General features: G+C 64.3%; 59 protein-coding genes (2 of these 59 running past the window's edge). 22 read left to right on the top strand and 37 right to left on the bottom strand.

Annotated features, from left to right (window positions below; translation table 11 throughout):
* From fliF to flgB, 21 genes are all read right to left on the bottom strand, one after another.
* On the bottom strand, positions 1 to 389 hold the 5' end (the start) of the coding sequence (fliF, locus tag ACYVGS_RS13640; protein ID WP_460589212.1) for a flagellar M-ring protein FliF. The gene continues 1,264 nt to the left of window position 1, outside the view; the window shows 389 of its 1,653 coding nt (coding positions 1-389); its start codon is at positions 387 to 389; its stop codon lies beyond the left edge, outside the window.
* 33 nt (positions 390 to 422) lie between these two features.
* Positions 423 to 752, bottom strand: a complete 330-nt coding sequence (gene fliE / locus ACYVGS_RS13635) for a flagellar hook-basal body complex protein FliE (protein WP_460589211.1) — start codon at positions 750 to 752, stop codon at positions 423 to 425.
* 20 nt (positions 753 to 772) lie between these two features.
* Positions 773 to 2,131, bottom strand: coding sequence for a sigma-54-dependent transcriptional regulator (locus ACYVGS_RS13630; protein WP_460589210.1), 1,359 nt, complete (start codon positions 2,129 to 2,131; stop codon positions 773 to 775).
* Complete coding sequence (locus ACYVGS_RS13625) at positions 2,128 to 3,279, bottom strand: sensor histidine kinase (protein WP_460589208.1); 1,152 nt, start codon at positions 3,277 to 3,279, stop codon at positions 2,128 to 2,130. The genes ACYVGS_RS13630 and ACYVGS_RS13625 overlap by 4 nt, the downstream gene beginning before the upstream one ends.
* Before the next feature lie 112 nt (positions 3,280 to 3,391).
* A complete protein-coding gene (locus ACYVGS_RS13620; protein ID WP_460589207.1) occupies positions 3,392 to 4,378 on the bottom strand; it encodes a sigma-54 interaction domain-containing protein in 987 nt (328 codons plus the stop codon).
* Positions 4,379 to 4,576: 198 nt separating this feature from the next.
* Positions 4,577 to 4,948 (bottom strand): flagellar protein FliT, encoded by a 372-nt coding sequence (locus ACYVGS_RS13615; protein ID WP_460589206.1) that lies wholly within the window; start codon positions 4,946 to 4,948, stop codon positions 4,577 to 4,579.
* An 8-nt stretch (positions 4,949 to 4,956) separates the two neighbouring features.
* Complete coding sequence (gene fliS, locus ACYVGS_RS13610) at positions 4,957 to 5,346, bottom strand: flagellar export chaperone FliS (protein ID WP_460589204.1); 390 nt, start codon at positions 5,344 to 5,346, stop codon at positions 4,957 to 4,959.
* A gap of 9 nt (positions 5,347 to 5,355) precedes the next feature.
* Entirely contained in the window at positions 5,356 to 6,813 is a 1,458-nt protein-coding gene (gene fliD, locus ACYVGS_RS13605) for a flagellar filament capping protein FliD (protein WP_460589203.1), read from the bottom strand.
* Between the two features lie 112 nt (positions 6,814 to 6,925).
* Positions 6,926 to 7,333 carry a flagellar protein FlaG gene (locus tag ACYVGS_RS13600; protein WP_460589201.1) on the bottom strand — a complete coding sequence of 136 codons (408 nt, stop codon included), beginning with the start codon at positions 7,331 to 7,333 and terminating at the stop codon, positions 6,926 to 6,928.
* A 69-nt stretch (positions 7,334 to 7,402) separates the two neighbouring features.
* Positions 7,403 to 8,839, bottom strand: a complete 1,437-nt coding sequence (locus ACYVGS_RS13595; protein WP_460589199.1) for a flagellin — start codon at positions 8,837 to 8,839, stop codon at positions 7,403 to 7,405.
* Between the two features lie 215 nt (positions 8,840 to 9,054).
* Positions 9,055 to 10,257: a flagellar hook-associated protein FlgL gene (gene flgL / locus ACYVGS_RS13590; protein WP_460589197.1), complete on the bottom strand. Its 1,203-nt coding sequence runs from the start codon at positions 10,255 to 10,257 to the stop codon at positions 9,055 to 9,057.
* Positions 10,258 to 10,272: 15 nt separating this feature from the next.
* Entirely contained in the window at positions 10,273 to 12,186 is a 1,914-nt protein-coding gene (gene flgK / locus ACYVGS_RS13585; protein WP_460589195.1) for a flagellar hook-associated protein FlgK, read from the bottom strand.
* Between the two features lie 40 nt (positions 12,187 to 12,226).
* The gene (gene flgJ, locus ACYVGS_RS13580; RefSeq protein WP_460589193.1) at positions 12,227 to 13,141 is read right to left on the bottom strand and encodes a flagellar assembly peptidoglycan hydrolase FlgJ; all 915 of its coding nucleotides are present in this window, start codon (positions 13,139 to 13,141) and stop codon (positions 12,227 to 12,229) included.
* Positions 13,142 to 13,143: 2 nt separating this feature from the next.
* On the bottom strand, positions 13,144 to 14,250 hold the full coding sequence (locus ACYVGS_RS13575) for a flagellar basal body P-ring protein FlgI (RefSeq protein WP_460589191.1): 1,107 nt from the start codon (positions 14,248 to 14,250) through the stop codon (positions 13,144 to 13,146).
* 10 nt (positions 14,251 to 14,260) lie between these two features.
* Complete coding sequence (gene flgH, locus ACYVGS_RS13570; RefSeq protein ID WP_460589190.1) at positions 14,261 to 14,938, bottom strand: flagellar basal body L-ring protein FlgH; 678 nt, start codon at positions 14,936 to 14,938, stop codon at positions 14,261 to 14,263.
* 16 nt (positions 14,939 to 14,954) lie between these two features.
* Positions 14,955 to 15,740 (bottom strand): flagellar basal-body rod protein FlgG, encoded by a 786-nt coding sequence (gene flgG / locus ACYVGS_RS13565; protein ID WP_460589188.1) that lies wholly within the window; start codon positions 15,738 to 15,740, stop codon positions 14,955 to 14,957.
* A 19-nt stretch (positions 15,741 to 15,759) separates the two neighbouring features.
* Positions 15,760 to 16,494, bottom strand: a complete 735-nt coding sequence (locus ACYVGS_RS13560; RefSeq protein WP_460589186.1) for a flagellar basal body rod protein FlgF — start codon at positions 16,492 to 16,494, stop codon at positions 15,760 to 15,762.
* Between the two features lie 19 nt (positions 16,495 to 16,513).
* Complete coding sequence (flgE, locus tag ACYVGS_RS13555) at positions 16,514 to 17,779, bottom strand: flagellar hook protein FlgE (protein ID WP_460589184.1); 1,266 nt, start codon at positions 17,777 to 17,779, stop codon at positions 16,514 to 16,516.
* Between the two features lie 62 nt (positions 17,780 to 17,841).
* Complete coding sequence (locus tag ACYVGS_RS13550) at positions 17,842 to 18,534, bottom strand: flagellar hook assembly protein FlgD (RefSeq protein WP_460589182.1); 693 nt, start codon at positions 18,532 to 18,534, stop codon at positions 17,842 to 17,844.
* A gap of 14 nt (positions 18,535 to 18,548) precedes the next feature.
* A complete protein-coding gene (flgC, locus tag ACYVGS_RS13545; protein ID WP_460589180.1) occupies positions 18,549 to 18,956 on the bottom strand; it encodes a flagellar basal body rod protein FlgC in 408 nt (135 codons plus the stop codon).
* A gap of 3 nt (positions 18,957 to 18,959) precedes the next feature.
* Positions 18,960 to 19,349 (bottom strand): flagellar basal body rod protein FlgB, encoded by a 390-nt coding sequence (gene flgB, locus ACYVGS_RS13540; RefSeq protein ID WP_460589179.1) that lies wholly within the window; start codon positions 19,347 to 19,349, stop codon positions 18,960 to 18,962.
* A gap of 283 nt (positions 19,350 to 19,632) precedes the next feature.
* On the opposite strand from flgB, the gene flgA reads away from it, so the two are divergent.
* The 3 genes from flgA (at position 19,633) to ACYVGS_RS13525 (ending at position 21,214) form a co-directional block, all read left to right on the top strand.
* Positions 19,633 to 20,355, top strand: a complete 723-nt coding sequence (gene flgA / locus ACYVGS_RS13535) for a flagellar basal body P-ring formation chaperone FlgA (RefSeq protein ID WP_460589178.1) — start codon at positions 19,633 to 19,635, stop codon at positions 20,353 to 20,355.
* 93 nt (positions 20,356 to 20,448) lie between these two features.
* On the top strand, positions 20,449 to 20,763 hold the full coding sequence (gene flgM, locus ACYVGS_RS13530) for a flagellar biosynthesis anti-sigma factor FlgM (RefSeq protein WP_460589177.1): 315 nt from the start codon (positions 20,449 to 20,451) through the stop codon (positions 20,761 to 20,763).
* 1 nt (position 20,764) lies between these two features.
* A complete protein-coding gene (locus ACYVGS_RS13525) occupies positions 20,765 to 21,214 on the top strand; it encodes a flagella synthesis protein FlgN (RefSeq protein ID WP_460589176.1) in 450 nt (149 codons plus the stop codon).
* Here the strand turns inward: ACYVGS_RS13525 and ACYVGS_RS13520 are convergent.
* Entirely contained in the window at positions 21,178 to 21,837 is a 660-nt protein-coding gene (locus tag ACYVGS_RS13520) for an NUDIX hydrolase (protein ID WP_460589175.1), read from the bottom strand. The two genes, ACYVGS_RS13525 and ACYVGS_RS13520, sit on opposite strands and share 37 nt — an antisense overlap.
* Positions 21,838 to 21,913: 76 nt before the next feature.
* On the opposite strand from ACYVGS_RS13520, the gene ACYVGS_RS13515 reads away from it, so the two are divergent.
* Positions 21,914 to 23,392 carry an ATP-binding cassette domain-containing protein gene (locus ACYVGS_RS13515; protein WP_460589174.1) on the top strand — a complete coding sequence of 493 codons (1,479 nt, stop codon included), beginning with the start codon at positions 21,914 to 21,916 and terminating at the stop codon, positions 23,390 to 23,392.
* A gap of 25 nt (positions 23,393 to 23,417) precedes the next feature.
* Here the strand turns inward: ACYVGS_RS13515 and ACYVGS_RS13510 are convergent, their stop codons facing one another.
* A complete protein-coding gene (locus tag ACYVGS_RS13510) occupies positions 23,418 to 23,864 on the bottom strand; it encodes a tetratricopeptide repeat protein (RefSeq protein ID WP_460589172.1) in 447 nt (148 codons plus the stop codon).
* A gap of 3 nt (positions 23,865 to 23,867) precedes the next feature.
* Entirely contained in the window at positions 23,868 to 26,126 is a 2,259-nt protein-coding gene (gene mrcB / locus ACYVGS_RS13505; protein ID WP_460589171.1) for a penicillin-binding protein 1B, read from the bottom strand.
* Positions 26,127 to 26,211: 85 nt separating this feature from the next.
* On the opposite strand from mrcB, the gene ACYVGS_RS13500 reads away from it, so the two are divergent.
* The gene (locus tag ACYVGS_RS13500; RefSeq protein WP_460589170.1) at positions 26,212 to 27,213 is read left to right on the top strand and encodes an adenosine kinase; all 1,002 of its coding nucleotides are present in this window, start codon (positions 26,212 to 26,214) and stop codon (positions 27,211 to 27,213) included.
* A 557-nt stretch (positions 27,214 to 27,770) separates the two neighbouring features.
* Here the strand turns inward: ACYVGS_RS13500 and ACYVGS_RS13495 are convergent.
* Positions 27,771 to 30,140, bottom strand: coding sequence for a DNA polymerase II (locus ACYVGS_RS13495; RefSeq protein ID WP_460589169.1), 2,370 nt, complete (start codon positions 30,138 to 30,140; stop codon positions 27,771 to 27,773).
* A gap of 56 nt (positions 30,141 to 30,196) precedes the next feature.
* On the opposite strand from ACYVGS_RS13495, the gene ACYVGS_RS13490 reads away from it, so the two are divergent.
* Complete coding sequence (locus ACYVGS_RS13490) at positions 30,197 to 30,541, top strand: pentapeptide repeat-containing protein (RefSeq protein ID WP_460589168.1); 345 nt, start codon at positions 30,197 to 30,199, stop codon at positions 30,539 to 30,541.
* A 30-nt stretch (positions 30,542 to 30,571) separates the two neighbouring features.
* Here the strand turns inward: ACYVGS_RS13490 and ACYVGS_RS13485 are convergent, their stop codons facing one another.
* Together ACYVGS_RS13485 and ACYVGS_RS13480 are read right to left on the bottom strand one after the other, a co-directional pair.
* The gene (locus ACYVGS_RS13485; RefSeq protein WP_460589166.1) at positions 30,572 to 31,609 is read right to left on the bottom strand and encodes a DUF2333 family protein; all 1,038 of its coding nucleotides are present in this window, start codon (positions 31,607 to 31,609) and stop codon (positions 30,572 to 30,574) included.
* A gap of 31 nt (positions 31,610 to 31,640) precedes the next feature.
* Complete coding sequence (locus ACYVGS_RS13480; protein ID WP_460589165.1) at positions 31,641 to 32,102, bottom strand: copper chaperone PCu(A)C; 462 nt, start codon at positions 32,100 to 32,102, stop codon at positions 31,641 to 31,643.
* Positions 32,103 to 32,245: 143 nt separating this feature from the next.
* Between ACYVGS_RS13480 and ACYVGS_RS13475 the strand changes: the two genes are divergently transcribed.
* The 5 genes from ACYVGS_RS13475 to prmA all read left to right on the top strand — a co-directional run bounded on the left by ACYVGS_RS13475 (position 32,246) and on the right by prmA (position 37,462).
* The gene (locus tag ACYVGS_RS13475; RefSeq protein ID WP_460589164.1) at positions 32,246 to 34,051 is read left to right on the top strand and encodes a protein-disulfide reductase DsbD family protein; all 1,806 of its coding nucleotides are present in this window, start codon (positions 32,246 to 32,248) and stop codon (positions 34,049 to 34,051) included.
* 202 nt (positions 34,052 to 34,253) lie between these two features.
* Positions 34,254 to 34,697 (top strand): type II 3-dehydroquinate dehydratase, encoded by a 444-nt coding sequence (gene aroQ / locus ACYVGS_RS13470; protein ID WP_460589163.1) that lies wholly within the window; start codon positions 34,254 to 34,256, stop codon positions 34,695 to 34,697.
* Positions 34,698 to 34,720: 23 nt separating this feature from the next.
* Positions 34,721 to 35,191: an acetyl-CoA carboxylase biotin carboxyl carrier protein gene (gene accB / locus ACYVGS_RS13465; RefSeq protein ID WP_460589162.1), complete on the top strand. Its 471-nt coding sequence runs from the start codon at positions 34,721 to 34,723 to the stop codon at positions 35,189 to 35,191.
* A gap of 34 nt (positions 35,192 to 35,225) precedes the next feature.
* Positions 35,226 to 36,578, top strand: coding sequence for an acetyl-CoA carboxylase biotin carboxylase subunit (accC, locus tag ACYVGS_RS13460; protein ID WP_460589161.1), 1,353 nt, complete (start codon positions 35,226 to 35,228; stop codon positions 36,576 to 36,578).
* The gene (gene prmA, locus ACYVGS_RS13455; RefSeq protein ID WP_460589160.1) at positions 36,575 to 37,462 is read left to right on the top strand and encodes a 50S ribosomal protein L11 methyltransferase; all 888 of its coding nucleotides are present in this window, start codon (positions 36,575 to 36,577) and stop codon (positions 37,460 to 37,462) included. Before accC ends, prmA begins: the two co-directional genes overlap by 4 nt.
* Here the strand turns inward: prmA and coq7 are convergent.
* The 6 genes from coq7 to ACYVGS_RS13425 all read right to left on the bottom strand — a co-directional run bounded on the left by coq7 (position 37,459) and on the right by ACYVGS_RS13425 (position 42,887).
* Complete coding sequence (coq7, locus tag ACYVGS_RS13450; RefSeq protein ID WP_460589159.1) at positions 37,459 to 38,106, bottom strand: 3-demethoxyubiquinol 3-hydroxylase; 648 nt, start codon at positions 38,104 to 38,106, stop codon at positions 37,459 to 37,461. The two genes, prmA and coq7, sit on opposite strands and share 4 nt — an antisense overlap.
* 54 nt (positions 38,107 to 38,160) lie before the next feature.
* Positions 38,161 to 39,444 (bottom strand): phosphoribosylamine--glycine ligase, encoded by a 1,284-nt coding sequence (gene purD / locus ACYVGS_RS13445; protein WP_460589158.1) that lies wholly within the window; start codon positions 39,442 to 39,444, stop codon positions 38,161 to 38,163.
* 17 nt (positions 39,445 to 39,461) lie between these two features.
* A complete protein-coding gene (gene purH / locus ACYVGS_RS13440; RefSeq protein WP_460589157.1) occupies positions 39,462 to 41,036 on the bottom strand; it encodes a bifunctional phosphoribosylaminoimidazolecarboxamide formyltransferase/inosine monophosphate cyclohydrolase in 1,575 nt (524 codons plus the stop codon).
* 16 nt (positions 41,037 to 41,052) lie between these two features.
* A complete protein-coding gene (gene fis / locus ACYVGS_RS13435) occupies positions 41,053 to 41,358 on the bottom strand; it encodes a DNA-binding transcriptional regulator Fis (RefSeq protein ID WP_460589156.1) in 306 nt (101 codons plus the stop codon).
* Positions 41,355 to 42,344, bottom strand: coding sequence for a tRNA dihydrouridine synthase (dusB, locus tag ACYVGS_RS13430; protein WP_460589155.1), 990 nt, complete (start codon positions 42,342 to 42,344; stop codon positions 41,355 to 41,357). The genes fis and dusB overlap by 4 nt, the downstream gene beginning before the upstream one ends.
* Positions 42,345 to 42,464: 120 nt before the next feature.
* Positions 42,465 to 42,887, bottom strand: a complete 423-nt coding sequence (locus tag ACYVGS_RS13425) for an OsmC family protein (RefSeq protein ID WP_460589154.1) — start codon at positions 42,885 to 42,887, stop codon at positions 42,465 to 42,467.
* 123 nt (positions 42,888 to 43,010) lie between these two features.
* Between ACYVGS_RS13425 and crp the strand changes: the two genes are divergently transcribed.
* The gene (gene crp, locus ACYVGS_RS13420; RefSeq protein WP_460589153.1) at positions 43,011 to 43,655 is read left to right on the top strand and encodes a Crp/Fnr family transcriptional regulator; all 645 of its coding nucleotides are present in this window, start codon (positions 43,011 to 43,013) and stop codon (positions 43,653 to 43,655) included.
* On the opposite strand, the gene trpC is transcribed toward crp, so the two are convergent.
* The 4 genes from trpC to ACYVGS_RS13400 all read right to left on the bottom strand — a co-directional run bounded on the left by trpC (position 43,652) and on the right by ACYVGS_RS13400 (position 46,984).
* A complete protein-coding gene (gene trpC / locus ACYVGS_RS13415; RefSeq protein WP_460589152.1) occupies positions 43,652 to 44,443 on the bottom strand; it encodes an indole-3-glycerol phosphate synthase TrpC in 792 nt (263 codons plus the stop codon). The genes crp and trpC overlap by 4 nt on opposite strands.
* Positions 44,440 to 45,489 carry an anthranilate phosphoribosyltransferase gene (gene trpD / locus ACYVGS_RS13410; protein ID WP_460589150.1) on the bottom strand — a complete coding sequence of 350 codons (1,050 nt, stop codon included), beginning with the start codon at positions 45,487 to 45,489 and terminating at the stop codon, positions 44,440 to 44,442. The genes trpC and trpD overlap by 4 nt, the downstream gene beginning before the upstream one ends.
* An 8-nt stretch (positions 45,490 to 45,497) precedes the next feature.
* Positions 45,498 to 46,067 carry an anthranilate synthase component II gene (locus ACYVGS_RS13405; protein WP_460589263.1) on the bottom strand — a complete coding sequence of 190 codons (570 nt, stop codon included), beginning with the start codon at positions 46,065 to 46,067 and terminating at the stop codon, positions 45,498 to 45,500.
* Positions 46,068 to 46,654: 587 nt separating this feature from the next.
* Positions 46,655 to 46,984 carry an ArsR/SmtB family transcription factor gene (locus ACYVGS_RS13400; protein WP_008930018.1) on the bottom strand — a complete coding sequence of 110 codons (330 nt, stop codon included), beginning with the start codon at positions 46,982 to 46,984 and terminating at the stop codon, positions 46,655 to 46,657.
* Between the two features lie 108 nt (positions 46,985 to 47,092).
* On the opposite strand from ACYVGS_RS13400, the gene ACYVGS_RS13395 reads away from it, so the two are divergent.
* The 10 genes from ACYVGS_RS13395 to ACYVGS_RS13350 all read left to right on the top strand — a co-directional run.
* Positions 47,093 to 47,977, top strand: a complete 885-nt coding sequence (locus ACYVGS_RS13395) for a LysR family transcriptional regulator (protein ID WP_008930017.1) — start codon at positions 47,093 to 47,095, stop codon at positions 47,975 to 47,977.
* Positions 47,978 to 48,465: 488 nt separating this feature from the next.
* Positions 48,466 to 49,212, top strand: a complete 747-nt coding sequence (locus ACYVGS_RS13390) for a hypothetical protein (protein ID WP_008930016.1) — start codon at positions 48,466 to 48,468, stop codon at positions 49,210 to 49,212.
* 109 nt (positions 49,213 to 49,321) lie between these two features.
* A complete protein-coding gene (locus ACYVGS_RS13385; protein WP_008930015.1) occupies positions 49,322 to 49,537 on the top strand; it encodes an AlpA family transcriptional regulator in 216 nt (71 codons plus the stop codon).
* A 34-nt stretch (positions 49,538 to 49,571) separates the two neighbouring features.
* Entirely contained in the window at positions 49,572 to 50,423 is an 852-nt protein-coding gene (locus ACYVGS_RS13380; protein ID WP_008930014.1) for a ParA family protein, read from the top strand.
* 11 nt (positions 50,424 to 50,434) lie between these two features.
* Positions 50,435 to 50,665, top strand: a complete 231-nt coding sequence (locus ACYVGS_RS13375) for a hypothetical protein (RefSeq protein WP_008930013.1) — start codon at positions 50,435 to 50,437, stop codon at positions 50,663 to 50,665.
* A complete protein-coding gene (locus tag ACYVGS_RS13370) occupies positions 50,658 to 52,379 on the top strand; it encodes a ParB family protein (protein WP_063140618.1) in 1,722 nt (573 codons plus the stop codon). The genes ACYVGS_RS13375 and ACYVGS_RS13370 overlap by 8 nt, the downstream gene beginning before the upstream one ends.
* 15 nt (positions 52,380 to 52,394) lie before the next feature.
* On the top strand, positions 52,395 to 52,955 hold the full coding sequence (locus tag ACYVGS_RS13365) for a DUF2857 domain-containing protein (RefSeq protein ID WP_008930011.1): 561 nt from the start codon (positions 52,395 to 52,397) through the stop codon (positions 52,953 to 52,955).
* Positions 52,956 to 52,958: 3 nt separating this feature from the next.
* On the top strand, positions 52,959 to 54,158 hold the full coding sequence (locus ACYVGS_RS13360; protein WP_063140617.1) for an STY4528 family pathogenicity island replication protein: 1,200 nt from the start codon (positions 52,959 to 52,961) through the stop codon (positions 54,156 to 54,158).
* Between the two features lie 159 nt (positions 54,159 to 54,317).
* Positions 54,318 to 55,103 carry a PFL_4669 family integrating conjugative element protein gene (locus tag ACYVGS_RS13355; protein WP_233916895.1) on the top strand — a complete coding sequence of 262 codons (786 nt, stop codon included), beginning with the start codon at positions 54,318 to 54,320 and terminating at the stop codon, positions 55,101 to 55,103.
* A protein-coding gene (locus tag ACYVGS_RS13350; protein ID WP_233916894.1) for a DUF3158 family protein crosses the window boundary here: on the top strand, positions 55,100 to 55,389 show its 5' portion. Its footprint extends 247 nt past the window's final position; 290 of the gene's 537 nt are visible here — the first part of the coding sequence; it begins with the start codon at positions 55,100 to 55,102; its stop codon lies off the right edge, out of view. Before ACYVGS_RS13355 ends, ACYVGS_RS13350 begins: the two co-directional genes overlap by 4 nt.

Raw genomic sequence — 55,389 nt, 5'->3', positions numbered from 1 at the left:
CGGGCCCGCTCCATGAAGCTGCTAACGCCGATTTCCTGCTCCTGATAGAGGCTCTCGAAGCCGCTCGCTGCATTCCCCGGGAGACCTTCGCTGGCCAGCAATATCCGCGCCCGCTGCACCTGATCGGCGGCCACGGCCAGCAGGCCGCTGCGGTTGTCCAGACGGTAGTCGATACCCTGGCTCTCCAGGCTGGCAATCGCGCGGCTGGTATCCTCGCCCGCCAACGCGCCGAACAAGGGCTTGTAGGCCGGGGTACTCGCCCACTGTACGAGACCAAACCCCACCGCAATACTCGCGGCCAGCCCCAGCAGCAACGCCAGCTGCCGGGTACCCGGCTGATTGCTGAAGGCCGCCAGGCGGGTGGACAGTGGACTATCGAGCACGGCCACGGGATTTCCTCATTGATTGCATGTCGCGGCCGGTCAAACTTGCATCCGCATGACTTCCTGATAGGCGTCCAGCAGCTTGTTGCGGACTTGGGTCAGGGCCTGGAACTCAAGGCTGGCGCGCTGGGCGCTAACCATCAGCTCGGTCAGAGAGACCTCGCTGCTTCCCGACTCATAGGCGTCCGCCATGCTGCGGGATTCCTGCATGGCCTGGTTCACTTCGTCGAGGGACTGGCGCATCAGTGAGGAGAAGTCCTCGCCTGTTGCCGAGGGGCCGGCCGCGGCCTCCCCTTCACCAGGTGCGCTAGCGCGGGCAGCCATCGAGCGCATCTGCGCCAGCACCTGATTGATCGCGACATCACTCATCATTTACTCCCACCCTAAGGTTAAACGGCATGCCCCATTTCGCGTAATCGCGCCAGCTTGTAGCGCAACGTCCGCGGGCTGATGCCCAGCTGCTCGGCGGCCTTCTTGCGGCTGCCATTCACGGCTGACAGCACGGATACGATCATCTCCCGCTCGTGCGCCTTGAGACGACCGTCGAGCTGGGGCACCTCGGTGCTCGGCAGATGCTCGGCTTTCGAGTCGGGCGTCGCTGCCTGCACGACCGTATCGAGCCCACCCAGGTCGAGGGCTTGTCGCAACACAGCCTCGCTGACCTGGCCACCCTCTGCCAGCAGGGCTGCACGCTGTATACAGTTCTGCAACTCTCTGACATTTCCCCGCCATGGCTGCGCCTGGAGCCGGGCCAGTGCTTCGGGCGAGAAGCGAAGCGGGCGCCCGGCGGTGAAGCGTGCTAGGAAGGTTCGCGCCAGCGCCGGAATGTCTTCCGCGCGATCGCGCAGGGGGGGCACCTGGACCGGTATCACGTTCAACCGGTAGTAGAGGTCCTCGCGGAACTCGCCGGCCGCCACAGCTGCCCCCAGATCCCGGTTGGTGGTTGCCACCACCCGCACATCCAGCGGAATGGGGGTATTTCCCCCCAGGCGCTCGACTTCGCGCTCCTGCAGCACCCGCAGCAATTTTGCCTGCAGGCCAAGATCCATTTCCGAAATCTCATCCAGCAGCAATGTGCCGCCATCGGCTGTCTCGAACTTGCCGGGGCGGGCCTGGTGGGCCCCGGTGTAGGCACCCTTTTCATAGCCGAACAACATGGCCTCGAGCATGTTCTCGGGAATCGCTGCGCAGTTGATGGCAACGAATGGACCATCAGCGCGATCCGAGCAGCGGTGCAGGTAACGCGCTACCACTTCCTTGCCGACACCGGACTCGCCGCTGAGAAGAACGGTCGCATCGCTGCAGGCGACCCGGGTCAGCAGCTGGCAGATTTTCAGCATCGCCGGTGACTCCGCGACCATTCCCTCGACAGAGGGCGAAGGCAGCCGGAAACGCTCCAGCAGGGACAGCAGCACCTCGGCCTCGAAGGGTTTCAGAAGGTAGTCACTGGCCCCTTCCTGCATCGCCTCGACTGCCTGACGGACGCTGCCGTGGGCAGTAATCATGACCACCGGCAGTTCCGGGCGGTCGCGGCGCAGATGGCGCAGGAGGGCTGCGCCGCCCATGCGGTCCATCTGCACATCGGTAATCACCAGGTCCGGTTCAGCTGTGGCGAGCACGCGCAGGGCCTGCTCCCCGTCGGCAGCCTCCAGCACCTGGTCACCTGCCAGCCTGACCGTGTCACACAGTGCCTCGCGCAGCGTGGCGTCATCCTCCACGATCAGTACGCTCAGACGATGTTGCATCAAGATTCCCCGTCGTAGTTCAGTAGCGGTAGCGTGATCACGAACTCGGCGCCGCGGGTCCGCCCAGGCACTGCGTGTACCTCACCCCCGGTGGCGGTCACCACCCTGTCGACCACCGCCAGACCCAGCCCGACACCACGTGCCCGGGTAGTAAAAAAGGGGTCGAAGAGGCGATCGATAATCGCCGGGTCGATACCCGGGCCATCGTCGCTTACCCGCACTTCCACCCAGTCCGGACTGATCGCAGCTACCCGGACATCCACTACCAGCGGCTGACCCGAGGCGGCATCCAGGGCATTGCCCACCAGGTTACAGAGCACCGCCACCAGGTCGTCGAGCACCCCGCGAACGACCAGACTGCGGTCGAGTGGCGTCATGCTCAGGGTCACCGCGGAGGACGCCAGTCGCGGCTGCATGATCTCCTCAAACTGACGCAGTACATCCTGCAGACACACCGGTACTGCCGGAATGTCGTCTCCACGTACAAAGCCCAGAACACTGTCGATCAGGTTCTCCATCTGGGCCAGCCGTTGAGTCAATTTGTCACAGACCTCCGCCCGGCGTGATGCGGGAGCATCCGGGTGACGGAGTTGTGACAGGTACAGGGTGACGGAGGCCAATGGTGTGCGAATCTCATGGGTCATCCTGGCAGCCATTTCCCCCAGGGCGCGAAGACGCTGTTCGCGCCCCAGCTGGGACTGCAAGGCATGCAGCTCGGTGGTATCGGTGACCAGTACGACCTGCTCCCCGGTACTGTCGAGGTGACGGCTCGCCACCGAGACGCGACGCTCGCGTCTGTCCGGTGCCGGCAGCGGCGTGCGCTCCGCGACCTCATCCCAGAGCTCGCCGACCAGAGGGTCGCCATATATCACCCGGGCCTGGGGGTTGATGTCACGGACGATACCGGCCTCATCCACCAGCAAGACCCCACCGGGCAATACCGCCATCAGGCTGGACAGGCGCTCCAGCAGGCGCTCCTTTTCCGCCAGCTCGCGCATGCGCGCGGAGCGACTGGCCGCGAGCTCCTCGTTGAGGCGGGCCACCCGGGTCTCCAGGCTGCGGTAGGAGGCATCGAGCTCCCGGGATACGCGCTCCAGACTGCGGAAGGCGGCTTCCACATGGTCGCTGGGCTGAGCGCTGGCTCTCTGCATGAAACAATTCCCTGGCAATCAATAACCGGCAAGTGCTTGCTAGCACGCTCTGTGCCAAGGAACGTTTATTCAATAAAAACAGTGATCTGTAGAGACAGGGGGACGACCAGCGTCAGGATTCTGACACCGCCTCGGCGCGACTGATGCCGAGCTTGCGCATCTTCTCCACCATGGTAGTCCGGCGCAGGTTGAGGCGCTTCGCGGCCTGGGCAACCACCCAGTCACTTTCCTGCAGGGCCTGCAGCAACAGACTTTGCTCAACGTCGGCCAGGTAGGCCTTGAGGTCGTCGACCTGGCCCAGCGATGCCTCCGTCACAGTGTCCGTCAGACGCGACCGAACCGGGCCGCCGCTGTCGACACTTGCCACCTCCAGTGCCTCCAGGCTGCCATCGGGCAGCCCCTCCAGCAGCCGGGCAGGCAGCTGTGCCAGCCCGACGCCGCCATCCTCGTGCAGAATCGCCATGCGCTCGACCAGGTTGGCCAGCTCGCGGACATTGCCCGGCCAGTTGTAGGCCTGGAGCGCCCGCCGCGCCGCCTGGTCGAAGTGCACCGGCTGCAGCCCCGACTCGGGCAACTTGTCGCAGAAGTGCTCAATCAGCAATGGAATGTCATCGCGCCGCTCGCGCAGCGGGGGGATATCGATGGGAAATACCGCCAGGCGGTAATACAGGTCCGCCCGAAAGCGACCATCCTCGACCCGGGTCTCGAGGTCCTGGTGGGTGGCCGCAACGATGCGCACGTTACTGTGCCGGGTCACTGCGCTGCCGACGCGCTCGAAACAGCGCTCCTGCAGAACGCGCAGGAGCTTGACCTGCATGGGCAAGGGCATGTCGCCAATTTCGTCGAGAAACAGGGTTCCCCCTTCCGCCAGCTCGAAGCGCCCCTGCCGTGCGCTGAGCGCCCCGGTAAAGGCACCCCTCTCGTGACCAAAGAGCTCGGACTCCAGCAGGTCGGCGGGAATGGCGCCGCAGTTGACCGGAACAAAAGGTCCGTCACAGCGGAGGGACCGCATGTGCAGCTCCCTGGCCACGATCTCCTTGCCGGTCCCCGACTCCCCGAGAATCAGTACCGAGGTCTCGCTCGTCGCGACTTTCTTCACCAGGCGACGCACCGCGGCTGCGCTTGCGCTCTGACCCACAAAGGCAGAGATACGAGACTCGGCTTGCGGAGGCGTTGATCGGGAAAACCTTGAAGAGGGCATAGCGGCAGTGTACCCGTCATCCTTGACAGCCAGTGGAGGCGGACAAGCATGCCCAGTCATCGGCGGGGCGTCAACTCCTTGACGCCCGGAAGCCGGTCAACGCGATGGTGTGGCGTTGGCGGCGTAGGTGTCCACCGCCCGCAGCGAGCGCCGCTGCTGGCTGCCAGCCCGGCTCAGCTGCAAACGGGCCTCGCCCAGCAGGCTGACCAGCTCTTCATTCAACTGCAGAATCGCCGCCAGCGCATCCGCAATCAGCTCACCGTGGCGGGTGTCATGCCCCGCGTCGAGGGCGACCGCGAGGTAACTTCGGCGCTGCGACTCACAGCGGGCCACGGCATCCCAGTCACCCTCGTGCGCCAGGGACAGCATGTGCCGGCTCAACTCCAGCGCCCGGGCCAGGGCATGACAGCCGCCTGCCGCGACATCGCCATCCTGATCCGACGCAGTGCCTGGAAAAGGAATCAGCATGCCCGAAATCAGCGCGCGGCCCCGGGCAGCTGAATCCAACCCTGGTGCAAGGTAGCCAGCAGGTCCCGTACCTCCTCCAGCACTTCGGGATCCGAGGCACTGTTGGCCTCGACCAGACGCTGGGTCATGTAGACATACAGGTTCTCCAGGTTACCTGCCAGCTCGCCCCCCTGACCGTGGTCCAGGCACGCACGCAGGTTGTCGACAATCGATATCGTCTTGCCGATCAACTCGCCCTGGCGCGCGCGCTCGCCGCGACTCATGGCACCCCTGGCACTGGCCAGACGATCCATGGCGCCCTCCATCAACAGTGTGATGAGTTGCGCTGGCGAGGCGTCGACGACGCTGGTCTGGGTGCCCACCGACTGGTATGCGCTGAGAGCCTGTTGTGCATTCATCGGAAAATCCTAGTTGTTGGAAGAGTTGCCGGGCAGCGGGATGCTGGCCAGCTGACGATTCAGAAAATCACCCGTGGACTGCAATTCCGCGAGCAGGGAGTCCAGTGCGTTGAACTGGCGCAAGTAACGCTGCTCCACCGACTCCATGCGCCGGTTGAGGCTTTCGCGACCGGCTTCGATGGACTCGATGCGCTGACTGAGACTGTCGGTGCGGGTCGTCAGCAACCCGGTATCACCGAGAAAGCCGGCCACCAGTTGGTCCAGGGCAGGCGCCAATCCCTGATTACTGTCGGAGAACAAATTTGCCACTCGCGTCGGCTCGGCATCCAGCACACGGTTCAGTTGTTCGCGATCGACCGACAGCGTACCGTCAACCGCGGTCTGAATACCCAGCTCGAGCAGCGAGTTGACCCCCTCCCCGGTGAGCCCCACCTCGCGCTGCAGAGCACTGCGCAACTGGCTGGTGACAGCCCGCGCCGAGAAATCACCCTGCAGGGCACCGGCCCGGCCACTCTCCGGATCGTATCGGGTCAGGTTACCCGCAACGCCGACAAACTGGTTGTAGGCATTGACGAAGCGGTCAATGGCCTGGGTCACGGCGGCGCGATTGCGGCTGACATCCACCGTGACCGGTGTCGCCACCTCGGACTTCAGCTGCAGGCTCAAGCCGTCCACCACGTTGTTCACCTGGTTGCCGGCGCTGCTCAGGGACAGCCCATTGAGCGTAAAACGCGCGTCATCACCGGCTACGGTCTGCTCCAGGTTGCTGGCAGCGGTGTTGAAAGCAAGCCGGGACAGGCCGGACGAATCGCCGTTCTGGCCATCCCCCGAGTCACTGACTTCGACCACGAAGCCGTTGCCGACACCGGTATCATCACTGCTGAAGAGCAGGCGCGCCCCACCGGCATCGTTGACGATCGTCGCCGTGACCCCGGCCTCTAGGGCATTGATGGCATCGCGGATACCGGCGAGGCTGTTGTTGCTGCTATCGATAGTCAGGGTGAGCGGCTCGCGCGCTGCATCCGGTGAAAAACTGTCCACGTTCTGCGCCGCGCCGCTGCCACTGCTCACCAGACTGCCGAAACGAAAGGTCAGTTGCCCCTCGCCGACCGGGGCGTCGCTGTCTGCAAAAGCCTCCGAGGCCAGGGACTGGGCGCTGGCAAGATTCGCCACCGTGACGCGATAACTGCCCGGGGCCGCTTCTGCGCTGACCGTGGCGGCAACTGCTGCCGAGTCACTGGATTTTACGCTGCGACCGACAAATGTCGCTGGCTGGGTCAGGGCTTCCAGTGCACCTTGCACAGAGCCCAGCGCGCCCTTCAGGGCACCAAACGCCGACAGCTCACTGGTCACCGCGGCCTCGCGCCGCAACAGGCGATTCTCCTGCGGCGCCCGCTCCGCCGCCACCAACTGAGACACCAGGCTGTCGATATCCAGCCCTGAGCCAATTCCGGTCACAGATACCATGTCAGATCTTCACCTCGCGCCAGTGGAGCCTATCGAGATGCGAATCAAGCAAATGTGGTGCCAACTAGAAGGAGGCCACGCCGGAGCCAGCGCGATGCAGGCCATGAGCCAGTCAGCCCTGACCGTCGAACAACAGTCCGCGGGTCGGCTCACCCTCGAGCGAGGCCAGCTGCTGTGCCATGAAACGGGCCAGGGCCAGCACTTCCTCGCTGGGTATCTGCCGCACGACTTCATCGGTGGCCTGGTCCACTACGGTAATCACGGTGGTGCCCGCTTCGTCGTCGACGGAGATCCTCAGGGAACGGCTGACACTCTGGAAGTAGGTTTCCAGGGTGACTACCGCCGCCTCCAGCTGTGCGGAGGCTGGGGGCGCGGCGGCCCCGGTTTCCTGCGCGGCAGCCGGCAGCACTTTGCCGCCCGCGGCCTCGGCTTGCCGCGCCGGCGCGGCCTGAGCGGGTTCGCGCCGGGGCAAGGGGGCGACACTCTGGGGACTGTTCGAGTTGTTGACAGGGCTTGCCATCGCTCGTTGTCTCGTCAGCGGGGGCTGGAGTCAGTCACGCGAGCCCTGACTCCAACCGACCGGTTGCGCTTACTGCAGCAGCGCCAGCACACTCTGGGGCTGAGCATTGGCCTGGGCCAGTACCGAGATACCCGCCTGCTGCAGGATCTGGGCACGGGTCAGCGCCGCGGTCTCGGCCGCGAAGTCGGCATCGCGGATCCGCGAGCGCGAGGCGTCCAGGTTTTCCGCCTGGGTCTGCAGGGACGCCACCACCGACTCGAAGCGGTTCTGTACCGCACCCAGGTCGGCGCGCGCGGCGTTGATCGAGGTCAGCGCGGCGTCAATGGTGGTAATGGCGGTATTGGAGTTACCCACGCTCAGCAGGTTGATGTTGCTGGTGGCGAAGAAGCTGCCGGCGGTCAGGCCAGCCGCAGCAACGTTGTTGCCGGCAATGGTCAGGTCCTCAGTCGAAGTGAGTGTCAGCCCACCCTCGACAGAACTACCGCCTTCAAGTGTCGCGGAGCCGTTATCCCCTGAGCCGCCTGCGGACACAGCGAAATTGTTGACTGTTACGCTGGAACCCGTTGCGTCGGTAAGAACAAGGTCGGTACCCGATTCAGAGGCCGTTACGCCGGTGTTGGCAGTGGCCCCGCTGGCATTGATCGCACTTACCAACTCGGTGAGTGTCACTTCGTCATCATCCGCACCTGCGGTGATGGTAATCGTATCGGTTCCTGCTTCGGTCACAATGTCAAAGGTGAGCGTGTCTTCGCTGCCACTGGTTGAGCCATCGGCAAGAACGCGCGTATCAGAGTAATCCACCGTATAGCTGCCACTGGTCGCCGTGGCACTGACACCACTCACGCTGGCGTCGTTGATGGCGGTAGCCAGGGCCGTCACACCAGCGGCGGCAGACCCGACATCGGTGCCGTTCAAGGTCAGGTCACCAGCAGACAGCGCGCTGGTGGCACCCGTGACAGACTGGCTCACGGTATTGGAGCCACCGGTATCCAGCCCCAGCCCCAGCGCCGTGGCATTCACTACGGCGCTCAGGTTGATGGTATCGCCGACATTGGCGCCGACCTGGAACTGCTGGGAAGAGAAGCTGCCGTCCAGCAGCTTGACGCCGTTGAAGTTGGTCTGGGTCGCGACGCGATCGATCTCCGCGATCAGCTGCTGCGCTTCGGCATCCAGGGCCGCGCGGTCGGAGCTGTTGTTGGTGGCGTTGGCCGACTGTACCGCCAGCTCGCGGATGCGCTGCAGGTTGTTGGTTACCTCGGCCAGGGCGCCCTCGCCGGTCTGGGCCAGGGAGATGCCGTCATTGGCATTGCGCACAGCCTGATTCAGGCCGCGAATCTGCGCGGTGAAGCGCTCGGAGATGGCCAGGCCGGCCGCGTCGTCCTTGGCGCTGTTGATACGCAGGCCGGAGGACAGGCGCTGCAGCGCGGTGGCGACATCATTCTGTGTGCTATTCAGATTCCGCTGTGCGGTGAGCGAGAGAATGTTGGTGTTGATGATCTGTGGCATGGTCTCTTCGTCCTTCTGTGTCGCGCCATCAGGCGGGTCGCCCGGGCGGGCTGTTCCCGGCGGGGCCGTGCCCTGCCAACTGTTCCATCAGTGTTAGCGACCAGTGCGAAAAGAACTTTAGAAAAATTTTCAGCCACCAGGGCGCGCGCGGCCGGGGCGCCACGGCGCGGTGGGCACCGCGCAGCAAAAACCCCTGTGCCGAAGGGAGAGGAGTGTCAGAGGTAGTCGAAAAGCGAAAGCCCCTGTAGCGCCACATAGCTGCGCTGGGCTGCCTCAAGGGTCGTCAACTGCTGCTGCAAGCGGCTGATTGCCTCGGCGTAGTCGAGATCGCGCACTTCAGAGAGGGTGGTCTGCAGCCCCAGGGCAAAAGACTCATTACTCGCGGCCACCGACTCCACCTGGGCCATGCGACTGCCCAGGTCGGTCTGCCGCTCCAGGAAGTTGCCTAGCGCCCCGTCCACCGTACCCAGTCCACCGGCCAGCAGAGTATTCAGCGAAGCCCGCGAGGCCGGCGTATCCGCCACCCCTTCGAGACCGGCGATCACCCCGTCCAGGGCGGCGAAAATGCTCTCGCGGGAGGCCCGGCCCACGCTAAAGCTGTCTCCGTCAGCCGGCTGCCCGGTAAAGCTGAGGCGCGCACCGTTGAAGGCAATTTCCGATGACGCCGTGTAGTTGCCCGAGGCTACCGTGCTGCCGGCACCGTCGACGACGCTGTAAGTCAGTGGATCTGCCGGCGTCGCCTGAGTGAAAGTCAGCGTATAGGTATCCCGCTGGTAATCGGAGCCGGCACTGCTGCTGTTGAGCACTGCGGTACCGGTGTTGCCGGCATCGGCCGCGACCGCAAAGCTGCCGTTGCCGGCCGGCACGGCCATGAACAATTCCCGCCCGCTGGCCCTGATGGCTACCTGCACGCCGTCGGCCACTGCGAGTTCGCGCCCGCCTTCATCGCCACGGAACACCACTCCGCCGGGGTTTTCCACGAAGGGCTGCCTGCTCGAATCGTACCCGGCAAACAGGTACTCACCGGATGCGTCGCGGGTGTTGGCCAGGGACACGAGCCGCTCGCGCAGCCCGCGCAATTCATCGGCGGTCGAGGACCGAGTCTCGGCCGTCTGGGTGGCGTTGTTTGCCTGCAGCAGTAGCTCGCGAACCCGCTGAATGACATCGACCGCGTCCTGTACGACAGTTTCCTCGCGGGCCAGCGCTCCCATGGCGAGCTCGGCATTGCGCTGGTAGCGGTCGAGACGGGAGAGCCCAGTGGAGAGATCCAGAATCTGCACCGCGGCCACCGGGTCATCCGCGGGCGTGGTAACGCGCAGGCCGGTGGCCAGCTGCCGCTGGGTGGTCTGCAGCTGGGCCTGCTGCTCCAGGATTGCGCTGATGCCCTGTTGAAAGATCTGTGACGTGGATATCCGCATGTCTGTCCGCCTCCGCTATCGCCGGGTGGCCGCGAGCAGTGTCTGGAACAGCGTGTCGGCAACCGCGATCACCTGTGCCGCTGCCTGGTAGGCCTGCTGGTAACGCAGGAGGTTGGCCGCCTCCTCGTCCAGGTTCACGCCCTGCACACTCTCCCGGGCACTGACGGATTGCGCGAGCATCACCGACGCGGTATCCGCTTCGCTTTGTGCCTGCCGACTGGCAACCGCGACCCCGGATACCAGGGTGCTGTAGGCATCCTGGTAACTGGCTGTACCGCCGGCGAGTGTCGGCGCCGCCTGCAACTCGGCGAGGGCCAGCCCGTTGCGGTTGTCACTGCTGCCGGCGGGCGTATCCCGCAGACTGAAGCTGTCGCCCGCGACCGGCTCACCCGACAATCGAAACTGCAGATCGCCGAGACTCACCACCTTGCCTGCGGCATCCACCGCCGGATCGTAGGCCAGCGGCCCGCCCGCGGTACCACTGACCTGGTAGCCAGGCAGGCCTGGCCCCAGTGCGTCCGGATCGAAGGTGAGCACCACAGGGGAGCCCAGAGGCAAGGCGGCACTGGCCCCCGCACTCACCGGGCCCAGGTTCGCGCTGCCGAGATTTGCCGGGTCAGAGGCGACCTGCAATGGCCCGGCCACGGCGATCCCCGCGGGTGACGACAGCGCCAGGCCAAAGCGGCTGGCCGCCTGTGCAGTTGGCTGCACCAGAAAGCTGTCCCCGGCCACCGCTGCACCGGGCAGGTCGAAGCGTACGCCATCGACCACGCTACTGCCGCTTGGCAGCGCCTGTGAAGCGCCGGTTTGCTGGTTGCGCAAAGTCCACTGGCTGCCATCGTAATCCAGCCGATAATCCGCTCCCGTGAGTGCCGCGGCATCCACCAGCTCAGCCGTCAAGGTAACCCCGGCACTGTTGCTGCCAGCGGGCAGCACGACGGGCTCCGGTGGTGCAAAAAAGTCACCCCCCATCTGCCCCTGGAGATCGACCCCTGCGCGATGCTGGGAGTTGAATGTCATCGCCAGGCCTGTCGCCAGCACGCCCAGCTCCCGGCGCGCCGAGTCCAGTACCCCGCCGCGGAAGCTCAGGGCAGCGCCCAGCTCACCGCCGCTGATAAAGCGATCGATCGGGCCCTGGGCCGGCGCGTCGGCCAGTACCACATTGAGCCGCGTGGCATCAGTGGGATCGCGGCTGATGGCAAGCTCGGTCACATCACTGCCCACCACCAGGGACTGACCATTTCCGATCATGACATTGACCGCACCATCATTGCGCGGTACTACGGTGACCCCCACCAGCGACGAGAGCTCTTCCAGGGCGCGATCGCGGCTGTCCAGCAGCCCGCTGGATGCCGAGCCCGTGGTCGCAACCCCGAGGGAAATCTGTTCGTTGAGTGATGCGACATTGGCAGCCAACGTATTGATTTCGCGTACCCCGGCCTCCAGGCGGGCACCGATCTCCGCGCCGAAATCGGACAGCCGCCGGTCCAGGCCCTGTATGCGCTGGGCCAGCACCTCCGCTTCTCCCAGCAGCACCTGGCGAGCGGGCAGCGATGCAGGATCGCTGGCCACGCCCTCGAGGGCACCGAAGAGGTCATTGAGCGCCGGCGAAATACCGACATCGGCATCGCCGAGCAGCGCATCCAGCCGCGCACTGAAGTCACTCAGCAGGTTGAGCCCGCTGCTGGCCGATGTACGGCTCTGTACGTCACTGGCGAGAAATTGGTCGAAGTTGCGACGCACGGCGTCGATACGCACTCCGGTACCCAGGTAGCTGTCGCCCTGCCGTTCAGCGGGAGTGGCGACAAACAATACGTCCTGGCGGGTATAGCCGGGGGTGTTGGCGTTGGCGATGTTGTTCCCGGTGGTGCTGATCGCCCGCTGCAGGGACAGCAAGGCGGAGGCACCAATATTCAACAGGTCAGCCACGGGGCACCTCGACCGGAACAGAGAAAGGAAGCGGAGCGTCTCATGAGGAGGTTAGCGGCCGATCCGCCGATCTGTTTAGCGCCACGTGGGCGCCGTCCAGCCCAGCCCCCCGGGCCAGGGCAATGATCTTGTCGGCATAGGCCGGGTCGGTAGCGTAACCCGCGGCCTGCAGCCCTCGCACATAGGCCGCGCCATCGGGGGCTCGCGACAGGGCGTCCTGGTAGCGTCCGGAGCCCGCTATCAGGGCGGCGTAGTCATCGAAGGCCTCGGCCAGTGACGGGTAGGCGCGGAAACGCGAGCGCTGCAGGACCGGTGCGCCCTCCACATACTCAAGCGCGGTGACCTCGGCTACCGGACCCCGCCAGTGCGCGTTGGCCTTGATATTGAACACATTGAAGCTGCTCGCCTCCCCCCGCTTGAGGGTGTGCTGCCCCCACCCCGTCTCGAGGGCTGCCTGCGCCACCAACCAGCCGGCCGGCACGCCGAGTCGCTCCGCCGCCCGCTCTGCATGCGGCAGCAAATCGCGCACAAAGTCTGACTGACCGGCGGGCGCCCACTCTGCCGGGCGCACCAGCCGCGGCGCGGCGATACTGCCCCACTGAGGCATGTTCAGGCCCTCGCCAGCCTGTGCGGAACCAGAGGCAGAATCGGCACCGCCGACCCGGCCCGCCGCGCGCAACTGCTCAACCAGCGACTCCGCCAGCCCCACTCCGCCCTGTTGCGCCATGTCGAGAGCCAGCTGCTGATCGTGCATCTCGCGGTAGCCCTGCATGCGCTGGCTGTCGAAGAGGCCGCCCTGGGGTACCGCCTCGCGCATGGACTTCAGCATGCTCTGCAGGAACAGTGCCTCGAACTGTGAAGCCACGGCTTCGAGCGTCGCATCAGCGTCCCGGCGCGCCTCGAGACGCAGGCCGGCCAGGCTGGAAAAATCGTTGTAGAGCGCCGCTGCCTGCATGCTCAGATCACGATCAGTTGCGCGCGCAGGGCGCCCGCCTGCTGCAGCGCTTCCAGAATGGCAATCAAATCACCCGGTGCTGCCCCGACATTGTTTACGGCGGTCACCAGCTCCTGCAGCGTCACACCCGGCTCCAGCAGGAACATGCGCGCGTCTTCGGTCTCGACCGTCACTTCCGAGTCGGGCACCACCGCCGTGGCAGCGCCGGGGCTTCGGGTAAAGGGCGCCGGCTGGCTGACCTCGAAATCCTCGGACACTGTCACCACCAGGTTGCCGTGGGCAACCGCTGCCCGCTCCACCCGCACCTCGTTGCCGATAACAATGGTGCCGCTGCGGGAATTGACCACCACCCGAGCGGGCGCCGCATCCGGGCTCACTTGAAGATTCTCAACGATCGACAGGAAGGCGATGCGCTCTGCCCGCCCTTCGGGCGCACTGACTTCCACCGAAGTGGCGTCCACCGGCGCGGCGGTGCCCGGCCCGAGATGAGTGTTGATGGTGGTCGCGACCCGCTGCGCCGTAGTGAAGTCCGGCGCGTTCAAGTTAAACATCAGTGAGGGCGCCTCGGCAAAGGTAGACGGGACCGTGCGCTCAACCGTGGCGCCATTGGGGATTCTGCCGGCACTCTGAACATTCACCGTCACCCGGGAGCCATCGGCACCCTCGGCGCCAAACCCGCTCACCAGCAGGGAGCCCTGGGCCAGCGCATAGATCTCACCATCCACTGCTTTCAGGGGCGTCATCAGCAGGGTGCCGCCACGAAGGCTGTCAGCATTGCCCAGGGAAGACACCGTGACATCGATCGTCTGCCCGGGCTTGGCGAAGGGCGGCAGCTCAGCGTGGACCATCACCGCCGCAACGTTCTTGAGCTGGGCATTGACCCCCTCAGGCACATTGACGCCGAGATTGGTCAACATGCTCTTGATACTCTGTATGGTAAAGGGGGTCTGCGTGGTCTGGTCGCCCGTCCCCTCGAGACCGACCACCAGGCCGTAACCAATCAGTTGGTTACTGCGCACTCCACTCACCGAGGTAATGTCCTTGATGCGCGTGGCCTGCGCCGGCAGGGCCAGCAGCAGACAACTCAGGAGCAGAACAAGATGTCGCATGGTTCGGTCCTCAAAAGGGCATCAGCGGGCTCAGGAAAAAGCGCGTAAGCCAGCCTGGCGTATTGCTCTCGTTCCCCGCCCCCTTGCCGGCATAGGAAATCCGGGCATCGGCGATACGAGTGGAGGCAATGGTGTTGTCGGGACCAAGATCCTCGGGACGAATAATGCCGCGCAAGCGGATGTACTCGTCGCCCTGGTTGATGCGGATCCATTTTTCACCCTGGACGTAGAGGTTGCCATTGGGCAGCACCCGGGCCACCTGCACGGCGATGGAGCCCTGCAGACTGTTGCGCTGGTTGCTCGAGGCTTCCCCCTCAAAACTGCCGGATGTAGCCACATCCACCCCCAGATCATAGCGGCCATTGATGGTCACCGGCTGACCGAACAGCGTGGGGCTGGGCATATCCAGGCCGCTGGCCTTGTCCAGGGCAGTATTGGCACTCTTGCTGGCATCGGTGGCTTCCACCAGCACCACGCTGACAATGTCGCCGACACGGTGTGCACGGGTATCGCTGAACAGTGACAGGTGGCCAACCGGCTGAAACACACCGCCCTGACTCACCGCCGGTGCCGCATCCGGGTAGACGATGGGTTCGATCGGCCCATAGAGGGGGTGGCTGTCCTCGGGCACGCCGGCACAGCCCGCAAGCCCCAACACCCCAAGCATCAACCCAACGCGCCACATCATGCCGCCACCTCCATCATCACAGGTTGTTGGACACGAACTGGAGCATCTGGTCGGCCGTGGAAATGGCCTTTGAGTTCATCTCGTAGGCGCGCTGGGTCTCGATCATGTTGACCAGCTCTTCCACCACATTGACGTTGGAACTCTCGACGTAACCCTGCACGACGGTTCCCAGGCCATTGACACCGGGGTTGCCGGGCTGGGGGGCTCCGCTGGCTCCCGACTCCACAAACAGGTTCTGGCCGCGCGCCTGCAGGCCCGCGGGATTGATGAAGTCCACCAGCTGCAGCGACCCGACTTGCGTGGCTGCGGCGGTGCCCGGCACCGAAACAGACACCGTACCGTCACCCCCGATGCTGACCGAGGTCGCATCCTGGGGGATGGTGATCGGCGGCTGCAGCTCAAAGCCGCTGGAGGTGACAACCACCCCCTGGTCATTGATCTGGAACGAGCCGTCGCGGGTGTATGCCTGGGTACCATCAGGCAGCAGGATTTCGAAGAACCCCCTGCCCTGGATCGCCACATCGAGGCTGTTGTCAGTCTTGTTCAAATTGCCCTGGGTAAACAGCTTCTCGGTGGCGACAACACGCACCCCCGTGCCGACCTGAAGCCCGGAGGGCAGCAGGGTGTCCTGCGAGGTCTGTGAGCCGACCTGCCTGACATTCTGGTACAGCAGATCCTCGAAAATGGCGCGACTGCGCTTGAAACCCGTGGTGCCGACGTTGGCCAGGTTATTGGCGATGGTCGACATGCGCGTCTGCTGCGCATCCAGACCGGTCTTGGAAATCCACAGTGACTGACTCATGACGTTTCTCCTGGCGGCCTCACTCCACGCTCATCAGGCGGGCTGAGGAGGTATCCATTTCACGGGCGAGACTGATCAATCTCACCTGACTTTCAAACTGGCGGGACAGCTCTATCATCCGCACCATTTCCCCAATGGCGCTTACGTTGCTGCCCTCCAGGGAGCCCGGTGTCAACGCCACTGCCGCGTCCGCCTGCAAGGGTGCGGGGCTGCGAAACAAACCGTCCTCGCCCTTGACCAGATCCGCAGGATCGGGGTCGACCAGGCGAATGCGGTCCACCGCCACCTGGGTGTTCGGGTCGCCCCCCTGGGGCACGATGGAAATCGTACCGTCCGTGCCGATGGCGACGGCATCGTAGGGTGGCAGGGCCACTGGTCCCGCGTTGCCCAGCACCAGCTGGCCGGCACCATTGGTCAATTGACCGAAGGCATCCACACGCAGGTCACCGCGACGACTCAGGGCCTCGGTGCCATCCGCACCGAGCACGGCGATCCAGCCACGCCCCTCCACCGCCACATCCAGGTCCCGGCCAGTACTCTGAACCGGGCCCGGCTCGAGATCGGCTCCCTGGCGAAGGCCGCTGGCAAAGCCACGGCTGGCCAAACCGCCACCGGCCAGGTAGCGGCTCTCCGCGCGCACCAGGTCTGCCTTGAAGCCAGGCGTCGAAAGGTTCGCCAGGTTGTGGCTGACTGCTGCCTGCAGCTCGCCCACGGTGGCCGCGCCCGAAGCTGCCAGATATACCAGATGATCCATCGCGACGGGCCCTCAGTAATCAGCGGAGATTGATAACGGTCTGGGTGATGGCGTCCTCGGCCTGGATCACCTGGGCATTGGCCTGGAAGTTGCGCTGGGCCACGATCAGCTCCACCAGCTGCGCGGTAATCTCCACATTGGATTCCTCCAGCGCGGCGGACTGCACCAGGCCAAGACCGGAGGTACCCGGCGTACCGACATTGGGCACGCCGGAGGAAAAGGTCTCGACCCAATTCGAGTCCCCGACCGACTGCAGGCCGTTGACATTGTTGAAGTCCGCAAGGGCAATCTGCGACAGGGCACGCGACTCGCCGTTGGTAAAGCGCGCGAACACGACACCGCTTTCGTCGATTTCCAGGCCGCGCAACTGGCCCGGGCCAAAGCCATCCTGGACGATGCTGTCTACCGCGAACGCAACTCCGAACTGGGTGGTATCCGACAGGGAAAGCGTGATGTCCTGGGCAGCGGCGCCGGTGGATGCGCCGGCAGCGTTCAGCGGCTGCCAGCCGGTGATGTTGATGTCCACCGGCAGGGAGGCGGGATCGAACTGCCCGTTGGACTGGAAGGTCAGGGTGTCCGGGCCCGAAGTGGTCACCCCGTCAATCATGGAGTGCACTTCCCACTCGTTGGGGTTGGCGGTCTTGACATAGTAGAGGCTGAGCACGTGGGCATTGCCCAGGCCGTCGTAGACCGTGGTAGAGGTCGTGGCGTTGTAGGACGCGGGGTCGGGCGCGGTGGGTGGCGAGGCGAAGGCATCAAAGGGCCCCCCAAAGGGCGTCGACGGTTGCGCCTCGCGAGAATCCAGGTTGGCGGAGAGATCCACCAGGGCGGTGGGGTTCGGGTCGATCAGCGAGGTATCGATACGGATATCCCCGACCTGCCCCGTCACCTCGCCGCTGCGGCTGACCTCAAAGCCCTGCAGCCGCGCACCCTTGCTGCTGACGACATAACCCTGGCTGTCGATCTGAAAGGCACCGGCCCGGGTGTACTGCTTGGCCCCGGCCTGACTGACCTGGAAAAAGCCACCGCCGTTGATCGCCAGGTCCAGGGCATTGTCGGTAAAGCTGATATTGCCCTGACTGAACTCCTGACTCACATTCACCAGACTCACACCCTTGCCCACGGCGTTTGCCCCTCCGCCCAGCAGGCTGCTGGCGTAGACGTCGGCAAACTCCGCACGGGAGCTCTTGAAGCCCACTGTCGAGGCATTGGCGATATTGTTGCTAATGACGTTCAGGTCGGTCGTCGCCGCATTAATCCCGGAAATTGCTGTATCGAAGGCCATCTCTCATTCTCCTGACTGTAACCGTACCGGCGTACGGCAAACCCTGCTGTTCGGCGCCGCCCTCAGAGGAAGGCCCGCACCTCATCGACTTCCACGCTCTGCCCGTCCGACAGCTGCAGTGTCGCGCCACCACCACCGGCAGGCAGTGACACCGACTCCACCCTTTGGTGGGCGTACACACTCAAGGCCTGGCTCTGACCGTTGACCAGAGCCGCAGCCGAAACCCGATAGAGCCCCGGGTCGACCGCTTGGCCACTGCTGTCGAGACCATCCCATCGCACCGGCAGCTCTCCTCCCCCCTGGGGCAAGGCGCCGCTGTACACCAACCGGCCCGCCATGTCGGTGATATACAGGGTGGCGGCACTGCTGCCCGCCGGCAGCTCGACAGTCGCATCCAGGGCCAGCTGCGCGTCTTCGGCGGCGCCATCGACCTGCCGCAGCAGCCCCACATTGGAGTCCACCATGACATCGCGACCAACCATGCTCACAGCCTGCAGGTTCTGGCTGGATGCCAGCGACCCCGCCAAGCCATTGAAGCTCTCGTTGAGTTCCTGGATACCGGATACCGTGCCGAACTGCGCCAGCTCACTCATGAACTGCATGTTGTCCATGGGACTGGTCGGATCCTGGTTCTGCAATTGCGCCACCATCAACTCCAGGAAATCCTGCGAGCCCATATCTTCCACCGAACGCGCCGCGCCACCCGCCGAGCGCGCGGCGGCACCGTACTGATCCAGAGGGTTGATCGTCGTCATGTCCGGCTTCCCTGTCAGCGACCCAATGTGAGTGTGCGCAGCGCGAGCTGCTTGGTGGTCTCGATTACCTGCACTCCGTTCTCGAAAGCCCTGGCGGCGGCGGTCATGCCAGCCATCTCCTGCACCTGGTCAATGGCGGGGCGGTAGATGAATCCGCCGGGGTCCGCCAGCGGATGGCCGGGGGCATACTCGCGCACGGCGGGCAGCGTCGACTCCGCAATTCCCGCGACACGCACACCCCGGCTGGCACCATCCACCTCTGAAAGTACCGCGGAAAATACCGGATGACGGGCACGATAGACCTGCTCGGCACTTCCAGACACCACATTGGCATTGGCCAGATTGCTGGCGATGGTATTCAGCCGAATACTTTGGGCGTCGAGGGCAGAGCTGGCGACACCCATGGTTGCAAACAGCGACATGGCTTACTCCCCTCTCAGCGCGGAGCGCACGCTCTTGATGCGCGAATCCAGAAAACCCAGGCTGGCCTGGTAGCGGATAGCGTTATCCATGAACGCGAGCTGCTCCCGGTGCACTTCCACGGTGTTGCCATTGACGGAGGCCTGCAACGGCTGGCGGTACATCACTTTTGCCCCGGTCGCGGAGGCACTATCCAGGTGGCGGGCATCGGTACGCCGAACCGCCCCGGATAGCGCGACTTCGGCACCGCGCATGGCGGCGGAAAAATCAATGTCCCTCGCCTTGTAGCCGGGGGTATCGGCATTCGCCAGATTCGCGGCCAGCAGGGATGAGCGCTGGGCCCGCAACATCAGGGCCTGGCTGGATGTGTCAAAAATCCGGTCAGTAAAACTCATCGCCGTTTTCCTCCGTCTCTCGCCGGCCCAAGCCGCTGGCCGGGCAAAAATTCTCGCTAGCCAAAGTGAATACAAAATTCATGCCACATAGATAACTCTTTAAATTTCAACAGGATATGCAATAAGCGAAGGCAATGGCGGCAAGCTCCGGGCGCAGCCGGCGCCGCTCGGGCGGCAAATGTTGCCACCGCTGTTCACCCCCTCCGGCACCTGTGGCACAAACCCTGCATCGATCCTGTGGAGCGACGGATTACTGTCGCCTGGCGAGGGAGGCGAGAAAGGTATGCGTATCAGCCCGCGACAATGGCTGACCTGGGGGGCCCTGATCTGGCTTTGCGGCAGCGCGGTGACCGCCAGTGCCGGGGCCACGCAGGACATACAGGACCTGGGCCAGGTCGCCGAAGCGGCACGGGAAACCGCCCTCGCGGCAGCCAGGGCCGCCGGTTACCGCCGGGTCGCGGCCCGCGCGCGGCCCATGGACCCCAGGCTGCGCCTCGCCGCCTGTGACCAGCCCCTGAAGACTGAGATCAACGCCAATGCACCCGTGCTGGGCAACACCAACATCGGTGTGCGCTGCACCGGCAGTGTCCCCTGGGCCATTTATGTGCGCCTGGAGGTCGTGGCACAGGTGGACGTGACGGTGCTCCGCACCAATCTGCCCCGGGGAACCGTGCTCTCTGCCGGGGACCTCCGCCAGGAGAGCCGGCCGCTGTCCAGTGACCACGGCAGCGTGATCCGCGATCCGGCACTGGCGGTGGGCAAGGCCCTCGACCGCGACAAGCCAGCCGGGGCAGCGCTGAACCATCACGATGTCAGCGCACCCCGGATCATTGAGCGGGGCCAGACCGTGACGCTGGTCAGCGGGAGAGCGGGGCTGGAGGTCCACATGCAGGGCAAGGCCAGCAGTCACGCCGCCGTCGGCGACCGCCTGGTGGTCATCAACACCCGCACCGGTCGACGGGTCGAGGGCGTGGTGACCGATAGCGGTGCCGTGCGGGTCGACTGATGGCCTTTTACCCCTGTGCTAAACTTTTCGTGACAGCGGTCGCTAACTCTCCTGTACGCAGGATCGCGCAGAGAAACGAGCAGGTAAGCCCCCATGAACCCCATTGACCAAAGCGCGGGAATAAAAGCCCAACTGGATACGGTACGCCCCGGTAGCGGAACCGCGCCCGTCGCTGCGGAAGCCCGGGGCAGCAATACCCAGCGCGCAAACAGCCGGGGCGACGAAGCCGTGACGGTCACTCGCACCGCGAGCGAGCTGATGCGCCTGGAAGAACAGCTCGAAACCCTGCCGGAGGTGGATAGCGAACGCGTTGAGGCTTTGCGCCAGGCCATTGCCGAGGGGCGTTACGAGGTCAACCCAGGGCGTATTGCCGACGCTCTGATTCAGGTGGAGCGGGAGCTCTACTGACATGCAGGAGGAGCTGGCGGCACGGGACTGCCTGGGGCAGCAACTGACAGTACTGGAACAGCTGAAGCAAGCTCTGACGCATGAAAACCAGGCTCTGCGCGACAACGATACTGCCGCTCTGGAAAGGTGGACCCTTGAGAAGCAGGCCCTGCTCGAGCACTACAACGCCCTCGAAAGCGAGCTGAACCTACTCCTCCCGGCGGGGCAGAGTCCGGCCCAGTGGCTGGAAACGCTGCCGGCACACAGTCGACAGCTGCGTGAGCGTGCCATCGAACTGGCGCACGACTGCCAGGAATACAACCGCCAGAATGGCCAGATCATCCAGGGCCTGCAGGCACGCACCCGGGAGGCGATCAGCATCCTTCGCCACAACACCCGGGAAAAAAGCCTCTATACCAGCGACGGGCAGGCCAGCTATCGGCCGGATACGCGTTTCCTGGGCAAGGCTTGAACCCCCGCCCCGGCAGTCGATGAACGCTCCGCCGCAAGCAGCGCCATCAGCTCATCCAACATCGACAGTGACAGCCCCCAAATCCGCCGCTCGCCCCAGAAATAGCAGGGCATCTTGAGCGTCAGTCGCCGGTGCTGCCAGCGCATACTCTGACGATTGGCGTCGTCGAGCAGGAATTCCAGCGGCACCCACACCACCTCGGCCACCTCGTGATTCAGGTGCAAAGGCGGATGTTCGTCCGGGGCCAGGACAAACACGAAGGGGCTGACCGCCATGCCCAGGCGACGCCGCCTGCCCGAGCGTGCATTGACATCGGACAGGCGGCCGATACAGCGACCGTGGCGCCTGAGGTCGAGGCCGATTTCCTCCCGGGTCTCGCGCAGGGCGGTGTCATACCCGTGGGCGTCGCCGGGCTCACGGCGTCCGCCGGGGAAGGCCATGTGACCCGACCAGGGATCGCCTTCCCTTTCCGCCCGCTTGATCATTAGAATATGCAGCTCCCCCGTCCTGACCTGCAAAATGATGGCGACCGCGGAACGCTGCATCAGCCGGCGCAGCCAGGGCCGCCCGGGGCGATGCGCGGCGAGGCGCGTCTCGATCTGTTCCAGCAGGGGTAATGACACGGGGATACATCCAGGGACTTGCAGTCCCGATTAAGCCATCCGCGACTCGTCATCGCAAGCCGACAGGACAGACAACATGGACCAATCTCCCCTGCTGGAGTGCCGGGGCACCGGCCTGGTGTATCGCGCACGCCCGGCGCTGCAGCCACTGGACTGGGCGATCCGGCCCGGCGAACAGTGGGCCTGCATCGGCCCCAACGGGGCCGGCAAGACCAGCCTGGCCCGCATTCTCAGCGGCCAGGCCAGCCACCACAGCGGTGAGCTGGTGTTGGCCCCGGCGCTGGCCAGCGCCGGGGTGGCCTATGTTTGCTTTGAACAGGCCCAGGCGCTCTGCGCCCGGGACCGCAAGATGGACGACTCCGAATTTCGCGCCGATGCCTCGGACCCGGGCACCCAGGTGCGCGACGCCATCCTCGCCGGGCGCGCGGCGGATGCCCGCTTCGAGCACTGGGTCGAGCGCCTGCGCCTGGGGCACGTCCTGGAGCGTGGTCTGCGCTTTATTTCCACCGGGGAAATGCGCAAGACCCTGCTGATCCGGGCCCTTCTCAGCGAACCCGGGCTGCTGATCCTCGACAGCCCGCTGGATGGCCTCGACGCCGCCGCCCAACAGGCCATGCTCGACGTCATCGGCCAGCTGCTGGCGGCGGGACAGCCCACACTGCTGCTGTGCCGGCAACTGGAAGACATCCCCTCGGGCATCACCCATGTGCTGGTCCTGGAGGAGGGTCACCCGCTGGCCACTGGCCCACGGGCGGAGGTCTGTGCCGACCCGGCGGTAGCGACCCTGATGGACCCGCCGCAGCCGCCCCTCTCGGCACTGCCGTCACCGGCGGAACGCCCCTATTCCGTTCCGGAAGGCCCGCTGCTCGAACTGCACGATGTGCAGGTCAGCTACGGCGAGCTACAGGTGCTGCGCGACGTCCACTGGACCCTCGAGCGGGGGCAGCACTGCTGTGTGGCCGGCCCCAACGGCTGCGGCAAGACCACGCTGTTGAGCCTGATCACCGGCGACAACCACAAGGCCTACGGACAGGACATCACCCTGTTCGGGCGCCGCCGCGGCAGCGGCGAGAGCATCTGGGACATCAAGCAGAAGTACGGCCAGCTGGACACCCAGCTGCAGCTCAACTTCGCCCGCAACATGAAAGTGGTGGAAGTGGTTGTATCCGGCTTCTTCGACAGCATTGGCCTCTACGATGACTGGGGCGATGTGCAGAAGCGTCGCGCCGAAGCGTGGCTGGAGGCACTGGGGATGGCGGCCTACAGCCGCGCCCCCTTCGACACGCTGTCCTTCGGACTGCAGCGCATGGTGCTGCTGGCGCGGGCGATGGTGAAATCGCCACTGATCCTGCTGCTGGACGAGCCTACCCTGGGGCTGGACGGCTTCCACCGCAAGCTGCTGCTGCGGGCGGTGGATCACATCGCGGCCAACAGCGACACCCAGGTCATTTTTGTCAGCCACTCGGCGGGGGACACCCCGGCCTGCATCAACCAGTTCCTGCGTTTCGAGCCCGGCGAGAGCGGCTACCGGGTGGTGTGCGAAAACACGCCTTGAACAGGCTCCGTTCGCGCGCTCTACTTCAGCGCAGAAACGCCCGCAGGGCGTCGCATTCCCGCTCGCCGCGGCAGTAGAGCAGGCCCCGTTCGGCCATGTTGCGGGCCCGCTCCGGGCGCCCCTGGGCGGCGTAGGTGCGCGCCAGCTCGAGGTAGATGCGCGCATTGTCCGGATCGATGCGCTGGGCCCGCTCCAGCAGGCTCAAGGCCTGGTCGTAGTCACCCTGCCCGGTCGCAGCCTCGGCGCGCGCCAGGAGCGGCCCATAGGCACGCGCCGCGGCAGGCTCCGGCGGCACCTCGTCGGGAACCGACGGCCGAGGAGCGGGGCGGGTTTCCACCTCGGTGCCGGGCACGCGGCCGTCGCGTGTCTCCACCGGCGCGGGCGTGTCCCGCCCCTGAGGCACCAGGGTACAGCCGTGCAGGAACACCATTCCCGCCAGCGCCAGCAGGCGCAAGAAAGCACTCAGGGACATGACTTATTCTCCACGGAACAGGGACTGGAACCAGTCCCGAATGCTGGAACCACTGCGACCACTGCAATTGCTGCGCTGACGCGGCTCGGAGCCCTCGATGAATGGCATCAACCTCGCATTGGGACAGCCCTCGCCCGTCAGAAACCCGGTCTCGCTGTCGACCCAGTGGGTCTGCACGCGATCCGGCATGCGATAGCTCAGGGAGCGCTGGCTGGCCCGCGCCATGAAGTGGCCCCAGACACGCAGCGCCCCGGTACTGCCGGTCAGGCCGGTGCCGCCGTTGTCGTCACGGCCAATCCAGCTGACTGCCAGTAAGTCACCCGAAAAGCCGGCAAACCAGGAGTCGCGGCCATCGTTGGTGGTGCCTGTCTTGCCCGCCACCTGGAAGCTGTCGGGCAGATAACGATATACCGGGCGGCCGGTACCCTCGCGCACCACTTCCCGCAGGGCATAGTGCAGCAGGTGCACGGCCTGAAGACTCACGGTACGGTCGTATTCCAGGGGATAGCGGCGCAGGGGCTCACCATCGGCGTCGACGATATCGCGAATGGTGCGCAGGGGCATGCGGAAGCCCCCCGAGGCGATGCTCTGGTACATCGCGGCCATGTCCATGGGGGAATACTCACCGGCCCCCAGGGACAGTGCCGGCACCTCGGGGATATCCCCCTCCACGCCGAGCCGGCGCATCATGTCCGCCACACGCTCCAGGCCCAGCTCCATACCCAGGCGGGCACTGGCCAGGTTGTAGGAGCGCGACAGCGCGTGGTGCAGAAGCACATCGCCGTGGGGCTGGCGGTCAAAGTTGCGCGGCTCCCAGACATCGCCATCGTAGCCCTCGACCCGAACAGGCCGGTCGGAAAGCACACTGGCCAGGGTATAGCGCCGGGGTTGCTCCAGGGCGGCCAGGTAGACCGCCGGCTTGAGCAGAGAGCCAGCGGGGCGGCGGGCATCCAGGGCGCGGTTGAAGCCGGCGTAGCGCGGCCGGCGCCCCCCAACCAGGGCCGCCACTTCGCCACTGTCGAAACGGGTCACCACCGTCGCGGTCTGCAGCTGCTTGCCGCCGCTGTCCAGCTGGTCCAGCACGGCTTCACTGGAGGCTTCCAGCTGCCGCTGCAGCAGGGGGTCGAAACTGGTGAAGATGCTCAGGCCCAGGGTTGCAAGATCCTCTTCCCGGTACTCCAGGCGCAGCTGTCGGCGCACCAGGTCGAGGTAGGCCGGGAAGGTGTCACGAATACTGCCGCGGGTACTGACACCGAGGGGCTGCGCCTTGCCGCGCTGGGCGGCTGCGGCACTGATCACGCCTTCCGCCGCCATCACGTCCAGCACCAGGTCGCGCCGCTCCCGGGCCCGCTCGGGGTTGCGCAGGGGGTTGTAGAGCGAAGGGCCCTTGACCATGCCAATCAACAGCGCCTGCTGGTGCAGGGGCAGCTGCTCCAGTGGCGCCTGGAAATAGTGCCGCGCCGCCAGGGCCAGACCGTGGATGGCGCGCGGCCCCTCCTGGCCCAGGTAGACCTCGTTGATGTAACTCTCGAGGATCTGATCCTTCTCGAAATGCAGCTCAAGGAGGACCGCCATCAGCAACTCGTTGAGTTTGCGGATATAGCTGCGCTCCGGGGTCAGGTAGTAGTTCTTGACCAGCTGCTGGGTGATCGTGCTGCCCCCCGCGACCACACCACCGGAACGCAGGTTGCTGATCGCTGCGCGCAGAATGCCGGTAATGGAAAAACCCCAGTGCTGGTAGAAACGCTGGTCCTCGACCGCCATCAGCCCCCGGCGCAGGGTTTCGGGAACATCATCCAGCCTGACCAGCAGGCGATCTTCGCCGTGCTGGGGGTAGATACCACCGATCTGAACCGGGTCCAGGCGCATCAGGCCCAGCTCGCGACCACCACTGCTCAGCGACACCACGCGGTTGCCCGAGAGTTCCAGCCGCACCCGTCGCGTGGGTTCGCGCTCACCGGGGAAGTCGAAGCCGCGCGCATGCAGATCGAAGCGGTTGCCCGCCCGCGCCACCTGTCCCGGCGCGGTCGCCTGGGCCACCTTGCGATAGCCGAGGATCTCCAGCTCCCAGGCCAGGTCTTCCGCGCTCAGGCTCGCCCCTTCATACAGCTCCAGGGGACGGGCATACACCTTGGCGGGCAGCTCCCACATCTTGTCGGTAAAGGTGGAGGTGATGCGCACATCCAGATAGACAAGATACAGCACCCCCACGGCGGCAAGGGTGAAGAAAAGCTTCAGAAAAGGTCGACGGGTTCTGGCCATGGCCTCGCAGTGTAACGCAGCGCCGGTTGCAATGGGTCAGGGGGCCGCGATAATAACGCGCTGAATCCTGAAGGGCGAACAGAGAATGACGAAATACGCGGTCTACGGCATGGGCGCAGCCCTGGTCGATACGGAAATCCAGGTCCAGGACCGGGAACTCGCAACCATGGGTGTGGACAAGGGCCTGATGACCCTGGTCGATGAAGCCCGACAGGCGGAGCTGCTCGACCACCTCGAGGGGCACCTGGTGCACGCCAGTCACGCCAGCGGCGGCAGCGCCGGCAACTCGCTGATAGCCGTGGCGCGCTTCGGAGCGCCGGCCTTCATGACCTGCAAGGTGGCCGATGACGAGTATGGCAGCATCTACGTGGACGACCTGGCCGCCTCGGGTGTCGATCACTGCATGGACGGAGAGCGCCCCACCGGCACCACCGGCAAGTGCCTGGTATTGATTTCCCCCGATGCCGAGCGGAGCATGAATACCTTCCTCGGTATCAGCGAAACACTTTCCACCGAGCAGCTGGACCCGGCGGCACTGGCCCGCTCCCACTGGCTCTATGTGGAGGGCTACCTCGTCACCTCCGATTCCGGCCGCGCCGCCGCCATCCGCGCGCGCGAGCTGGCGGAACAGGAGGGTGTAAAAACCGCCCTGAGCTTCTCCGACCCCGGCATCGTCGAGTTCTTCCACGAGGGCCTCCAGGCGATGCTCGGCGAGCGCGTCGACCTGGTCTTCTGCAACGCGGAGGAGGCCCTGGCCTGGGGCCGCACTGACGACCTGGGGGTGGCCATGGAGCGTCTCAAGCCGGTGGCCCGACAGTTTGTCGTCACCCGCGGCGCCGAAGGTGCCATCGCCTGGGATGGCGAGGCCCTGCACGAAATCCCGCCACACCGGGTCCAGGCGGTGGACAGCAACGGCGCCGGCGACATGTTTGCCGGCGCCTTCCTCTACGCCCTGCAGCGCGGTGAGGATTTTCCCACCGCCGGCCGCTTCGCCTGCCTGGCCGCGGGCCGTGTGGTGGCCAACTACGGCCCGCGGCTGCCGGCGGCGGACTACCCGGCGCTGCGCGCGGAGTTCTTCGGCGACTGACCCGCCGGCTCGCCCATCCGTCGGGACGCATCGGGAGCAAAGGGACTGGGTGGCTTTCCTTGGGGACGCACCGGGGATGTGCAGGCGGTGTTGGGGCACGCTGTGAATACGTCCCTGTACGCTCGTTGGCGGCCTTCCTTGGCCGCCGACGGCCCCAACACCGCCTGCACATCCCCGGCGCTACGAGGTAAATCCCGCCCTAGGCAGATCCTGCTCGTGTCGGCACCCGCCAGTTAAGCTCCCAGCAGGAGGGAACCGAGTGCATGTAGATCACTCCCGGCGGGCCAATGCTCCCTCAAGCGCGCACTGAAGCGACCATCTCACGCCATCGTAGCCACTGAAGGCTGACCATACCGCGGAGCCCCGAGCCAGGTTCTCCCCCTTTCAGGACCGTCGGCGGCCAGGGAAGGCCGCCAACGAGCGTACAGGGACGTATATACAGCGTGTCCTGAAAGGGGAAGAACCTGGCTCGGGGCGGGCTAGAAGCGGGCTGGGTGACCCCGGGTCAGGGCACGGAGACAGCTGGCGTTCAGACCGGGAACGATGGGCGGGACAGGTCAGAACAGGTCGAGCTGCCGCCCGGCGACGGCGGCGAAGGGGGTATCGAGGAAGCCCAGGATGCCATCCGCCACCGGCGCCAGCTGCCGCTCCAGGTAGTGCTGGTAGTCCAGCGCTGCCGCCGGTGCAGCAGCGGGCTCCGGACCTGCCGTGGTGATGAGGTACTCCACCCAGTCACCGCGACCTGGCGGGGGCAGGCCGCGCTCCTCGAACAGGCGCGCCGCCTGCACATGGGGCGGCACATTGCGCTCGTAGTCATTCAGCCGTCGGCGCAGGCGCTTGCGATAGATCAGCTTGTCATCGCACTTGCCCGCCAGCAGGTCGGCCACCACCCCGCGCAGATAGTCCTGCCACGACTGCTCCAGGAAGATACGCCGGTACAGCTCAGCCTGGACATCCCGTGCCAGACGCGTCCAGTCCGTGCGCACGGACTCGAGGCCCTTGAAGACCAACTGGTCGCCACCATCGCGACGCACCAGTCCTGCGTAACGCTTCTTGCTGCCTTTGTCGGAGCCGCGGATAGTGGGCATCAAGAAGCGCCGATAGTGAGTTTCAAACTCCAGCTGCAGGGCGCTATCAAGTCCGAAGCGCACGGCAATATCCCCGCGCCACCACTGGTTGAGGTCAGCTTCGAGGGCACGGCCCGCCGCCTCTGCCTCGGCATCGTCGCGGGCGTTTGCCACCCAGACAAACACCGAATCCGTGTCACCGTAGATCACCTGGTGACCTCGGGCCTCTATCTGCGCCCGGGTGCACTGCAGAATCTCGTGACCGCGGCGGGTGATCGACGTGGCCAGACGGGGGTCGAAGAAACGGCAACCGGGGCTGCCCAGCACGCCGTAAAAGGAGTTCATGAGGATCTTGATCGCCTGGCCCAGGGGAGCGTCGCCAGCGGCACGGGCCAGGTCCCGCTTCTCCCAGAGTGACTGCAACAAGCCCGGGAGTATGTGACCCGTCCTGGCGAAGCGCGCCTCCAGGAAACCGGGCACGGTGTCGCTTTCCGCCAGTTCCCCCGAAACCCCCAGGGCCAGGCCCAGGGGGTCGACGCAGAAGGTGCGGATGATGCTCGGGTACAGGCTCTTGAAATCCAGTACCAGCACGTGGTCGTAGATGCCCGGGCGGGAATCCAGCACGTAGCCGCCGGGGCTGTTCAGGCTGGTGCGGCTGGCGTTGGGCGCCACATGGCCGCTGCGGTGCAGGCGCGGCAGGTAGAGATTGTCGAAGGAAGCCACCGAGCCCCCCAGGCGATCCGGGTTCAGGCCGGTCAGGCTGCTGCGCGCCAGGGCGAACTCGAGCAGGCGCGTGTGCCGAAAGATTTCCGTCACCAACTCACAGTCGCGCAGGTTGTAGGCCGCCAGTGCCGTCTTGTCCTCGCGGAACAGGCGGGCGATCTCGCCACCCCTGTCGCTGCCATGCAGCAGCTTGCCCTGCCCCAGCAGTTCACCGGCAACGGCCTGCAGGGAAAAGCTCTCGAAGCGGTAGAACGCCGCGCGCAGCCATTCGATGCCATCCATGAGCAGGCGGCCTGGCACGCGCGCCACGCGGCGCTCCGCGTCGCCGTCGCGCTCCCGCCAGACCAGGGTCGCGCCAGCACGCCCCATCCCCAGGGGCACCCCCAAGTGATCGGCGAGGCGCTGCAGGAACCAGCAATCAAAGCCGACGACGTTCCAGCCCACCAGCACATCCGGGTCATCCTCCCGCAGCCAGGCCAGGAAGGCCTGCAGCAGTGCCTTCTGGTCGCTGCAGGCCTGGACCCAGGGCTGTCTGGCCCCCTCACCGAGCATGAAGACCCGGCGTACCTCGCCCCCCCGCCCCGTCGCGTGGACCGCAATGGAGAACAGCTGCAGGCCATCCATCGCTGTTTCGATATCGAAGGACAACAGGCGCAATTCGGGCTCGAAGGGCGCCGGCCGCCACTGGGGGTTGCGCATCTGCAGCACCCCGTTACGGCGCCGTACCTCGCCATGCAGCTCAGCTCCACCCGCGATAAAGCGCTCCATCAGGAAGCGATCGGCAGGATTGATGTCGGCCTCCAGGGGCTCGGCGCCGCGCGTGCGCAAGGTCTCCGCGAGCTGGCGCGCCTGCCGATGCCCGCGGCAGTAGACCGCGACCACCGGGTGCCCGGCAAAATCGCGCAACTCGAGGGGGCGGCACTCGATGCCCGGTGCGGAGAACAGAGTAGCGTGGAGCCGGGCGTCGGTAGCGGTCAGAAAGAACACGCTGCGCTCGCCGCTGACCCGCACCTGCACCGGCCCCGCCTCGCTGCACAGCCAATAGTGCAGCTCGATACCGTCGCGGCCATCGCGCCAGTCGCGGCCGAGGAGAAAGCCGCGCAAAGTCTCGCCTGGCGTACTCGCGCGGCTAGGCACGGGCAGCCCCCTGGCTTAAGCTAGTCCGACGCCCCAGACGCCCCGAAGGACAGCCCATGAGCAAACCCGAAATCAAACAGGACCCGCTGTACCAGCTGCTGCGCCAGGAGCAGATCAAGGAGTTCAACGAACAGCGGGACATTCTCGATACCAGTGAACTGAAAAGCGGCGACTACCGCGGACGGGACCTGCGCAACATGAACGCCCGCGGCCTGGATTTCAGCGACGCCTACTTCCGCAATGCCGACCTCAGCGGCATCGACTTCCGCGAGACCAACCTGGAAGGCGCGTCGATCCTGGACGCCAAGCTTTCGGGAACCTATTTCCCCGAGGACATCAGCGCCGCCGAGATCCGCCTGTCACTGGATACCGGCACGCGCCTGCGCTACGACCGCAAGTAGCAACCGCCAACCTGGGGCCCACCCAGCCCCTCAACCCTGGGAAAGCAGGTCGCGCAGGTCGATGATGGCCGCGTTCGCCCGGCTGATGTAGGAAGCCATCACCAGGGAGTGGTTGGCGAGAATCCCCATGCCACCACCGTTGAGGATGACCGGACTCCAGACTGTCTGCTGGGTCCCCTCCAGCTCGCGGATGATCTGTTGCAGGCTGACCGCTGCATTCTTGCGCTGCAGCACTTCGGCGAAATCCACCTCCATGGCGCGCAGAAAATGCAGCAGCGCCCAGGCCGAGCCGCGCGCCTCGAAAAAGACATCATCGATCTCGCTCCAGGGCGTACGCACCTCGACTTCACGCGGGGCAGGCGTGGACTGGCGCGCCGCCTCCTCGCCCGCCAGGTCGGTATTCAGGCGCCGCTGCCCGACGCTGGCGCTGAGGCGCTGGGACAGGCTGCCCAGGCGGGAATCGACATTGGACAGCCAGTAACGCAGGTTGTCGGCACGGGCGTAGAACTGGGCGTCGGAGCGTTCATCATCCTCAAGCCGAGCCAGGTAGTGCCGCGTATAGCCAATGGCGTCGCGGTACTCGCCCTCGGCCGAGGGCAGGATCCAGTTGTCGGCGGTGAAATTGAAGCGCGGTTCCGCCAGTGCCAGGTCCTCGTCCTCGGTTGACTGCGACTGCGAGCGACTGAAGGACTCGCGCATGGCGCGGGCCAGATCGCGGGACTGGATCAGGGCGCCGTATTCCCAGGCCGGCACATTGTCCAGCCAGAGGCCGGGCGGGAAGCGGTCGTTATGCAGGTAGCCACCCGGTTTTTCCAGCAGGGTCTCCATCACGCCAATCAAGGCTGCCGTGGTCGTCGAACCGGTGGTCACCTCGCGGCCGCCCTCCGCCGCCAGCTCCCGGGCCTGTTCTCGCACATCGAAAGGCGCAGGGGTGCGACTCCAGTAGATCCCCAACAGGACGGTGATCAGCAAGTACACGCCCAATGTGCCCAGTATCGCTGCGGCACGACCACCGAGTGCCGGCAGGCGGTCCCGCAGTGCCGCCCATCGTTCGCGCATTGCCTTCATTCTCTGCTCCTTTCAGCCGCCCGGCTGATTCTCAGTGGTGGCCGTGGTGATCGTGCCCACCGCCCGCCTGCCGCCGAACCGGCGCGTCGATACAGTGTTCGCGCTCACTACTGTGCAGGCACAGGCGCACGGTCTCGCCTTCGCGCGGCATCGCCTCCAGCTCCAGCAGCATCAGGTGCAGACCACCGGGCTGGAAGCGCAGTACATCCCCCGCCGGCACCGTAACCTGGTGACGCTGGCGCATGCGCGACATGCCATCTTCCTGCAGAGTGTCGTGCATTTCCACGCGACCTGCACCCGAGGCGCTGGCAGCGTCAACGGTGACCGGCTCACTGCCCGTATTGTGTACGACCAGGTAGGCGGCGGTCGCCGGCTGCCCCGGCGGCAGTGCCCGCACCCAGGCATCGCTCAGCTCCAGTGCGCCCTGCGCCATTGCCGCCTGCCCGGCCACTGCCAGAACACCTGCGCCCAATCGTGCTGCCCATCGTTGCATGCCTGCCTCCCTGACCGTGGAAACTATTTGCCGTTTTCAGCGTCCGACCACTATACCATTTCCCCGGCACCCTCACGGTAGGCGAGCGGCGACAACTGCTACAATGCCGCCCCGTGTTAAGCCCCCTGACTCGAGGAACCCCCATGCGCGTCCTGCTCGCCTGCCTGATCCTGCTGTGCAGTGCCCACGGCCTGGCACAATCACCGCTGGCGCTGAATGGCGAGCGCGGCCTGTCCGCGGGGCCCGGTATCAACCGGGGCGGGCCGGATTTCCTGCCCGTGGAACAGGCCTACCAGCTGGACATCCTTCCTCGCAACGACGGTACGCTGCAGCTGCACTGGGAAATTGCCGAGGGCTATTACCTGTACCGTCACGCCCTTGAATTCAGCCTGGGGGAGACCGCACCGGACGGCCGTTCCGCGCCCGCTAGCAGCGGCGTGCCCCTGTCCTTTGACCTGCCCCCGGGGATCGCCAGTGAGGACGAGTTTTTCGGCGAGGTGGAGATCTACTACGACGAGCTTAACCTGCAGCTGAAGCCTGCCGCGATCCTGGACACGGGGCACCTGACCGTGCGCTACCAGGGCTGCGCCGACGCCGGGCTGTGTTACCCGCCGCAGATACAGAGATTCCGTGTGGATTTTGATGCGAGCTCGGCAACCCTCCTGACGACGCCGGAACCCGCGGGAGCAGCCGCACCAGGGGCCGAAAGTCCCGGCCCCGGCACCCTGCCGTTGATGCTGCTGCTGGCCTTCGCCGGGGGCATCATTCTCAACCTGATGCCCTGTGTGTTCCCCATCCTGTCCCTGAAAATTCTCAGCTTTGCCAGCAGTGACAGTGGCGAAAGCACCCGCCACGCCTGGCTGTATACCGCCGGGGTGATCGCCAGCTTTCTGCTGGTGGCGGCCGTGCTGCTGGCCCTGCAGAGTGCCGGACGCGCAATCGGCTGGGGCTTTCAGTTGCAATCCCCGCTGTTCGTGGTGTTGCTGGCCTGGCTGTTCCTGGTTATGGGGCTGTCGCTGTCCGGCATGCTGCAGCTCGGGGGCCGCCTGATGAATGCCGGCAGTGGCCTGGCGGCACGGCAGGGGCCGGCGGGCAGCTTCTTCACCGGGGTCCTGGCGGTGCTGGTCGCCAGCCCCTGCACAGCGCCGTTCATGGGCACCGCCCTGGGGTTTGCCATCACCCAGCCAGCCTTCGTGGCACTGCTGGTCTTTGCCGCCCTGGGCGCCGGCATGGCGGCCCCCCTGGTGCTGCTCAGCTATAGCAGCACCGCGCGCCGCTGGATGCCCCGCCCGGGCGCGTGGATGGAAAGCCTCAAGCAGTTCCTGGCCTTTCCACTCTACGCCAGCGCCATCTGGTTGCTGTGGGTCGCTGGCCGCCAGGCCGGAGTGGACGCCATGACGGCGGCCCTGGCCGGGGGGCTACTGATCGCCCTGGCGCTCTGGCTCTGGCGCGACGCGCTCTGGCGGCGACTGCTGGCGGTGGTCGTGCTGGCCCTGGGGCTGGCGGTCGGCCTCAGCGGTGTCAGCGGCCAGGGTGGGCGCCCGGCAGCGGGTCTCGCCGAGGCGACCCACGCCGCCTGGTCTCCCGAGCAGGTGGCGCGACTGCAACAGGCCGGCCGCCCCGTGTTCGTCGACTTTACCGCGGACTGGTGCATTACCTGTCTGGCAAACGAGCGCACGGTGCTGGAGACCGCCCCGATCCAGGCCGCCTTCGCGGCGCGCAATGTCGCCTACCTGGTCGCGGACTGGACCCACGAGAACCCCGCCATTGCCGATTTCCTCCGCCAGATGGGGCGCAGCGGCATCCCCCTGTACCTGCTCTACCCCGGCGAGCCCGGCGCCGAGCCCAAGGTACTGCCGCAACTCTTGAGTCGCGGCATGGTACTGGATGCAGTGCAGAGCCTCCCCGAACCTGCCGCCGGCACCGCTGAAACAACCCCTGCACGTTAGGCGACGTTCATTACATTTACTCGAATCGCGGCAATCCGGCACCGAAGCGTGCCGCCGCCGCCGCCATTTCCCAAAAAACTGCTAACTTCCTGCAACTCGCAGCGAACTCGCGTGATATAACCGCAAAAAGGGATTGTCGTGGACAGCGGCAAGGATTTGCGCGAGAATCCGCCCAATAGCTCCGAGCCGGAAACCGACCGTTATGGCCACGATTCTCGTTCTGCACGGCCCCAACCTGAACCTGCTGGGCACCCGCGAGCCCGGGGTTTACGGGCACACGACGCTGGAAGACATCAACCGCCGCCTGTCGGAAAGCGCGCGCGGGCAGGGTCACCACCTGCTGGCCATGCAGAGCAATGCCGAGTACGAGCTGATTGAACGCATTCAGGAAGCGCCCCGGGAGGGCGTCAACTTCATCCTGATCAACCCTGCCGCATTCACCCACACCAGCGTCGCCCTGCGCGACGCGCTGCTGGCGGTAGACCTGCCCTTCATTGAAGTCCATCTGTCCAATACCCATGCCCGCGAATCTTTCCGCCATCACTCCTACTTCTCCGATGTCGCTGTGGGCGTGATCTGCGGGCTGGGGGCGGACGGCTATGAATTCGCACTGCAGGCGGCCATGCGGCGCCTGGCACAGTCATAAACGCAAAACCAGAGAGGCCCGACATGGATATTCGCAAAGTCAAGAAGCTGATCGAGCTGTTGGAGGAATCCAACATCGATGAAATCGAGATCAAGGAAGGCGAGGAGTCGGTGCGCATCAGCCGCAACAGCGCACAGCCCATGATGACTTACGCCCACCCGCCGGCACCTGCACCGGCGCCACAAGCGGCGGCCCCCCAGGCACCGGCTCCGACCGCGCCGAGCGCGCCAGAGCCCGCGGCCGAGGCACCCGCGACCAGCGGCAAGACCATTAACTCGCCCATGGTCGGCACCTTCTACCGCGCACCGTCCCCGACCTCCGCGGCATTTGCAGAAGTCGGACAGACGGTGAAGGTCGGTGATGTGCTGTGTATTGTGGAAGCCATGAAGATGATGAACCAGATCGAAGCCGACAAGGCGGGCACCATCGAGGCCATCCTGGTGGAAAACGGCGAGCCCGTGGAGTTCGACCAGCCCCTGTTCTCCATCGTCTGAACCCCGACCGCTGTATCGACCAGAGGAACAGAACATGGCCAAGCTGAACAAGGTGCTGATCGCCAACCGCGGCGAGATCGCCCTGCGCATACTCCGCGCCTGCAAGGAGCTGGGCATCCATACGGTGGCAGTGCACTCCAAGGCAGACCGCGAACTGATGCACGTACGACTGGCGGACGAGTCGGTCTGCATCGGTGCCGCTGCCTCCAGCGCGAGTTACCTGAACGTCCCCGCCATCATCAGCGCCGCGGAAGTTACCGACGCCGATGCCATTCACCCCGGCTACGGCTTTCTGGCGGAAAACGCCGATTTTGCCGAGCAGGCGGAAAAGAGCGGTTTCATTTTCATCGGCCCGAAGGCCGACACCATCCGCCTGATGGGGGACAAGGTCTCTGCCATCGAGGCGATGAAGAAAGCCGGGGTGCCCACCGTGCCTGGCTCCGACGGCCCGCTGAACGACGACCCCGAACGCACCCTGACGATCGCCCGGCGCATCGGCTTTCCCGTCATTGTGAAGGCGGCCGCCGGTGGCGGCGGGCGCGGCATGCGCGTGGTGCACAATGAGGCAGCTCTGCTCAACTCGGTGCAGCTGACCCAGTCCGAGGCCGCGGCGGCCTTCGGCTCCGGCGTGGTCTACCTGGAGAAATACCTGCAGAAACCCCGCCACGTGGAAATCCAGGTGCTGGCGGATGGCCAGGGCCAGGCGATTCACCTGGGCGATCGCGACTGCTCCCTGCAGCGCCGCCACCAGAAAGTGCTGGAGGAGGCACCGGCCCCGGGCATCCCGGATGACAAGCGCCGCGAAGTCGCTGCCGCCTGCGTCAACGCCTGCCTGGAAATCGGCTACCGCGGCGCGGGCACCTTCGAGTTTCTCTACGAAGACGGTGAGTTCTACTTCATCGAGATGAATACTCGCGTCCAGGTGGAGCACCCGGTCACCGAGATGATTACCGGCGTCGACATCGTCAAGGAGCAGTTGCGCATTGCCAGCGGCGAAGCCCTGGGCATCCGCCAGGAAGAGGTGCGCTTCCGGGGGCACGCCTTCGAGTGTCGTATCAACGCCGAAGATCCGCGCAGCTTCATGCCCTCCCCCGGCAAGGTGACCCACTTCCACTGTCCGGGCGGCCCGGGCATCCGGGTGGACTCCCACCTCTACGACGGTTACACCGTACCGCCGTTTTACGACTCCCTGATTGCCAAGGTAATCAGCTACGGCGAAACCCGCCAGAGCGCCCTGGCGCGCATGCGCTCGGCACTGGACGAACTGGTGATCGAGGGCATTCGCACCAACACGGCCCTGCACCGGGACCTGGTGCGCGATGGTGCCTTCGCCGAAGGGGGAGTGAGCATCCACTACCTGGAAAGCCTCCTGGACGAAGGCGCGTGACCTGGCTGCAACTGCGCCTGGACACCGATCCGGAACACGCCACCACCCTGGAAGACGCCCTGCTGGAAGCCGGGGCGGTGGCGGTTACCCTGGAAGACAACGCCGATGAACTGGTGCTCGAGCCGGGCGTCGGGGAAACGCCACTCTGGCGCCAGACCCGGCTCACGGGACTGTTTCCCGCCGACACCGACATGCATGCCGTGCGCAAGAGGCTACCGGAGGCCCTGCTCGCCGGCTGCAACCAGCGGGTGGAAATTCTCGAGGACAAGGATTGGGAGCGGGAGTGGATTCGCCACTACCAGCCGATGCGCTTCGGCCGCCGCCTCTGGGTCTGCCCCAGCTGGCTGGAGCCGCCGGAACCGCAAGCGGTCAACCTGTTGCTCGATCCCGGCCTGGCCTTTGGCACCGGCACCCATCCCACCACCGCCCTGTGCCTGACCGAACTGGACAGCCTGGACCTCGCGGGTGCGGACATCGTCGATTACGGCTGTGGCTCCGGCATCCTCGCCGTCGCCGCCCTCAAGCTGGGTGCCCGGCAGGCACTGGGCGTGGACAACGACCCACAGGCCCTGGATGCCAGCCGCGACAATGCGGCCCGCAATGGCGTCGCCAGCGATGACTTCACTGTAGTCCTGCCGGGAGATGGCGCTATTGGCGCGTGGCGGGGACGGGCCGATGTGGTGGTGGCAAACATTCTGGCGGGGCCGCTGGCGGCGCTCTCAGAGGAGCTGCTGGGCCTGCTCAAGCCGGGGGGCACCCTGCTCTTGTCCGGCCTGCTGGACACCCAGGCCGAGGCACTGATTGCCCACTACCGTCCCGCGCTGACACTGGCGGTTGCCGGAGAGAAAGAGGGCTGGGTCTGCCTGCGGGGCGACAAGCCCTAGATGTGGTAGCTGCTGCGGGTCATCACCCGGGCCACGGCACTCATCACATCCTTCACCGGCTGCGGGAAATCGGCACCGCCGGCATCCAGGGCGTTCTGGCCATGGCGCTCCTCATCCTCCAGCATCTGCTGCAGAATCAGCTGTGACTTGCGGTCGTCGTCGGGCAACTGGCGCAGGTGATCGCGCAGGTGCCGGCAGACTCGCTCCTCGGTGGCTGCCACGAAGCCCAGGCTCCATTTGTCACCCACCGCACCGGCGGTAGCACCCAGCAGGAAGGAAACGCCATACCAGGCGGGATTGAGGAGGCTGGGGTGACTGTCCAGCTCCCGGAGGCGCTCCGCGCACCAGGCCAGGTGATCCCCTTCCTCCCGTGCGGCCTGGCGCATCTCCTCGCGCACTTCGGCCAGCTTCGCCGTCAGTGCCTGGCCCTGGTAGAGGGCCTGGGCGCAGACTTCGCCGGTGTGATTGACCCGCATCAGGCCCGCCACATGGCGGCGCTGGGCCGGAGACAGATCGCCGTCGCTGTGCCCCTCGGCCGGGGAGGGACGGGAGGGGGCCTGGGCGCGACGACTCAGGGTACGCAGTACCGTGTCCGCCTCGCCGAGCAGGCGATCGAGGGGATTGAGTTGTCGCGTCAGACCCATGCTGTTACCTCGCTACCTCAACCGGGCCGGCGAAAACCGCCGTGACCCGCTACCTCAATGATAGCGAGCCACTGCACGCCAGCCAATATCGTGGCGCAGGGTCATGCCGTCCCACTGGATCTTCGCCACCGCCTCGTAGGCGTGGCGCTGGGCCGCCTCGATGTCGTCCCCGAGGGCGGTCACACAGAGCACGCGCCCGCCGCTGGTGACTACAGCGCCGTCCTTCTCCGCTGTTCCGGCGTGGAAGACCTTGACCGTCTCCGCTTGCGGCGCATCCAGGCCCGAGATCGGCGTGCCCTTGTGGTAACTGCCGGGGTAACCCTGGGCCGCCAGTACCACGCCGAGCGCCGGGCGCGGGTCCCACTTGGCAATGGCGGTATCCAGGGCGCCATCCAGGGCGGCGTTGCACAGCCCGACCAGGTCGGACTGCAGACGCAGCATGATGGGCTGGGTCTCGGGATCACCAAAGCGACAGTTGTACTCGATCACCTTCGGCTCACCCTCGGGGCTGATCATCAGCCCGGCGTAGAGAAAGCCGGTGTAGGCATTCCCCTCCGCGGCCATGCCCTGCACCGTGGGCAGAATCACCTCGTCCATGATGCGCTGGTGCACCGCCTCGTCCACCACCGGGGCCGGCGAGTAGGCGCCCATGCCACCCGTGTTGGGGCCAACGTCGCCCTCGCCGATGCGCTTGTGGTCCTGGCTGGTGGCCATCGGCAGCACGTGGCCGCCGTCCACCATGACAATAAAACTGGCTTCCTCGCCCTCGAGAAACTCCTCGATCACCACCCGGCAACCGGCGTCACCAAAGGCGTTGCCCGACAGCATGTCGACCACGGCGGCCTCCGCCTGCTCCAGCGTTTCCGCCACGATCACGCCCTTGCCCGCGGCCAGGCCGTCCGCCTTGACCACGATCGGCGCGCCCTGCTCGCGCAGGTAGGCCAGGGCCGGCTCCACCTCGGTGAAGTTGGCGTAGGCGCCCGTGGGAATGCGGTGGCGGGCCAGGAAATCCTTGGTGAAGGCCTTGGAACCCTCCAGCTGGGCGGCCCCCTTCGAGGGCCCGAAGCAGCGCAGTCCGCGCTCCTCGAAAAAATCGACAATGCCGTCTACCAGCGGCGCCTCGGGGCCCACGATGGTCAGGGCCACACCCTCGCGCTCGGCGAAATCTGCCAGCCCGGCGAAATCCATTACATCGATGGCCACATTCTCCAGCCCCGGCTCGCGCGCGGTGCCGGCATTGCCCGGCGCCACAAAGACGGTCTCCACCTGGCTGGCCTGACTGGCCTTCCAGGCCAGGGCGTGCTCGCGGCCACCACTGCCGATAACAAGTACTTTCATCTGCTGACTCCGGGAACTCAGTGGCGGAAATGGCGCATGCCGGTAAAGACCATGGCCATGCCGTGTTCATCGGCAGCGGCGATCACTTCCTCGTCGCGGATCGAGCCACCCGGCTGGATCACCGCCGCAATTCCCGCCTGGCCGGCGTTGTCGATGCCGTCGCGGAAGGGGAAGAAAGCATCCGAGGCCATGACCGAGCCGCGCACTTCCAGGCCCGCATGCTCCGCCTTGATGGCGGCGATGCGCGCGGAATTCACCCGGCTCATCTGACCGGCACCGACACCCACGGTCTGGCCGTTGCGGGCGTAGACAATGGCATTCGATTTGACGAACTTGGCCACTTTCCAGGCGAACAGCAGGTCCCGCAGTTGCTGCGCATCGGGCTGCACCTTGCTGACCACCTTGAGGTCGTCCGGGCCGACCATGCCCAGATCGCGATCCTGTACCAGCAGACCGCCATTGACCCGTTTGTAATCCAGTGCCGGCACCGGCGCAGCCCACTCGCCGCAGGCGAGCAAACGCACGTTCTTCTTCTCGGCAACCGCGGCCCGGGCCTCCGCGCTCACGCTCGGCGCGATGATGACCTCCACGAATTGCCGATCGACAATGGCTTTTGCCGTCTGCGCATCCAGTTCGCGGTTGAAGGCGATGATACCGCCAAAGGCGGACTCGGGATCGGTGGCAAAGGCCAGCTCATAGGCCTCGCGGATACTCGCCGCCACCGCCACACCGCAGGGGTTGGCGTGCTTGACGATCACGCAAGCCGGAACCTCGAAGTTTTTCACGCACTCCAGGGCGGCGTCGGTGTCGGCGACATTGTTGTAGGACAGCTCCTTGCCCTGCAGCTGCGTGGCCGTGGCAATGCCCGCCTCCGCCGGCCTCGCCTCGACATAGAAGGCCGCCTGCTGGTGGGGGTTCTCGCCGTAACGCATCTCCTGCACCTTGTGGAACTGGGTGTTGAAGGTGCGCGGAAAGCTTTCCGAGCCGCCGGGTACCTGGCGACCGAAATAATTGGCGATGGCGCCGTCGTAGGCCGCGGTGTGCTCGTAGGCCTTGATCGCCAGGTCGAAGCGGGTCGCCAGACGGGTGCCCCCCTGGTTGGCGCGCATTTCTTCGAGGATACCGGCGTAATCGCTGGCATTGACCACAATGTTCACCCAGCGATGGTTCTTCGCCGCGGCCCGCACCATGGTCGGACCGCCGATATCGATATTTTCGATGGCATCCTCGAGGCTGCAGTCAGGCTTGGCCACCGTCGCCTCGAAGGGGTAGAGATTGACCACCACCATGTCGATGCCCCGAATGTCGTGCTCGGCCATCACCGCATCATCCTGCCCCCGCCGGGCGAGAATGCCGCCGTGGACCTTCGGATGCAGGGTCTTCACCCGGCCGTCCATCATTTCCGGAAAGCCGGTGTAGTCGGAGACCTCGGTCACGGCGAGGCCCTCGTCGCGCAGCAGGCGGTAGGTGCCGCCGGTGGAAAGCAGCTCCACACCGTGTTCTGACAGGCCGCGGGCAAAATCGACGATGCCGGATTTGTCGGACACGCTGATCAGCGCGCGGGTGACGGGGACGAGTTGGGGGTCGCTCATGGAGTGGGGCTACCTTTCAGCGTTTGTCGGTCAGGAGGTCGTATTGCTTGAGTTTCTTGCGCAGGGTGCCGCGGTTGAGGCCGAGCATCTGCGAGGCGCGGGTCTGGTTCTGGCGGGTGTAGGCCATGACCTCCCGCAACAGGGGGGCCTCGACCTGGGCCAGCACCAATTGGTAAAAATCCGTTGTCATCTGCCCGTCGAGCTCAGCCAGGTAGGTGCGCACGGCCCGGGTAACGGCGTCGTAGAGGGCCCCTCCCTCACCGGCATCATTGGCGGATTCAGCCATCGGGGCAAGGCTGGCCAGGGTATCGGCCTGGTTCATGCTGCTTTGTCCTCTCGTTCTGTGAGGTCGGCCGCGAGGCGGTCGATCCATTGTAGTTGTTCGCTGGCACACTCCAGGGCATTGAAGGCCCGGCGCCAGGGGGCCAGCTGCCCGTGTTGCTGGAGATACCAGCCAACGTGCTTGCGCGCGATGCGCAGGCCCATGAAGTCCCCGTAGAAGGCGTGCAGGCCGAGGGTGTGCTCCCGCAGCAGAGCAAACTGCTGCGGGAGCGACGGGTCCGCGGGGAGATGGCCGGTCGCCAGATAGGCGGCAACCTGACCACACAGCCAGGGGCGCCCCTGGGCAGCCCGACCGATCATCACCCCCGCTGCCCCGGTGTGCGCCAGGACCGCCGCCGCCCGCTGCGGCGAGTCAATCTCGCCATTGGCAAGAACCGGAATATCCACCGCCTCGACGATCGCCGCAATGGTGTCGTATTCCACCTCGCCCTTGAACGCGCAGGCGCGGGTACGACCGTGCACGGCGAGGGCCGCGATACCCGCATCCTCGGCGATACGGGCGATGCTGACGCCATTGCGCTGCTCGGGGCTGGGGCCGGTGCGAATCTTCAGGGTGACCGGGATATCCACAGCGGCCACCGTGGCCTCCAGGATGTCGCGCACCAGCGCCTCGTCGGCCAGCAGGGCGGACCCGGCGGCCTTGCGACAGACCTTCTTCGCCGGGCAGCCCATATTGATATCGATGATCTCGGCACCGAGCGCCGCATTGTAGCGGGCGGCCTCCGCCATCTGCTGCGGGTCGCTGCCGGCGATCTGCACCGATCGCGGCCATACCTCCCCGTCGTGCCGCAGGCGCTGGCGGGTCTTGTTGCTGTCGCGGAGGTCGGGGTTGCTGGTGACCATCTCCGAGACCACCAGCCCCGCACCCAGGCGCGCGCAGAGGCGCCGAAAGGGCAGATCGGTCACCCCGGCCATCGGCGCCAGCGCCACGGGGTTGGACAATGTATAGGGTCCGATCTGCAGCATGGGGTCGCAGGGCAAAACGTGGTCTATGGGGGGCCAGAATGATACGCCAGTGCCCCCGCAGGGGAAAGGCCGATCGCACAAAATTTCGCCAATCCGGGACACCGGTCCCGAAGTCAGCGCTCAGGGCGCCTCCTGCACCTCGAAACTGTGGCTCATGGCCACGCCGGCGGCACCCAGCATGATGGAGGCGGAACAGTACTTCTCGGCGGACAGCTCCACCGCACGCTGCACCTGCTTCTCCTTGAGCGCCCTGCCGGTCACCACGAAGTGCAGGTGGATGCGGGTGAATACCGCGGGTACTGCATCGGCGCGCTCGGCTTCGATTTCCACGCGACAGTCCAGCACCTGCTGGCGGGACTTCTGCAGCATGCTCATGACATCGAAAGACGAGCAGCCGCCCACGCCCAGCAGGAGCATCTCCATCGGCCGCGGGCCGAGATTGCGACCGCCGTGATCCGGCGGGCCATCCATGACCACACTGTGCCCGCTCCCGGATTCGCCCAGGAACATGGCTCCATCAACCCACTTCACTGTCGCTTGCATGCCCGCCTCGGCCTCTCTGGAAAAGGGGCGCGAAGCTTAGCACAAGCCTGCACATTTGTTTTACTTGCGAATGATGTGCAGTACCATGCTGAGCTGACCTTACAGCGGAACGGAGACTGCTGTGTGCTGAAACCCCAGGTGACCCAGACCATCCCGCAGGTGGAGAGCTTCCTGCGCCACTGTGCGCGGCGGCAGTACCCCGCCCGTCACACCATCCTCCAGCAGGGGGCGAAGAGCGACTGCCTCTACCTGATCCTGGAAGGGTCGGTCTCCGTGATGGTGCAAGACGAGGCGGACAGCGATCACATGATGGTGGTCAGTTACCTTAACCCGGGGGATTTCTTCGGGGAAATGGGCCTGTTCGGCGACTGTGACAATGTACGCACCGCCATGGTGGTGGCCCGCAGCCGCTGCGAAGTCGCCGAGGTCTCCTACGAGCGTTTTCACCAGATCCGCAGCCAGTTTCCCGACATTCTCTTCGCCATTGCCAGGCAGCTCGGCAATCGCCTGCGCCTGACCACCCGCAAGCTTTCGGACCTGGCCTTCGTCGACGTCTCCGGGCGCATTGCGCGCACCCTGCTCGAGCTGTGCAAGGAGCCCGATGCCATGACCCACCCCGACGGCATGCAGATCCGCATTACCCGCCAGGAGCTGGGCAAACTGGTGGGCTGCAGCCGCGAAATGGCGGGACGGGTGCTCAAGGCGCTCGAGGAGGAAGGACTGATCTCCGTCTCCGGCAAGACCATCGTGGTGTTTGGTACGCGCTAGAAAAACAGCTCGCGAAGCCGCTCACCGGGCTCCTCTGCACGCATGAAGGCCTCTCCGACCAGGTAGCCATACACCCCGGCATCGCGCATCCGGGCGACGTCCCCGGCACTGTGGATACCGCTCTCGGTAATCACCAGGCGCCCCCCGGGGATGTGCGGCAGCAGCTCGAGGGTGGTTTCCAGACGGGTTTCGAAGCTGTGTAGATCACGGTTGTTGATACCGATCAGCGGCGTGGCCAGCTCCAGGGCGCGGTCCAGTTCGGCGCGATCGTGCACTTCCACCAGCACGTCCAGCGCATGCTCGGCTGCCGTTGCCGCCAGTTCCTGCATCTGGTCGTCGTCCAGGGCCGCCACGATCAGCAGGATGGCGTCGGCACCGATGGCGCGGGCCTCGACCACCTGCCAGGGATCAACCGTGAAATCCTTGCGCAGGACCGGCAGTTCGCAGGCCGCCCGGGCCTCCTCCAAAAAGGCATCGGAACCCTGGAAAAAATCCACATCCGTCAACACAGACAGGCAGGCAGCGCCGCCACGCTGGTAGCTGCCGGCAATCTGCGCTGGGTCAAAATCCTCGCGAATCAGCCCCTTGCTGGGGGAAGCACGCTTGACCTCGGCAATCACCGCGGGCTCGCCGGCCCCGGCACGCCGCTGCAGGGCCGCGGCAAACCCGCGCACGGGTGACTGCTCGCTGATGCGAGACTCCAGGCCACCCAGAGTCTCGCGCCGGCGACGCTCGGCCACCTCTTCCCGCTTGCGGCCCAGAATACGCTGCAGAATGGTACTGCTCATGCCTCTTCCTCGGTGCGCGACATCAGCTGGGTGAAGTCGACGAATTCCTTGAGTTTCTCCATCGCCTGGCCGGTGGCAATCAGGTCTTCCGCCAGTGCCACCCCATCGGCAATGGTCGCCGCCAGGCCGCTGACGTAAATGGCAGCACCGGCGTTCAACGCGATCAGGTCCGCTGCCTTGCGCGCCAGCGGGTCGTCTTCACCGCCGAGGGCCGCCCTGATCAGGCGAGACGAGGCTTCTGCGCCATCCACCGCAAGCCCCTGCAAATCCCGGCGCTCCACGCCGAAATCCTCGGGGTTGATCCGGTAGCTGGATACCGTTCCACGCAGCAGTTCCGCGACGCGGGTACTGCCAGTGATGGAGATCTCGTCCAGGCCACCGTCGCCGTGCACCACCAGGGCGTGCTCCGCCCCCAGCAGCTTGAGCACTTCCGCGATCGGCTCGCACAGAGCCTCGTCGTAGACCCCGATCACCTGACGTTTCACGCCCGCGGGATTGGTCAGGGGCCCCAGAATGTTGAACACCGTGCGCATACCCAGCTCCCGGCGGGGGCCGATAGCGTGACGCATGGCCGTATGATGCGCCGGGGCAAACATGAAACCCACGCCAACCGAGTCGATGGCACGGGCCACCTGCTCGGGACTCAGGTCCAGGGGCACTCCCAGGTTGGCCAGCAGGTCCGAGCTGCCCGAGGTGCTGGATACCGAGCGGTTGCCGTGCTTGGCGACCCGGGCGCCCGCTGCGGCGACCACGAAAGTGGCGGCGGTGGAGACATTGAACAGGTTGGCGCCATCGCCACCGGTACCCACCAGATCCACCAGGTGGTCGCCCTCGACCCTGACCGGAATGGCCAGCTCGCGCATCACCTGGGCGGCGCCGGCGATCTCTTCGGCGGTTTCACCCTTCATGCGCAGGGCCACCAGCAGGGCCCCGATCTGGGCATCCCCCGCGCCCCCGGACATCACCGTGCGCATGACGCCGGCCATCTCCTCGCGACTCAGATCCCGCCGCTCCACCAGCCGCGCCAGTGCCTCTTGCATCTCCATATATGCTCCTATTGTTCCAGGAAGTTGCGCAGCAGATCGTGCCCGTGGGCAGTCAGAATGGACTCCGGATGAAACTGCACCCCCTCCACTGCCAGCTCGCGATGGCGCAGCCCCATGATCTCATCCAGCTCACCGCCGTCCGTTTCGGTCCAGGCGGTGACCTCCAGGCAGGCGGGCAGGCTGCTCTTCTCCACCACCAGACTGTGGTAGCGAGTCGCCTCGAAGGGCTGGCTCAGCCCGCTGAACACGCCCTGGCCACGGTGGTGAATCAGCGAGGTCTTGCCGTGCATCACCTGGCCGGCGCGAACTACCTTGCCACCAAAAACCTGGCCGATACTCTGGTGCCCCAGGCAGATACCCAGGATCGGCAGCTTGCCGGCATAGCGGCGGATGGTTTCCATGGAAATGCCCGCCTCGTTGGGCGTGCAGGGGCCCGGAGAGATGACGATACGCTCCGGGGACAGGCGCTCGATGTCATCGACGGCGATCTCGTCATTGCGCACCACGGTCACATCCGCACCGAGCTCGCCGAGGTACTGAACCACGTTCCAGGTAAAGGAATCGTAGTTGTCGATCATCAGGATTTTAGACACGACAACCTCCTGATTTTAAAGAATTATTTTTCAATGCAGTCGATTCTATATACACAGATATATACACAATGTCTGGAGATTGCAGTAGAAAATGGGAAGTTTCCACCCCATTCCGAGACCTGCCTCCAAGGCCCGGTACGATGGCACGAGCTCTTGAAGCGCCCAAAGCACATCTTTCGTCAGCCACTGGCTGAGGACGACAGTAAGGGTGGGGAGAACGCAGGGACACAGGTCTAATTCCTCCATGCGGAGGTCTGTGCTGCATATGTTGTCTCGCTAGCATCGGGCAATCTCCTGAGTTCTTGGAGCCGCCGTGCCGGAGAGCCATCTGCTGAACCCTGCCTACCGGTACGGCGGCAAGGTGCGGTGCGAGGCCGCAACGACGTGCCGCTTCCTACTGGAAGCGCCACCACTGAGCAATGTTGATCGAAGCGGTACGGGTCATGGCAGACCGAAGTTCAGTTAACCGGAGAAGGTGCGTGGGACCCATCCCACAACAGCTTCTTAATCCACGCAATTGTAACACGTACCCCCCACCAACCGTCTACAACGGAAACCCTCTGGCTCCACCGTCAGTGTGACGACGCCCCCTTCACTTCGAGATCATCCACTCGGCATTTGAGCTCGTTGACCCAAGCAACCAGATTGTCGACCCCATCCTTATCCAGTTCATAGATGCGCCATTGCGCTTCCACGCGAACCCGTACCAGCCTGGCAACGCGAAGCGCCTTCAGGTGTTGAGAGATTGCCGGAGCACTGATCTCGAACCTCCCGGCAATCTCACCCGACGACAAGGGACCCTGCGCCAAGGCCTCGATGATCTGGCGGCGGGTAGGATCTGCAAGCGCAGCAAAACTGTTCATTTTGTGATAATGTTGCTCTGACTTAATTAAGCTAATCATACATCGATTGGCTTGCAGATTACATTCGAAGCGACGCCCTTGCGGGAGGCGGACAGTTGTAAGGGCCATAATCGCACTGCGGTGGCGTCAATCGCGAGGACATAGCGCATGGAATTACGCCACCTTCGATACTTCATAGCCGTCGCCGAGGAGCTGCATTTCAGTCGTGCCGCTGAGCGTCTGAACATCGAACAGTCCCCGCTATCACGCACTATCAAGCAGCTTGAAACCGAACTCGAAGCGACATTACTGGAACGTACGTCTCGCGGCACACGCCTGACCTGGGCAGGTGAAGTCTTTCTGGAAGATGCCCGCCGCACCCTGCTATGCATCGATCAAGCCAAGGCAAATGTCAAAGCGGCCGCCACCGGCTTTCGAGGCACCTTGCGTATCGCACTTTCTGATGGCATTGCACGCAGTCGCCTGACTCCGCTGCTCGCCCTGTGCAGGGAAGAAGAACCTGATGTCGAAATCAGGTTGTTCGAGATACCCCTGGCCCAACACCAAAGAGGACTGAGACACGATCTCTATGACGCCGGCTTTGCGTTCTCCAACGACGTTGACGATGGCCTGATTGCCGAGGTGGCCTGGAAAGAACCGCTGGTCATCGCCATCCCCAAACGACACCCATTACTGGCTCACAAGCATGTTCCACTCGACGAGGTCGTGAAGCACCCCTTGGTCCTCTGTCATCCCGAGTTTTGTGAAGGGTGCAGTCGACAGTTGGAAAGCCTGCTCGCCTCGATCGATTCCCCCATCACCGTGGCCGAAAGGGTCTCCACGCATGATCTCATGTTGACGTTGGTTGCTGCTGGTTACGGTATCGGTTTTTCCAGCGCGGCGCGTATCGAATCGTCGCACCACACAGACATCATCATCAGGCCACTTGCCGGCCACTCTCATGTGATGACCACTTATTTACTTCGACCCGATACCGAGCCATCGGATCAACTGAACAATTTCATGCAACGTGTTGCCCGTATTGGGTTATAGGGCTCTCACCTGTAGTGATTCTTTTTTTGCAGTCAGCCAGACCCGAAAGGTATCAGTACCCCCAGACATTTTCCTGAGATGGCACCTGCATATACAGTCCATTTCAGCACCGAGGCAATGCAGCTTTGAGCGTGCAGCCTTGCAAATACACCAAGCAGCCCACACGAGACTAGGCTTTGTCATTGTCCAGACCTGAAATGTCTTGATAGCGATTTCTGGCCCCAAAAATTCAGACGCTGACGCCGGATGTCTTTACTGGCATGCCATGTCACTCGACACTCGACCAGCATGGGCATGTCTACACGTGTGGAGGGCAGCTTCTTCTATGGGGGTATATAGCGCTCCATATTGAGCAATGCTGCCATCTCGTCATCAGCGCTAACCTGTCCATCGTTGCGTCAACCTCCAAGTAGCCGACTCGTGAAGCACCTACTTGGCTGGGAAATTGTTGACACTTTACCAGGAGGGCCAGATGTCTGGAACGAATCATGGAAAAGAACAACGACTCTCAGCATGCAAAAGTCTTCTATCGACCCATCGAGGCGGCGATTCGATGGAGTGACTTGATGCAATATGAAACCCGAATTCTTCATGAGTTCACTGGAGTATATGCATTGGGCGAAGGACCGTTTTCGAGATGGCCGACGCTGACTTTGAACATCGAGCGCATCTTCGATGGCCTCAGAAATGGAGACTTGCCCTATGGGAAATCCGGCATTACCTGCGGCGACCCTACGCTTCTCGACAACCCTGAGCTGACCATTCGCCATGTCGATCTCAAAGCCTGGATGACCCGCTTCTATCCCGATCAAAAACCCGAGTTTCTTTTCGACGACATAGAACGGCAAGCGCACCTGGCCATCAGTTCCGAGACCGTTCAGATTCTGCTGGTCGACCGTGAAGCGCTGAAGCTGAGAAATGCCGAGATGGAACAAAGCCTACAGCGCCTTAAGGATCAATGCCGCCTGCTACGAAAAAGCGCCAAAAGCCAAAAATCGGACGAACGCGAGATTTCATCCCGAAGCGAAGCCACCTACCTCAACATCGTCGGCGGTTTGTTGACGTTGCTGCTGGGCCAATCCCCCAGCGGCAAGAACTATTCATCTTTTAAAACCACAGATTCCATAATCAGTGCCTTGCTGGCTTACTACCCCGGTCGTCCAGGACTCAGCGAACGCACGCTGTGGTCGAAGTTCAAGGCTGCCAGGCAGCACATCGATACCGAACCCTACTGACTGCAATTGCAGTTCCGGCGGCTGCAATTGCAGTGCAATGCACAGCGCTCAGGCATGAAATGGCGAGCATGTTCCTCAACACGCTAAAGAGCGTCCAGGAGTGCTCGATATGACTGCTCAATCTCTTCCTACTCAACCGGTCGAACGCCGCATCCTGCGCCGCGCCGAAGTCGAGGCCAAGACCGGCTTCAAGCGCGCGCACATCTACAACCTGATGAAAGCGGGTCAGTTTCCCAAGGCGATTCGCCTGGGGGTGCGTGCCGTGGGCTGGGACGCTGCCGAAATCGACCAGTGGATCGAAGACCGGCTCAACGAACGCACCTGAAGTTTCCTTTTCGGACCAAACGGGGAGGAAATCCATGCAGGTGATATCCATCATTTCGACCAAGGGCGGCGTGGGCAAGACCACCACGGCAGCCAATCTGGGTGGCATTGCGGCCGATGCGGGGCTGCGGGTTCTGTTGCTCGACCTGGACGTGCAGCCCACCCTGTCCAGCTATTTCGCACTGCAATCAAGAGCGCCAGGTGGCATCTATGAACTGCTGGCCTTCAATGAGCAGGAACGTACCCGCCTGATATCGCACACCGTCATCGAGGGCCTGGACCTGATCCTGTCCAATGACGACAAGGGACAACTGAATACCTTGTTGCTACATGCCCCCGACGGTCGACTGCGGCTGCGCAACCTACTGCCTATATTCCGCCCCCACTATGATCTGCTGCTGATCGATACCCAAGGGGCACGCAGTGTCCTGCTGGAGATGGCGGTACTGGCATCCGACCTTGCCCTCTCACCCGTCACGCCAGAGATTCTGGCTGCACGGGAATTTCGCCGGGGCACCCTGCAGTTGATGCAGGACATCGCGCCCTACCGCCGCCTTGGCATCGACCCGCCGCCACTGCAACTGCTCATCAACCGGGTGCATCCGGTCTCCAGCAACGCACGGTTGATCCAGCAGGCGTTGCGCGACCTGTTTTCCACCGAACCCGGCATCGTCGTACTCGATACCCGCATCCCGGCCATCGAGGCTTACCCACGCGCATCGACCCAGGCCCTCCCGGTACATCGGGTGGAATACCAGCGTCCAAAGGGGCGTGTCACACCAGCGGCCTTCGACACCATGCAGGCGCTCTCCTGCGAGTTGTTTCCCGCCTGGGCATCCGCGTTCAGCCTGTTGCAAGCCGGGGCACATCGGAGGGTTGGCCCATGAACCGCTTACCCATGTCAACACGAGGTTTCAAACGCCTCAAGCCACTGATCGAACATGCCCTGAGCGAGGGCTGGGAAGTCACGCGCACCGCCGGAGGCCACTTGCGCTTCACCAAGCCTGGACTGCCAGCGATCTACACGGGCTCAACACCCAGCGACCATCGATCCCCCCGCAATGCCCTCGCACGCCTGCGGCGACAGGAGCGAGCCGCTGTTACCGACCAGGGTGACGACAATGGCTGAGCTGACCTCCAAGGACATGGCCGACAAGTTGCTGGTCGACCCGTTCCAACGCAGCGGCCCAGAGACCGAGACATTGAGCGACCCCATCGCCGACACCCCTATGACGGTGACGTTGGATCAGCTCCAACCCTATGACCTCAATCCTCGGGTCACCCGCAACCCCCGATACGACGACATCAAGGACTCGATCCGGGAACGCGGGCTCGATTCGCCACCGGCCATCACCCGTCGGCCCGGCGAACCGCATTACATCATCCGTAACGGCGGTAACACGCGACTGGCCATTCTGCGAGAGCTCTGGACGGAAACGAAGGATGAACGCTTCTTCCGTATTCCTTGCCTGTTCCGCCCCTGGCCGGAGCGGGGCGAGATCGTCGCCCTGACCGGCCACCTGGCCGAGAACGAGCTGCATGGTGGCCTGACGTTCATCGAGCGCGCTCTCGGTGTAGAGAAAGCCCGAGAGCTGTATGAGATCGAGTCAGGAGAAACGTTGAGCCAAACCGAACTGGCGCGACGCCTCACGGCGGATGGTTACCCGGTCCCCCAGCCTCACATCAGCCGCATGCTGGATGCCGTCACCTATCTGTTGCCCGCCATTCCCACCGTGCTCTACGGCGGTCTCGGTCGCCCGCAGATCGAACGCCTGTCGACGCTCCGCAAATCCAGTGCAACCGTCTGGGATGCCCGCAGCGAAGGCAAGTCGCTGGATATCGACTTTCCCACACTGTTCCATGACGTGCTGGCCACCTTCGACCATACCGCCGACGGCTTCTCGGTCGGACGCGTACAGGACGAACTCATCGGACAGATGGCCGAGCTATTGAATGTCGACTACGACACCTTGACGCTGGACATCACCGAGCCCGAAAGCCGTCGCCGTATCATGACCCGCGATCCCGTCCCGCACGCTCCAGCGTCGGTCGAAACACTTCCTCCACCCGTCAACACGGAAAGTGCACACCCCACGTCTCCGCCATCGGCCGACACACCACGGATTTCTGTCCCTGTATCAGAGCCACAACAGGAAGAGGAAATTCCAAGCCAGGAGCCCACAACTTCTCCAAACGCCCCGGAGGACTCCGATCCCACGGCATCGAATCGGAACGAACGCGTCCAGGGAAACATCGTGACGCCAGCGACAACCACCGATCGGCTGCAGGACATCCAGCGCCTGATGGCCGATACAACCGGCGAGGCATGGGAGGACTTCGAGTCGAACGTGCTGAAGTCCATACCAGTGCAGGCGGGCGGACTCTACCCCATCACGGATGTCTGGTACATCGAACCCCGACTGGATACGCCGGACAGTCTGCGCGTGCATATCGCCCAGTTCGCCAGCGAGATCGCCGACGAGACAGGTCAGGCGGAACACATCCAGCCAGTGGACACGGGCCTCGGTTTCCTCTGCGACATGAGTGCACTCGCCACCGACGGCCACGCGGTACCGATGATCGGTCGCGCTGTGCTCACGCTGCTTCATGCACTCAGCACGGGATACCAATCCACGAGCCAGTCCCTCGATGAACTCGACAACTTACGGCTGCTGGATCATTTGGGGCCGTTGCTGCAAGGACGCCATGGCGGAAATAGTCAGGTGTCGCGCCTGAGTGATAACGCCTTGGTCAAGCTGTATCGCCTGTTGCGGTTATCTCGCCGCCTGGTGGACCTTGAATCGGACACCGGGGCGAACAACACCACGCCCGGTGCTTCATAGGGCTCGGGAGGCAGCATGTCGGTACCGCACCCACTCAATCAGGCAGTGATCGCGCAGGCACTGCACGACCTGCGCAACGGGCAATTGCGCCGCTGCAAGGCGATGGGATTCGGCGAGCAGGAATTGAGTGCTCTGAAGCACCCCGCGCTGGTCAGCGTGCTCATCAATGCCACCGTGCCCTGGTGCTCGGTAACCGTGAACCGCGACGTGCTGCAGCGATTGTTGCGCCAGGTGGCGGATGTCGAGAAGGAAATCGCCGCCGTCGATCGCATGCTGCGCCTGGGCGCCAGTACCGAGATGGTGAGCAAGTTCTACGGGCTGACCCACCAGGAAGTCGCGTTGCGACGGGACATGCTCGATCTGCCCAAACGCAGGGGGCGTCATCCCGGATTGAGCGAAGAGCAGGACACCGAGCTATGGCGACGGTGGGAACCCGAATTCAAAACCCGTGGCATCGCGCTCGACGATTCCCTTTCAATGCTCGAACTGACACTGGATCTGGCCGAAGCCCTCGACCTGCCAGCTTCGGTGTTGTGGTCAACCATCCAGGGATGGATCGATCAGGGCCTGGTGTAGGCCATGGTCACCGATGATCCCCGCCGTCCCGGAGGCCCCGTTTCACTGACGGCACTCCTTGATCAAGCCACCCAACGACTGCAACCTGCGGCAGAAGACACTACCCCACAGGATGGCTTCCTGTTCAGCGGCAATCGCCACGAGAGCGTCCCCCGCGCGCTGTTCCTCGATCGCCGCCTGACACCACTGGAACGTAATGCCTGGCAGGTGTTCCGTCTGCTGTTGAACGACGATGGCGTGACGGCTTTTCCCACTTACGAGCGCCTGCGACCCTACCTGGCGTCAATGCCATGCACGGCCAAAGCCTCCCACGAAACCGTGGCCAGGGCGCTGACCCAGTTACGATTGACCCGCTGGCTCAGCCTGGTGCGGCGACGGCGGGACGCCCGCTCCGGACGTATCCAGGGCAACCTCTATGTGCTCCACGACGAACCGCTGTCCCCCTTTGAGGCCATGCAGCTCGACACCGAATATCTGGGACTGGTCAGCCAGGCATTGACGCACTCGGCCAAAGCCGTGCGGGTCGTCGGCGTTCATACGCTCAAGGAAATCACCGAAGACCCTATGGTCAGTGCGCGAACGCTGCCGTCTCGCCTGCAGGTCATGGTGCAACGTCTGGCCGGGCAGAACTGGGACGCCAATGCTCACGATCTTGAGTCTGTGGATAACCCCAAAACCGTAGAGAGCGCCGAGGCCCTTCTACGACATTACGACGCCCCATTTTCCAATTTGGAATCAGGGCGCAAAGCCCCATCTGACGGCATTCTTCCGAATCGGAAATCTGACAGTACAGTACGTAATAAAAGTATTAAAAATAATAAAGTACGTACTGTACTGCGCGAATTGAATTATTTGGACTTGCCACCTCGATTTGAACGCCTCGATGATGAACAGAAGGCCGGTGCCTTGCTCTCGCTAAGGAAGGTCGACAAGGAACTGCAACAGGCAGTGATCGATGAGTGGGATGTGCGCTGCTGCGACGATTACATCAAGAAGCCAGCCAATTATCTGTTCGGCATCATTCAGCGAGCCATCCGGGGAGAGTTTCGCGCCTGGGCCGGTGTCACCCCTTCGAAGGCGGATGCATTGGCGACACCACCACCCAAAGTGGATGCCAAGGTTGATCGCCCCTTCCAAGCTGCGGACCCGGAACAAGTGAAAGCCCATATCGCCCGTCTTCACGCCATGTTCCGCAATGCTTGATGGACTTATACCAGTGGTATAGGGCTATGGAAGGCCACCAACGTCTACAAACCTGAAACAAGCCCATAAACAGGAAGGCTACCAGTGCGAATTCTTTACTGACTGCCTTCCGCGCTTTGTCGATGCTGGCGATTCGATTCTTCACAGCGAGTCGCTCACATGGCCAACGAATCTCTGCAACTGAACCTCGGATCGCTGCGCAGCGCGATGGCGCTGACGCTGCACACTCACCATGCCTCCCGCATCTGGCATGGCCGCGCCGCCTCGGAAGGCAAGCCGGGCATCATCGGTTTGAACGCCTTCCTGTCGATCATGAACAAGCTCAAGCGCGGTGCCGAACAGGACGACCCCTACTCGGACTGGTGGATGCTGCGGATCGAGGACAAGATCGAAGGAGCCCGGTCCCAGCTTCAGGCCCTGCGTGAACAAGTAGACCAGGCCTTGGCGGATGTACCGGCAGCACTGAGTCTCGGCGATAACCTCAACGTCCAGCCCATCAAGCTACCCCTGTTCGTCAATGCCCAGCTCGGCTTCATGGCGGTCTATCTGCTGGCCGATTACGACACCTTGGCCCGCCGTCTGATTCTGGCGCATCACACCGCCCTGATCGACCGCAGTACCCTGGAACGCTGGCTCAACGATGGAGCCCATGCCCTGCGCAGCCTGTTTTCGCTGGCCCAGCAGTACCGCTATTCCGGCACCTGCCGGGACGACTATGCAGCCAACAATGCGGCGGCGCGAGCGGCGCGGGAGAAGTTCGGCGAACTGCCCCAGGACGTCCTCGAAGGCACCCGCCGCTCCCGATTTGCACCCCCCATCAATCGCCGATCGTCACAAAACAGTTCCAGTCAGAAAGACACCACTGACACTGCGCCAGCCGACGCGACCGGGGATGACAGTGAGGTCGAGGGCAGCGAATCTCCCGACGAGGAGGCGCAAGCATGACCACTGGCCACCTCGCTCAGCCACCGCGACACTTTGCACCGCTGGAACAGCCAGACTTCCAGCGTCTGACACACGCGGCCTACCTAAAAGGCCTTTTAAAACCCTTTAAAGGTAAGGGGAGTCTGGAGGACTGGGCCAACCAATGTATCGGGCTGCGCGACGAGATGATCGCCCTGGCGTTGCAACACGTCCTGCCCCAGGCACGTCGCTCACCGTTCAATCTGCTCGATGTGCAACTGGCCCAGCAAACCACTGGCGCAGGGACGACCTTTTTGCGCTGGCGCAA

It is taken from the genome of Haliea atlantica, assembly GCF_054779855.1.
The sequence above is the reverse complement of the archived record's forward strand: the minus strand, read 5'-3'. Positions and strand labels throughout refer to the sequence as shown.

Bases quoted from the DNA above. Each gene is read 5' to 3' on its own strand.
- fliE (WP_460589211.1), bottom strand. From the start codon at position 752: ATGAGTGATGTCGCGATCAATCAGGTGCTGGCGCAGATGCGCTCGATG.
- ACYVGS_RS13625 (WP_460589208.1), bottom strand. From the start codon at position 3,279: ATGCAGAGAGCCAGCGCTCAGCCCAGCGACCATGTGGAAGCCGCCTTC.
- ACYVGS_RS13615 (WP_460589206.1), bottom strand. From the start codon at position 4,948: ATGCTGATTCCTTTTCCAGGCACTGCGTCGGATCAGGATGGCGATGTC.
- fliS (WP_460589204.1), bottom strand. From the start codon at position 5,346: ATGAATGCACAACAGGCTCTCAGCGCATACCAGTCGGTGGGCACCCAG.
- fliD (WP_460589203.1), bottom strand. From the start codon at position 6,813: ATGGTATCTGTGACCGGAATTGGCTCAGGGCTGGATATCGACAGCCTG.
- ACYVGS_RS13600 (WP_460589201.1), bottom strand. From the start codon at position 7,333: ATGGCAAGCCCTGTCAACAACTCGAACAGTCCCCAGAGTGTCGCCCCC.
- ACYVGS_RS13595 (WP_460589199.1), bottom strand. From the start codon at position 8,839: ATGCCACAGATCATCAACACCAACATTCTCTCGCTCACCGCACAGCGG.
- flgL (WP_460589197.1), bottom strand. From the start codon at position 10,257: ATGCGGATATCCACGTCACAGATCTTTCAACAGGGCATCAGCGCAATC.
- flgJ (WP_460589193.1), bottom strand. From the start codon at position 13,141: ATGCAGGCAGCGGCGCTCTACAACGATTTTTCCAGCCTGGCCGGCCTG.
- ACYVGS_RS13575 (WP_460589191.1), bottom strand. From the start codon at position 14,250: ATGCGACATCTTGTTCTGCTCCTGAGTTGTCTGCTGCTGGCCCTGCCG.
- flgH (WP_460589190.1), bottom strand. From the start codon at position 14,938: ATGATGTGGCGCGTTGGGTTGATGCTTGGGGTGTTGGGGCTTGCGGGC.
- flgG (WP_460589188.1), bottom strand. From the start codon at position 15,740: ATGAGTCAGTCACTGTGGATTTCCAAGACCGGTCTGGATGCGCAGCAG.
- ACYVGS_RS13560 (WP_460589186.1), bottom strand. From the start codon at position 16,494: ATGGATCATCTGGTATATCTGGCAGCTTCGGGCGCGGCCACCGTGGGC.
- flgE (WP_460589184.1), bottom strand. From the start codon at position 17,779: ATGGCCTTCGATACAGCAATTTCCGGGATTAATGCGGCGACGACCGAC.
- ACYVGS_RS13550 (WP_460589182.1), bottom strand. From the start codon at position 18,534: ATGACGACGATCAACCCTCTGGATCAGTACGGTGCCGCCGCGCGCTCG.
- flgC (WP_460589180.1), bottom strand. From the start codon at position 18,956: ATGTCGCTGTTTGCAACCATGGGTGTCGCCAGCTCTGCCCTCGACGCC.
- flgB (WP_460589179.1), bottom strand. From the start codon at position 19,349: ATGAGTTTTACTGACCGGATTTTTGACACATCCAGCCAGGCCCTGATG.
- flgA (WP_460589178.1), top strand. From the start codon at position 19,633: ATGCGTATCAGCCCGCGACAATGGCTGACCTGGGGGGCCCTGATCTGG.
- flgM (WP_460589177.1), top strand. From the start codon at position 20,449: ATGAACCCCATTGACCAAAGCGCGGGAATAAAAGCCCAACTGGATACG.
- ACYVGS_RS13525 (WP_460589176.1), top strand. From the start codon at position 20,765: ATGCAGGAGGAGCTGGCGGCACGGGACTGCCTGGGGCAGCAACTGACA.
- ACYVGS_RS13515 (WP_460589174.1), top strand. From the start codon at position 21,914: ATGGACCAATCTCCCCTGCTGGAGTGCCGGGGCACCGGCCTGGTGTAT.
- ACYVGS_RS13510 (WP_460589172.1), bottom strand. From the start codon at position 23,864: ATGTCCCTGAGTGCTTTCTTGCGCCTGCTGGCGCTGGCGGGAATGGTG.
- mrcB (WP_460589171.1), bottom strand. From the start codon at position 26,126: ATGGCCAGAACCCGTCGACCTTTTCTGAAGCTTTTCTTCACCCTTGCC.
- ACYVGS_RS13500 (WP_460589170.1), top strand. From the start codon at position 26,212: ATGACGAAATACGCGGTCTACGGCATGGGCGCAGCCCTGGTCGATACG.
- ACYVGS_RS13490 (WP_460589168.1), top strand. From the start codon at position 30,197: ATGAGCAAACCCGAAATCAAACAGGACCCGCTGTACCAGCTGCTGCGC.
- ACYVGS_RS13485 (WP_460589166.1), bottom strand. From the start codon at position 31,609: ATGAAGGCAATGCGCGAACGATGGGCGGCACTGCGGGACCGCCTGCCG.
- ACYVGS_RS13480 (WP_460589165.1), bottom strand. From the start codon at position 32,102: ATGCAACGATGGGCAGCACGATTGGGCGCAGGTGTTCTGGCAGTGGCC.
- ACYVGS_RS13475 (WP_460589164.1), top strand. From the start codon at position 32,246: ATGCGCGTCCTGCTCGCCTGCCTGATCCTGCTGTGCAGTGCCCACGGC.
- aroQ (WP_460589163.1), top strand. From the start codon at position 34,254: ATGGCCACGATTCTCGTTCTGCACGGCCCCAACCTGAACCTGCTGGGC.
- accB (WP_460589162.1), top strand. From the start codon at position 34,721: ATGGATATTCGCAAAGTCAAGAAGCTGATCGAGCTGTTGGAGGAATCC.
- accC (WP_460589161.1), top strand. From the start codon at position 35,226: ATGGCCAAGCTGAACAAGGTGCTGATCGCCAACCGCGGCGAGATCGCC.
- coq7 (WP_460589159.1), bottom strand. From the start codon at position 38,106: ATGGGTCTGACGCGACAACTCAATCCCCTCGATCGCCTGCTCGGCGAG.
- purD (WP_460589158.1), bottom strand. From the start codon at position 39,444: ATGAAAGTACTTGTTATCGGCAGTGGTGGCCGCGAGCACGCCCTGGCC.
- purH (WP_460589157.1), bottom strand. From the start codon at position 41,036: ATGAGCGACCCCCAACTCGTCCCCGTCACCCGCGCGCTGATCAGCGTG.
- fis (WP_460589156.1), bottom strand. From the start codon at position 41,358: ATGAACCAGGCCGATACCCTGGCCAGCCTTGCCCCGATGGCTGAATCC.
- dusB (WP_460589155.1), bottom strand. From the start codon at position 42,344: ATGCTGCAGATCGGACCCTATACATTGTCCAACCCCGTGGCGCTGGCG.
- ACYVGS_RS13425 (WP_460589154.1), bottom strand. From the start codon at position 42,887: ATGCAAGCGACAGTGAAGTGGGTTGATGGAGCCATGTTCCTGGGCGAA.
- trpC (WP_460589152.1), bottom strand. From the start codon at position 44,443: ATGAGCAGTACCATTCTGCAGCGTATTCTGGGCCGCAAGCGGGAAGAG.
- trpD (WP_460589150.1), bottom strand. From the start codon at position 45,489: ATGGAGATGCAAGAGGCACTGGCGCGGCTGGTGGAGCGGCGGGATCTG.
- ACYVGS_RS13405 (WP_460589263.1), bottom strand. From the start codon at position 46,067: ATGATCGACAACTACGATTCCTTTACCTGGAACGTGGTTCAGTACCTC.
- ACYVGS_RS13400 (WP_008930018.1), bottom strand. From the start codon at position 46,984: ATGATTAGCTTAATTAAGTCAGAGCAACATTATCACAAAATGAACAGT.
- ACYVGS_RS13395 (WP_008930017.1), top strand. From the start codon at position 47,093: ATGGAATTACGCCACCTTCGATACTTCATAGCCGTCGCCGAGGAGCTG.
- ACYVGS_RS13390 (WP_008930016.1), top strand. From the start codon at position 48,466: ATGGAAAAGAACAACGACTCTCAGCATGCAAAAGTCTTCTATCGACCC.
- ACYVGS_RS13385 (WP_008930015.1), top strand. From the start codon at position 49,322: ATGACTGCTCAATCTCTTCCTACTCAACCGGTCGAACGCCGCATCCTG.
- ACYVGS_RS13380 (WP_008930014.1), top strand. From the start codon at position 49,572: ATGCAGGTGATATCCATCATTTCGACCAAGGGCGGCGTGGGCAAGACC.
- ACYVGS_RS13375 (WP_008930013.1), top strand. From the start codon at position 50,435: ATGTCAACACGAGGTTTCAAACGCCTCAAGCCACTGATCGAACATGCC.
- ACYVGS_RS13370 (WP_063140618.1), top strand. From the start codon at position 50,658: ATGGCTGAGCTGACCTCCAAGGACATGGCCGACAAGTTGCTGGTCGAC.
- ACYVGS_RS13365 (WP_008930011.1), top strand. From the start codon at position 52,395: ATGTCGGTACCGCACCCACTCAATCAGGCAGTGATCGCGCAGGCACTG.
- ACYVGS_RS13360 (WP_063140617.1), top strand. From the start codon at position 52,959: ATGGTCACCGATGATCCCCGCCGTCCCGGAGGCCCCGTTTCACTGACG.
- ACYVGS_RS13355 (WP_233916895.1), top strand. From the start codon at position 54,318: ATGGCCAACGAATCTCTGCAACTGAACCTCGGATCGCTGCGCAGCGCG.